General features: G+C 65.7%; 57 protein-coding genes. 31 read left to right on the top strand and 26 right to left on the bottom strand.

Going from position 1 to position 56948, the window contains the following annotated elements:
- Positions 1-329 precede the first annotated feature (329 nt).
- Complete coding sequence (locus tag AWC18_RS18845; protein ID WP_133055008.1) at positions 330-1079, bottom strand: hypothetical protein; 750 nt, start codon at positions 1077-1079, stop codon at positions 330-332.
- Positions 1080-1449: 370 nt separating this feature from the next.
- Here AWC18_RS18845 and istA point away from each other — a divergent pair, with 370 nt between their 5' ends.
- The gene (istA, locus tag AWC18_RS18840; protein ID WP_109560138.1) at positions 1450-2685 is read left to right on the top strand and encodes an IS21 family transposase; all 1236 of its coding nucleotides are present in this window, start codon (positions 1450-1452) and stop codon (positions 2683-2685) included.
- 2 nt (positions 2686-2687) lie between these two features.
- Positions 2688-3470 carry an IS21-like element helper ATPase IstB gene (gene istB / locus AWC18_RS18835; RefSeq protein WP_207504739.1) on the top strand — a complete coding sequence of 261 codons (783 nt, stop codon included), beginning with the start codon at positions 2688-2690 and terminating at the stop codon, positions 3468-3470.
- A gap of 366 nt (positions 3471-3836) precedes the next feature.
- On the opposite strand, the gene AWC18_RS18830 is transcribed toward istB, so the two are convergent.
- The 5 genes from AWC18_RS18830 to AWC18_RS18810 form a co-directional block, all read right to left on the bottom strand.
- Positions 3837-5012: a thiolase family protein gene (locus tag AWC18_RS18830; protein ID WP_085139709.1), complete on the bottom strand. Its 1176-nt coding sequence runs from the start codon at positions 5010-5012 to the stop codon at positions 3837-3839.
- The gene (locus AWC18_RS18825) at positions 5012-5434 is read right to left on the bottom strand and encodes a Zn-ribbon domain-containing OB-fold protein (RefSeq protein ID WP_085139708.1); all 423 of its coding nucleotides are present in this window, start codon (positions 5432-5434) and stop codon (positions 5012-5014) included. Before AWC18_RS18825 ends, AWC18_RS18830 begins: the two co-directional genes overlap by 1 nt.
- The gene (locus tag AWC18_RS18820) at positions 5427-6812 is read right to left on the bottom strand and encodes an aromatic ring-hydroxylating oxygenase subunit alpha (RefSeq protein ID WP_085139707.1); all 1386 of its coding nucleotides are present in this window, start codon (positions 6810-6812) and stop codon (positions 5427-5429) included. The genes AWC18_RS18825 and AWC18_RS18820 overlap by 8 nt, the downstream gene beginning before the upstream one ends.
- A 21-nt stretch (positions 6813-6833) precedes the next feature.
- A complete protein-coding gene (locus AWC18_RS18815; protein ID WP_064999424.1) occupies positions 6834-7739 on the bottom strand; it encodes an SDR family NAD(P)-dependent oxidoreductase in 906 nt (301 codons plus the stop codon).
- Positions 7740-7804: 65 nt separating this feature from the next.
- On the bottom strand, positions 7805-8701 hold the full coding sequence (locus AWC18_RS18810; protein ID WP_085139706.1) for an enoyl-CoA hydratase/isomerase family protein: 897 nt from the start codon (positions 8699-8701) through the stop codon (positions 7805-7807).
- An 80-nt stretch (positions 8702-8781) separates the two neighbouring features.
- On the opposite strand from AWC18_RS18810, the gene AWC18_RS18805 reads away from it, so the two are divergent.
- The 4 genes from AWC18_RS18805 to AWC18_RS18790 are packed head-to-tail and all read left to right on the top strand — an operon-like array spanning position 8782 to position 12770.
- Positions 8782-9213: an SRPBCC family protein gene (locus AWC18_RS18805; protein WP_085139705.1), complete on the top strand. Its 432-nt coding sequence runs from the start codon at positions 8782-8784 to the stop codon at positions 9211-9213.
- A 2-nt stretch (positions 9214-9215) separates the two neighbouring features.
- Positions 9216-10535, top strand: a complete 1320-nt coding sequence (locus AWC18_RS18800) for an amidohydrolase family protein (RefSeq protein WP_085139704.1) — start codon at positions 9216-9218, stop codon at positions 10533-10535.
- Positions 10532-11725: an acyl-CoA dehydrogenase family protein gene (locus AWC18_RS18795; RefSeq protein ID WP_064999420.1), complete on the top strand. Its 1194-nt coding sequence runs from the start codon at positions 10532-10534 to the stop codon at positions 11723-11725. The genes AWC18_RS18800 and AWC18_RS18795 overlap by 4 nt, the downstream gene beginning before the upstream one ends.
- Positions 11726-11732: 7 nt before the next feature.
- Positions 11733-12770, top strand: a complete 1038-nt coding sequence (locus AWC18_RS18790) for an acyl-CoA dehydrogenase family protein (RefSeq protein WP_234784560.1) — start codon at positions 11733-11735, stop codon at positions 12768-12770.
- A gap of 9 nt (positions 12771-12779) precedes the next feature.
- On the opposite strand, the gene AWC18_RS18785 is transcribed toward AWC18_RS18790, so the two are convergent.
- Complete coding sequence (locus AWC18_RS18785; RefSeq protein ID WP_064999418.1) at positions 12780-13994, bottom strand: cytochrome P450; 1215 nt, start codon at positions 13992-13994, stop codon at positions 12780-12782.
- A gap of 101 nt (positions 13995-14095) precedes the next feature.
- On the opposite strand from AWC18_RS18785, the gene AWC18_RS18780 reads away from it, so the two are divergent.
- The 3 genes from AWC18_RS18780 to AWC18_RS18770 are packed head-to-tail and all read left to right on the top strand — an operon-like array spanning position 14096 to position 17516.
- On the top strand, positions 14096-16165 hold the full coding sequence (locus tag AWC18_RS18780; protein WP_234806592.1) for a CoA transferase: 2070 nt from the start codon (positions 14096-14098) through the stop codon (positions 16163-16165).
- Entirely contained in the window at positions 16162-16401 is a 240-nt protein-coding gene (locus AWC18_RS18775) for a hypothetical protein (protein ID WP_085139703.1), read from the top strand. The genes AWC18_RS18780 and AWC18_RS18775 overlap by 4 nt, the downstream gene beginning before the upstream one ends.
- On the top strand, positions 16398-17516 hold the full coding sequence (locus tag AWC18_RS18770; RefSeq protein ID WP_085139702.1) for a thiolase family protein: 1119 nt from the start codon (positions 16398-16400) through the stop codon (positions 17514-17516). The genes AWC18_RS18775 and AWC18_RS18770 overlap by 4 nt, the downstream gene beginning before the upstream one ends.
- A 3-nt stretch (positions 17517-17519) precedes the next feature.
- Here AWC18_RS18770 and AWC18_RS18765 read toward each other — a convergent pair whose 3' ends face one another.
- Complete coding sequence (locus AWC18_RS18765) at positions 17520-18770, bottom strand: CaiB/BaiF CoA transferase family protein (RefSeq protein WP_234806591.1); 1251 nt, start codon at positions 18768-18770, stop codon at positions 17520-17522.
- Between the two features lie 90 nt (positions 18771-18860).
- Between AWC18_RS18765 and AWC18_RS18760 the strand changes: the two genes are divergently transcribed.
- The 4 genes from AWC18_RS18760 to AWC18_RS18745 are packed head-to-tail and all read left to right on the top strand — an operon-like array spanning position 18861 to position 22957.
- Positions 18861-20084: a CaiB/BaiF CoA transferase family protein gene (locus AWC18_RS18760; protein ID WP_234806590.1), complete on the top strand. Its 1224-nt coding sequence runs from the start codon at positions 18861-18863 to the stop codon at positions 20082-20084.
- Positions 20060-21304, top strand: coding sequence for a CoA transferase (locus AWC18_RS18755; RefSeq protein ID WP_337333735.1), 1245 nt, complete (start codon positions 20060-20062; stop codon positions 21302-21304). Before AWC18_RS18760 ends, AWC18_RS18755 begins: the two co-directional genes overlap by 25 nt.
- Positions 21304-21753: a VOC family protein gene (locus tag AWC18_RS18750; protein WP_234806589.1), complete on the top strand. Its 450-nt coding sequence runs from the start codon at positions 21304-21306 to the stop codon at positions 21751-21753. The genes AWC18_RS18755 and AWC18_RS18750 overlap by 1 nt, the downstream gene beginning before the upstream one ends.
- Before the next feature lie 7 nt (positions 21754-21760).
- Complete coding sequence (locus AWC18_RS18745; RefSeq protein WP_064999411.1) at positions 21761-22957, top strand: cytochrome P450; 1197 nt, start codon at positions 21761-21763, stop codon at positions 22955-22957.
- Here the strand turns inward: AWC18_RS18745 and AWC18_RS18740 are convergent.
- A complete protein-coding gene (locus AWC18_RS18740) occupies positions 22950-23750 on the bottom strand; it encodes an SDR family NAD(P)-dependent oxidoreductase (protein ID WP_085139697.1) in 801 nt (266 codons plus the stop codon). The genes AWC18_RS18745 and AWC18_RS18740 overlap by 8 nt on opposite strands.
- Before the next feature lie 182 nt (positions 23751-23932).
- Between AWC18_RS18740 and AWC18_RS18735 the strand changes: the two genes are divergently transcribed.
- Together AWC18_RS18735 and AWC18_RS18730 are read left to right on the top strand one after the other, a co-directional pair.
- On the top strand, positions 23933-24976 hold the full coding sequence (locus AWC18_RS18735; RefSeq protein WP_085139696.1) for an acyl-CoA dehydrogenase family protein: 1044 nt from the start codon (positions 23933-23935) through the stop codon (positions 24974-24976).
- Between the two features lie 3 nt (positions 24977-24979).
- Complete coding sequence (locus AWC18_RS18730) at positions 24980-26122, top strand: acyl-CoA dehydrogenase family protein (protein WP_085139695.1); 1143 nt, start codon at positions 24980-24982, stop codon at positions 26120-26122.
- 1 nt (position 26123) lies between these two features.
- Here the strand turns inward: AWC18_RS18730 and AWC18_RS18725 are convergent, their stop codons facing one another.
- Positions 26124-26330 (bottom strand): hypothetical protein, encoded by a 207-nt coding sequence (locus AWC18_RS18725; RefSeq protein ID WP_085139694.1) that lies wholly within the window; start codon positions 26328-26330, stop codon positions 26124-26126.
- Between the two features lie 114 nt (positions 26331-26444).
- On the opposite strand from AWC18_RS18725, the gene AWC18_RS18720 reads away from it, so the two are divergent.
- Entirely contained in the window at positions 26445-27749 is a 1305-nt protein-coding gene (locus AWC18_RS18720) for an amidohydrolase family protein (RefSeq protein ID WP_064999406.1), read from the top strand.
- Between the two features lie 12 nt (positions 27750-27761).
- Here AWC18_RS18720 and AWC18_RS18715 read toward each other — a convergent pair whose 3' ends face one another.
- Both AWC18_RS18715 and AWC18_RS18710 read right to left on the bottom strand, forming a co-directional pair.
- Positions 27762-28673, bottom strand: coding sequence for an SMP-30/gluconolactonase/LRE family protein (locus AWC18_RS18715; RefSeq protein WP_234784556.1), 912 nt, complete (start codon positions 28671-28673; stop codon positions 27762-27764).
- Positions 28674-28687: 14 nt separating this feature from the next.
- Positions 28688-29218 carry a nuclear transport factor 2 family protein gene (locus AWC18_RS18710; protein ID WP_064999404.1) on the bottom strand — a complete coding sequence of 177 codons (531 nt, stop codon included), beginning with the start codon at positions 29216-29218 and terminating at the stop codon, positions 28688-28690.
- 67 nt (positions 29219-29285) lie between these two features.
- On the opposite strand from AWC18_RS18710, the gene AWC18_RS18705 reads away from it, so the two are divergent.
- Positions 29286-30626, top strand: coding sequence for a phosphotransferase (locus AWC18_RS18705; protein WP_064999403.1), 1341 nt, complete (start codon positions 29286-29288; stop codon positions 30624-30626).
- 38 nt (positions 30627-30664) lie between these two features.
- Here the strand turns inward: AWC18_RS18705 and AWC18_RS18700 are convergent, their stop codons facing one another.
- On the bottom strand, positions 30665-31456 hold the full coding sequence (locus AWC18_RS18700) for an enoyl-CoA hydratase/isomerase family protein (RefSeq protein ID WP_064999461.1): 792 nt from the start codon (positions 31454-31456) through the stop codon (positions 30665-30667).
- 5 nt (positions 31457-31461) lie between these two features.
- Positions 31462-32658, bottom strand: a complete 1197-nt coding sequence (locus AWC18_RS18695) for a cytochrome P450 (protein ID WP_064999402.1) — start codon at positions 32656-32658, stop codon at positions 31462-31464.
- Positions 32659-32744: 86 nt separating this feature from the next.
- Here AWC18_RS18695 and AWC18_RS18690 point away from each other — a divergent pair, with 86 nt between their 5' ends.
- Entirely contained in the window at positions 32745-33557 is an 813-nt protein-coding gene (locus AWC18_RS18690; protein ID WP_064999401.1) for an enoyl-CoA hydratase/isomerase family protein, read from the top strand.
- Position 33558: 1 nt separating this feature from the next.
- Positions 33559-34761, top strand: coding sequence for an acyl-CoA dehydrogenase family protein (locus AWC18_RS18685; RefSeq protein ID WP_064999400.1), 1203 nt, complete (start codon positions 33559-33561; stop codon positions 34759-34761).
- Here the strand turns inward: AWC18_RS18685 and AWC18_RS18680 are convergent.
- The 11 genes from AWC18_RS18680 to AWC18_RS18630 all read right to left on the bottom strand — a co-directional run bounded on the left by AWC18_RS18680 (position 34733) and on the right by AWC18_RS18630 (position 44993).
- Entirely contained in the window at positions 34733-35494 is a 762-nt protein-coding gene (locus tag AWC18_RS18680; RefSeq protein ID WP_234784555.1) for an enoyl-CoA hydratase/isomerase family protein, read from the bottom strand. The two genes, AWC18_RS18685 and AWC18_RS18680, sit on opposite strands and share 29 nt — an antisense overlap.
- The gene (locus AWC18_RS18675; protein ID WP_064999398.1) at positions 35487-36293 is read right to left on the bottom strand and encodes an enoyl-CoA hydratase/isomerase family protein; all 807 of its coding nucleotides are present in this window, start codon (positions 36291-36293) and stop codon (positions 35487-35489) included. Before AWC18_RS18675 ends, AWC18_RS18680 begins: the two co-directional genes overlap by 8 nt.
- A complete protein-coding gene (locus AWC18_RS18670; RefSeq protein WP_064999397.1) occupies positions 36290-37264 on the bottom strand; it encodes an NAD(P)H-dependent flavin oxidoreductase in 975 nt (324 codons plus the stop codon). The genes AWC18_RS18675 and AWC18_RS18670 overlap by 4 nt, the downstream gene beginning before the upstream one ends.
- Positions 37265-37295: 31 nt before the next feature.
- Positions 37296-38138 carry an enoyl-CoA hydratase/isomerase family protein gene (locus AWC18_RS18665; RefSeq protein ID WP_085139693.1) on the bottom strand — a complete coding sequence of 281 codons (843 nt, stop codon included), beginning with the start codon at positions 38136-38138 and terminating at the stop codon, positions 37296-37298.
- Positions 38135-38362 (bottom strand): biotin/lipoyl-containing protein, encoded by a 228-nt coding sequence (locus AWC18_RS18660; protein WP_064999395.1) that lies wholly within the window; start codon positions 38360-38362, stop codon positions 38135-38137. The genes AWC18_RS18665 and AWC18_RS18660 overlap by 4 nt, the downstream gene beginning before the upstream one ends.
- A complete protein-coding gene (locus AWC18_RS18655; RefSeq protein ID WP_085139692.1) occupies positions 38359-40380 on the bottom strand; it encodes an alpha-ketoacid dehydrogenase subunit alpha/beta in 2022 nt (673 codons plus the stop codon). The genes AWC18_RS18660 and AWC18_RS18655 overlap by 4 nt, the downstream gene beginning before the upstream one ends.
- A 63-nt stretch (positions 40381-40443) precedes the next feature.
- Positions 40444-40833, bottom strand: coding sequence for a nuclear transport factor 2 family protein (locus tag AWC18_RS18650; protein ID WP_085139691.1), 390 nt, complete (start codon positions 40831-40833; stop codon positions 40444-40446).
- Positions 40830-41225 carry a Zn-ribbon domain-containing OB-fold protein gene (locus AWC18_RS18645; RefSeq protein ID WP_234806587.1) on the bottom strand — a complete coding sequence of 132 codons (396 nt, stop codon included), beginning with the start codon at positions 41223-41225 and terminating at the stop codon, positions 40830-40832. Before AWC18_RS18645 ends, AWC18_RS18650 begins: the two co-directional genes overlap by 4 nt.
- A complete protein-coding gene (locus tag AWC18_RS18640; protein WP_085139690.1) occupies positions 41222-42391 on the bottom strand; it encodes an acetyl-CoA acetyltransferase in 1170 nt (389 codons plus the stop codon). The genes AWC18_RS18645 and AWC18_RS18640 overlap by 4 nt, the downstream gene beginning before the upstream one ends.
- On the bottom strand, positions 42388-43881 hold the full coding sequence (locus AWC18_RS18635) for a class I adenylate-forming enzyme family protein (protein ID WP_234806586.1): 1494 nt from the start codon (positions 43879-43881) through the stop codon (positions 42388-42390). The genes AWC18_RS18640 and AWC18_RS18635 overlap by 4 nt, the downstream gene beginning before the upstream one ends.
- Positions 43878-44993, bottom strand: coding sequence for an LLM class flavin-dependent oxidoreductase (locus AWC18_RS18630; protein WP_234784554.1), 1116 nt, complete (start codon positions 44991-44993; stop codon positions 43878-43880). Before AWC18_RS18630 ends, AWC18_RS18635 begins: the two co-directional genes overlap by 4 nt.
- Positions 44994-45044: 51 nt before the next feature.
- Between AWC18_RS18630 and AWC18_RS18625 the strand changes: the two genes are divergently transcribed.
- From AWC18_RS18625 to AWC18_RS18570, 12 genes are all read left to right on the top strand, one after another.
- A complete protein-coding gene (locus AWC18_RS18625; RefSeq protein WP_064999460.1) occupies positions 45045-45887 on the top strand; it encodes a MaoC/PaaZ C-terminal domain-containing protein in 843 nt (280 codons plus the stop codon).
- A complete protein-coding gene (locus AWC18_RS18620) occupies positions 45881-46513 on the top strand; it encodes a TetR/AcrR family transcriptional regulator (RefSeq protein WP_085139689.1) in 633 nt (210 codons plus the stop codon). The genes AWC18_RS18625 and AWC18_RS18620 overlap by 7 nt, the downstream gene beginning before the upstream one ends.
- Positions 46503-47252 carry an SDR family NAD(P)-dependent oxidoreductase gene (locus tag AWC18_RS18615; protein ID WP_085139688.1) on the top strand — a complete coding sequence of 250 codons (750 nt, stop codon included), beginning with the start codon at positions 46503-46505 and terminating at the stop codon, positions 47250-47252. Before AWC18_RS18620 ends, AWC18_RS18615 begins: the two co-directional genes overlap by 11 nt.
- A gap of 76 nt (positions 47253-47328) precedes the next feature.
- Positions 47329-48096 carry an enoyl-CoA hydratase-related protein gene (locus AWC18_RS18610; protein WP_085139687.1) on the top strand — a complete coding sequence of 256 codons (768 nt, stop codon included), beginning with the start codon at positions 47329-47331 and terminating at the stop codon, positions 48094-48096.
- Positions 48093-49739 carry a class I adenylate-forming enzyme family protein gene (locus AWC18_RS18605; RefSeq protein WP_085139686.1) on the top strand — a complete coding sequence of 549 codons (1647 nt, stop codon included), beginning with the start codon at positions 48093-48095 and terminating at the stop codon, positions 49737-49739. Before AWC18_RS18610 ends, AWC18_RS18605 begins: the two co-directional genes overlap by 4 nt.
- Positions 49736-50395 carry a nuclear transport factor 2 family protein gene (locus AWC18_RS18600; RefSeq protein ID WP_064999384.1) on the top strand — a complete coding sequence of 220 codons (660 nt, stop codon included), beginning with the start codon at positions 49736-49738 and terminating at the stop codon, positions 50393-50395. The genes AWC18_RS18605 and AWC18_RS18600 overlap by 4 nt, the downstream gene beginning before the upstream one ends.
- Entirely contained in the window at positions 50396-51523 is a 1128-nt protein-coding gene (locus tag AWC18_RS18595) for an acyl-CoA dehydrogenase family protein (RefSeq protein ID WP_207504867.1), read from the top strand. It begins immediately after the preceding gene.
- Positions 51524-51634: 111 nt separating this feature from the next.
- On the top strand, positions 51635-52246 hold the full coding sequence (locus AWC18_RS18590) for a TetR/AcrR family transcriptional regulator (protein ID WP_085139685.1): 612 nt from the start codon (positions 51635-51637) through the stop codon (positions 52244-52246).
- Between the two features lie 87 nt (positions 52247-52333).
- Positions 52334-53092 (top strand): SDR family oxidoreductase, encoded by a 759-nt coding sequence (locus tag AWC18_RS18585; protein WP_109470469.1) that lies wholly within the window; start codon positions 52334-52336, stop codon positions 53090-53092.
- Complete coding sequence (locus AWC18_RS18580) at positions 53089-54369, top strand: DUF427 domain-containing protein (RefSeq protein ID WP_082961247.1); 1281 nt, start codon at positions 53089-53091, stop codon at positions 54367-54369. The genes AWC18_RS18585 and AWC18_RS18580 overlap by 4 nt, the downstream gene beginning before the upstream one ends.
- Positions 54370-54744: 375 nt before the next feature.
- Positions 54745-55602 (top strand): mycofactocin-coupled SDR family oxidoreductase, encoded by an 858-nt coding sequence (locus AWC18_RS18575; protein WP_064999382.1) that lies wholly within the window; start codon positions 54745-54747, stop codon positions 55600-55602.
- 265 nt (positions 55603-55867) lie between these two features.
- On the top strand, positions 55868-56326 hold the full coding sequence (locus AWC18_RS18570) for a hemerythrin domain-containing protein (protein ID WP_064999381.1): 459 nt from the start codon (positions 55868-55870) through the stop codon (positions 56324-56326).
- 21 nt (positions 56327-56347) lie between these two features.
- Here AWC18_RS18570 and AWC18_RS18565 read toward each other — a convergent pair whose 3' ends face one another.
- Positions 56348-56857 carry a CPBP family intramembrane glutamic endopeptidase gene (locus AWC18_RS18565; RefSeq protein WP_085139684.1) on the bottom strand — a complete coding sequence of 170 codons (510 nt, stop codon included), beginning with the start codon at positions 56855-56857 and terminating at the stop codon, positions 56348-56350.
- Positions 56858-56948 lie beyond the last annotated feature (91 nt).

Genomic DNA, 56948 nt, shown 5'->3' with positions numbered 1-56948 from the left:
TGGTTGGAGGTGCGGTCACGACACCGCGCCGATGCCGGTGATCCGATGCGACTTCCGGTCATACCGATGGGAGTACCGATTTCACGGCGATCCCTCCCTAAATGCGGTTTGCAGACGGCACATTTGTCACGGTCTCACGACACGGCGCCATCCAAGCCCAAACGGAGATGACAGCGGAGCGGGCAGGGGAATCATTCATCTGATGGGATGTGCAGATCAGTTGACATAATGTACGTTATCGGCGTTACGGGATACCTGCGGGAAGGGCACCGGGCAGCTGTCGACTACGCTTGAAAACGAGGCCAATACGAGGGCCTTACCTCAAACACTCATGGATTCATACCAAGATCGAACACGTACATATCGATGATTTTGGCTCGGGTTAGCCGGTGAACGGTCGGAGCGCCATCAGGAAATCGGACGGTTCGTGATTCTTGGTGTAATTGGTCAATGTCAGCTTGATTCGCCCGATAGAACTCTGACAGCCGACGGAGTCTGGGCTCATCGAGTTGATCAAACGCGACGCGCTGACGCCGCGGAAGATCCTGTTGAATCCTCTGCATTCCCATGCGAAAGTACGTGTCGAACGCCGGCACGCAACCGAACGCCGCGATCATGATCTTGGTGGCAAGTGTCACTCGAACACTAGTTGTTCCACCAAGTGCTAGTTCGCCAACCTCCTTGTACGCCGAGCTAATTCGATCGATCTTGCTCTCGTACTCCGGGAGGTCGATGCTCCTGAGCTCAACTGCGCTATCTCTGACGTACTCGATGAGCGGGACGAAATGAGCCGAGTTCGTATGCTTGAAAAGGTAGGATGATCCGCGATACATGCCCCAGCTGGCCAGGTAGTGGCCCAATACTGCGCAACTCTTCTCGACGTCATCGGTGAGCCGATCATGGTGGTCGATGAAGTAGTTGTAGCAGTGGTCATAGGACTGTGACCGCCCACCGCGGACTCCCTCGCTAAGCGGGCCTCCGGCGAATCTCATAACGCGATCCCGGATGTCGTCCCTGCGAAGCGCGTGAATCACTTGTAGGCCGTTAGGCAGGTCTACGTTTCCGGATGATCTCGCCATAGAACGGACCGTACCCGGCCTTCCGCCACTTTCAACTCTTTCCGCAACTTGTCCGGCACTTCTCGTACCTTCGGGGGTAAATCGCGCCAGACCGGTCCGCTACTAGCTGAGAGCGCCCGGCTTACCGCGCCGCCGCACTCTCCGTAAATCGCGGATCGGACACCTGTGCGGTGCCCGTGCGGATCGCGTGCAGTTGTTCCGATGTTGCCCGCCAGTCGCTGGACCCTTGTTGGTCCGTGCCCGCTCCGGCACATATCAATGGCCGGTCCAGGCTCCAACGGCCCGAGCCTCCTTCTGCGGTGTTGGCGACGGTTGAAATCTAGGCCGGAAGCGACGGTCGAAAAGTAGGCCACCCGATCTGATTGGATGGGTGATCTCCTTGGAGGACTGGGCGTTGATCCGGCATCTGCATCGCAGCGAGGGTTTGTCGCAGCGGGCCATTGCCAAGCGGTTGGGTATCGCGCGTGACACAGTGGCTTCGGCGTTGGCCAGTGATGGGCCGCCGAAGTATCAGCGGGCGCCGGTGGCCTCGGCGATCAGTGCGGTTGAGCCGCATATTCGAGCGTTGTTGGCGGCGTATCCGCAGATGCCGGCGACGGTGATCGCCGAGCGGGTGGGCTGGTCGGGCTCGATCTCGTGGTTTCGGGAGCGGGTGCGTGCCATCCGTCCGGAGTATCTTCCGGCCGATCCGGTTGACCGGCTTGCTCACCCGCCGGGGCGGGCGGTGCAGTGTGACCTGTGGTTCCCACCGGCCAAGGTCCCGGTCGGGTTCGGCCAGCACGCGGCGTTGCCGGTGTTGGTGATGGTGGCCGCGTGCTCGCGGTTCATCGCCGCGATGATGTTGCCGTCGCGGCAGGCGACGGACCTGGTGGCCGGGATGTGGCAGCTGATCTCGGGCAGCTTCGCGGCGGTGCCGCGCGAGCTGTGGTGGGACAACGAAGGCGGGATCGGCCGCCGAGGGCGGCTGACTGACCCGGTCACGGCGTTGATGGGGACGTTGGGATCGCGGGTGGTGCAGCTGAAACCCTACGACCCGGAGTCGAAGGGCATCGTGGAGCGGGCCAACCGGTATCTGGAGACCTCGTTTCTGCCGGGGCGGGTCTTCGAGTCCCCGCAGGATTTCAATGACCAGTTGACGCAGTGGCTTCCGATGGCCAACGCACGCCGGGTCCGCGTCCTCGACGGCCGCCCGGTCGATGCCCTCGCCGCTGATCGGGCCGAGATGCTGGCCCTGCCTGCGGTGCCACCGGTCGTCGACGTGGTGTCCTCGGTGCGGCTGGGCCGCGACTACCACCTGCGGGTGGTCGGCAACGACTACTCGGTCGATCCGACCGCCATCGGTCAACTGGTGCAGGTCCGCACCACCCTGACGCAGGTGACGGTCACCCGGTCCGGGCGTGTGCTGGCCAGTCACCAGCGCTGCTGGGCGGCGCGGCAGACCATCACCGATCCGGTCCACGTCGCGACCGCGGCGGTGTTGCGTCGCCGGTACCAGCAGAGGGCCCACGGAGACGCCCAGGAACATCCGGTGCGGGATCTGGCCGACTACGACCGCGCCTTCGGTGTGGACTTCACCGGTGCCGGCGCTGATGGTGAGGTGGCCTGATCATGGCCGACGATCCGATCAAAGACGTGCTGCACTACGCAGGGGTGCTCAAGGCCCCACGTATCCGCGAGTCGGCGGCCCGACTGGCCGACCAGGCCCGTGAGGGCGGCTGGAGCCACGAGGAGTACCTCGCGGCGGTCCTGTCACGCGAAGTCGCCGCCCGCGAGGCCTCCGGTGCGGCCATCCGCATCCGCTCAGCCGGGTTCCCCGCACCGAAATCGTTGGAGGACTTCAACTTCGACCACCAGCCCGCACTCAACCGAGACCTCATCGCCCACCTGGCCACCAGCGGCTACCTGGCCAAAGCCCACAACGTGGTCCTGCTCGGCCCACCGGGCACCGGCAAGACACATCTGGCCATCGGGCTGGCGATCAAAGCCGCCCAAACCGGCCACCGCGTCGCCTTCGCCACCGCCGTGGACTGGGTCGCCCGCCTCAAAGCCGCCCACAACGCCGGAAGTCTGGCCGCCGAACTGGCCAAACTGCGCCGCATCAAGCTGCTCGTCGTCGACGAGGTCGGCTACATCCCCTTCGAACAGGACGCCGCCAACCTGTTCTTCCAACTGGTCTCCAGCCGCTACGAACACGCCTCGCTGATCCTGACCTCCAACCTGCCGTTCGCCCGCTGGGGAGACGTCTTCGGCGACCAAGTCGTCGCCGCGGCCATGATCGACCGCATCGTCCACCACGCCGAAGTCCTGACCCTCAAAGGCTCCAGCTACCGACTCAAAGACACCGGAATCGACACACTGCCCTCCGCACGGGCAGACAACACGGCACAATAACCACGACCACGTGGCCTACTTTTCAACCGTCGCCACCGGCCGACATTTCGGCCGTCGTCAACACTGCGGCCGGACGGCGCACTTCCGGCGGCAGTGTTCCATTACGTCACTGTGACGTAATGACTTGCGGCGCAGGGGCATTCGACGTCAATGATGAAGGCGCCAGAGGCTCGGTGGTCGGTGACGTGACTGACGTTCCTGTCCTTGGCGTGATGGAGTGTGCGGGTGTTGGCTCCCTGGTGGGCCGTCGTGAGTGTGGTCGGCTGGGCTGATTGGGGATTGTTCCCCACTGAGGCGCGTATGGCACTCCCCTTGTCGCAGAGGGCAACTCGTCAACAAAACGTCACTGTGACGAAATGGGGGTGATCAGCTGGGTCGCAACAGCATCGCGGTCGTCCCGCTGTTGGCCGCGCCCACCCCGACGGCGACCAGATTCAGATCTTCGATCTGGCGACCGTCGGCTTCACCGCGCACCTGCAGGCACGCCTCATGCAGATGGCCGAAGCCGTGCAGCCGGCCGCCCGAGAGTTGACCACCGCCACTGTTGATCGGCAGCTGCCCGGCGAGTGAGATCCGTGCGGGGTCGGCCACGAACTCACCCGCCTCGCCGAATTTGCAGAAGCCGAAGTCCTCGAGCCAACACAGCACGAACACGCTGAACCCGTCGTACAGCGACGCGTATCCCACGTCGTCGGCGGTGAAGTCGGTGCGATCCCAGATGGTCGACCACCGCGAACTGATCCGCGTGATGTCCTCGCCACCTTCCCAACTGAACCGGTCGTGGTGAGCACAGTCCAGCGCCTCGATGGTCACCGCCGGATGGTCCAGGGCGCGGGCATGTTCGGCGCGCGAGATGACGAACGCGGTGGCTCCGTCGCACGGGACGTCGCAGTCGTACATGCACAGTGGCTCTGACACCATGCGTGCATTCAGGTAGGCGTCGGTGTCCAAGGGCTCGGTGTAGATCGCCGAGGGGTTCATCGCAGCGTTGGCCCGCTGGACGATGGCGATCGATGCGAGCTGTTCACGGGTGAGTCCGTGGCGGATCATGCGGGCGCGGATCTGCATGGCTGCGAGGTTGGCGGCCGTGGCTCCGTACGGCAGCTGCCAGCCCAGCATCCCGCTTGGCCGCGCGCCGGCGGATCCGTACCCGCGGCGCCGGCCCGTCCCCTGTGCGGTGCCCTCCCAGATGCTGCGCCAGCACAGCACGTGGTTGGCCAGCCCGCCGGCCACCGCGAGCATCGCATCGACAACCGCACCGAGCTGGCCGGGGGACTCCACTCCCCCTGCCACCCAGTTCGGCCGGATCCCGAGGGCGTCGTGGACTTCCCGCAGCGATGCGCCGGAGAAACCCGGCCCTGCCTGCGAGGCACCGGGATACGTGGTCAATCCGTCGATGTCGGCCAGGGTGAGGCCGGCGTCTTCAACGGCAGCCAGGCACGCCTGCGCGGTGAGCTCCAGCGGATCACCGCCGAGTCGTCGGCCGATGGCGGACTGTCCGATGCCACTGATGACGACGTGGTCAGTCAACGGTGAGGCCATCAGAGGTCCGGCTCGAAGACGGGGATGTACACGTCGTCGTCATCGGCGTGGTGTTGCTCGAACGACACCCGCACCGGCAGCCCCGCGACCACGTCACCGGCGTCGACGTTGACCAGGTTGGTCAGGACCCGAACGCGCTGATCCTCCACCGGGTTCACAAACGCCACGATGTAGGGCGGGGTGAACCCCGGCAGGAACGGGTGCTCGTTGACGGTCCACGATTCGACAAGCCCCCGGCCGCTGAGCGCGACGTATTCCGTCGCACCGTGGTCATGGGGGCAGCGCAGGGCCGGCGGGTGAATCAGACGCCGGCAGTCGACACACTGCTGCAGGTGCCACACACCGTCGGCGCCGGCGGTCCAGTACGGCCGATTCAGACCGGTCAGTTCCGGGACCGGCCGTTGAATCGAGGTGTCAGCCATCGTCACCGTCGCCGAAGATGAAGCGGTCGGCGATCGTGTGCTCGTTGCGGATCGACATCTCCTGCGCGGTGTTCAACCAGAGTCCGTCGAAACCCTTGGAGTGCATGCCCGCGTGGATGGCGGCGATGTTCTCCAGATCCTGGGTGGGTAATTCACCCCAGCCGTCGTGGTCCTGCCAGCGGTCGAACTCCTGCCAACTGGTCTGGGGAACATCTCCGGGAGCGAAGTGTTCGAGTGTGAACATCTCGAAGATGCATTGGTTCGGGTCCTGCGCGTCAGGCAGCATTCGATACCCGAGCAGGCAGGACTTCTCGACCAGGATGACCATCGTCGGAAAGATGTGCCAGTCACCATTGCCGGCGAAGTACTGCTCCATCGACATCCGGGGAAAGTCGACACCCTCGGCCAGCGCCAGTTCCTCGCACATCTGGTGATACAGCACGAACGGCGGGACATCGCTGGGCTCCATGGTCGCCAGCTTCTGGGCCGCCCGGTAGTCGCGCTCGGTGACCAGGGCGTTGACGCCCAGGTAGTTGTACTGCATCGCGTTGGCGAAAACCTCCGGGCGTGATGCCTGCTCGTGTCGCCCCTTGTCGCGCTCGGCCGTCTCCGGGCGCTGTGTGTAGATGAACCTCGAGTGGTTACGGTAGGTGATCGTCGGAGTGTAGGGCGCGTACGCATACTCCTGGGGTTGCGCGGGCTCGGTGCTGGGCCGCGGAGTCCGCGCGGTACGCAACGTCTGCGGGTGCGTTCCGGGTGTGTGGTAGCCCTCGATGAACGCATCGATCACGGTTTTGTAGTTGGCCGGCAGCGGAGTCCGCTTGCGCCAGCGGAATCGCATGTCCTCCAGGCGAAACGGCGCCAGCGCGGTGGGCAGCGGATCCAGCCACGCGAGAAGGTCCGGAGGATCCTCGGCCATGCTGACGAACACCCAACCACCCCAGGTGTCCACGTTGACCGGGGTCAGCCCCCACTGCTCACGAGGCCGGGAAGCGAACTCCTCACGGCACGGCACGAACGACGAGCGCCCGTCGAGTGCGTAGCGCCACCCGTGAAACGGGCATCGCAACTCACCGTCACCGGCGGTCCCGCAGTCTTGGACCACCTTCATCCCCCGGTGGCTGCAGCTGTTGTAGAAAGCCTTGATGTCACCGTTCTTTTGACGTACTACGGCGATGGACTGCCGGCCGACGCGGTACTCGTAGAAACTGCCCGGTTCCGGAATCTCCTCCTCGCGACAGGCGGTCTGCCACACCTGGGTGAACAGCCGGTCGAGCTCAAGTTGGAGGAATTCGGGGTCGATGTACCGGCTCTTGGGGACGAACGTCTCACCGCAGGCATACTTCGGCGGCACGCGCTGGTTCGTCAGATCGGTCATCGGGCTCCTCCTCCGTCAGGCTCACTTGGCAGGTGGCTTGTCGAAGATGTTGGGCCACAGGACAGCCTCCTTGAACGACGTCTCGATCTCGGCGAACGCGGTGGGAATGTCCCAGGTGCCGGTGGCGGAGACGATTTCGCGCTCGACGACCGGATTGGACATCAGGCTGATCCGGCCGTTTCCGGCGAAGATGACCCGACGATTCAGCCACTCCGACTGCGTACTGGCCAGGTACACCACCGGGGGTGCACAGTTCTTGGGCGACAAGCGCGTGTTCGAGTCGGAGTAGTCCATGCTGCCGCCGCCCTTGATGCCCTGGGTCATCCGGGTGCCGGCGATCGGTGCGATCGCATTCGACGTGACGCCGTAGTTGCGCAGCGCGTTCGCGCACGAGAACGTGAGTCCGACGACGCCCATCTTCGCGGCCGCGTAGTTCGGTTGGCTCGGTGCGCCCTGCAACCCGGACATCGACGTGAAGTTGATCAGCCGGTACTGCCCGCCCCGGTTTGCCCGCCACCAGGCCGCGGCGTGGCGGGTGATGTTGAATGTCCCCTTGAGATGGACGGCCACCACGGCGTCCCAGTCCTCCTCGGGCATCTTGAAGACCATCCCGTCGCGCAGGATTCCCGCCGCGTTGACCACGACATCCAGGCCGCCGAGAGTCTCCGCAGCGCGACCGATCAGGTCCCCGGCCGCCTGGAAATCGGTGATGTCGGTGACGTCGGCGTACGCCTTTCCACCGCGGGCGTTGATGGCGGCGACCACCGCCTCGGCCGGGCCCGCGTCACGTCCGGTGCCGTCGACCGCGACTCCGGCATCCGACACCAGGACGGTCGCGCCCTCATCCGCCAATGCCTCCGCCACGGCCGCACCGATCCCGCGTCCCGCGCCGGTCACCAGCGCCGTGCGTCCCTCTAGAACACCCATAGACCGCTCCTCACCACACTCACCATAATAGACATAAGTACATAATGTGTTCAGATGTTCTACACCTAATCGAAGCCCCATTCCGAATAGCGGCGCTCCAGCTCGGTCAGGGCCTCCCGGCCACCTCTTATCCCGCGCTCCTTCATAAAGTTGAACTCGTCTTCTCGCCACGACAGGTTGCTGAAGACGCTGTGCGCCATGGGAACCCAGTCGCCGAACTGCGCCATGCCGACGGCGTTCCAGAACGTGATCAGGCCATGCTTGCCGACCATCAGCCCATCCGCGGAATGGTGGGCGATGGCACGCGCGTAGCGCAGCGCCTCGTCCCGAAGCCCGTCGGGGGGCACCACGGACGCCGCCACGCCCCAGTCGCGCAACTCGGCAGCGCGGACTTTGCGGCCGGTGATCATGGCCTCGTAACCCCGGTTAGGCCCCAGCTTCAGCAGGATGAGCGGCATCGCTGTGGAGAAACCGGCAAAACCGATCCGGGCCTGCGGGCGCGCCAGGTACATGTCGTCGGCGACAACCAAGATGTCGGCGGCCAGGGCAAGATTCATCCCGGCGCCCAGAGTGGCACCCTGGCAGGCGGCGATCACCGTCTTGGGGAACTCCAGCCAGTTCGTCAGGTGCCGATGCAGTCGGCGCGCGTTTCCCATCCGTGCGGTCTGCGGCAGCCGGCCACCCTTCTTCAGGCCGGCCTGTTCCACAGGCAGTCGCCGCACATCGTCACCGCTGCTGAAGTCCTTGCCCTCAGCGGCCAGGATGACGACCTTGACCTCGTCGTCGGCCTCTGCGCGGTCGAGATGGCGTTTGAACAGGCCGTGCATGTCCGGCGACAGGATCGCGTTGCGCCGGTCGGGTCTGTTGATCGTGATCTGTGCGATGTGCGGTTCCACGACGTCGTAGCGCACCCAGTCCTCGTCGACCTCGAATTCGTCCGCTGCCTGCTCCCCAGTTCCCACGGCTCCTCGATTCCAACACACATGGACAAGACATCTGAACAGATTGCGCCTAAGTGTTACATGGATGGTAATGTCGCGACATGCCGACCATCACAGTCAGCAGAAATGTCGCGGCGAGTGCCGACGCGATCTGGGCGCTGCTGGCCGACTTCGCCGATGTTCGATGGATTCCCGTCATCGACAACGTGACGGTCGAAGGCACCGGCCCGGGCATGCGCCGGAAGATCTACGGGTCGAAAGACCCGAGCGCCGATCCGACGATCGAGACACTGATCTGGACTCGACCCGAGCAGAAGCAGCTCTCATACCGCATCACCAACAATCCGCTGCCGGTGAGCAAGTTCGAAGCCGTTGTCTCCGTCGAAGACTCAGCCCCTGCGACCGGTGGATGCCGAATAGCCTGGGCGGTGGACTACGAGCCGGCCGGCGATGACGGCAGCGCTCGGGCGAGCATCGAAATGGTCTACGGAATGATGGCGGAGTGGCTGCAGGCCGCCGCCTCCTCAGGCTAAGGATGTCAGCGGTGATCGATCCTTCCGAGTTCGTACTCGTCAGCGTCGACGACCACACTGTCGAACCCCCCGACCTGTTCGAGGGCAGGGTGCCGTCGCGCTACGCCGATCAGGCACCACGGATCGTGCAGGGCGCCGACGGCGTCTGCTTCTGGGTGTACGACGGGCTGCAGCTGCCCAACATCGGGCTCAACGCCGTCGCCGGTCGCCCGAACGACGAGTGGGGCTTCGAACCGTCACGCTACGACGACATGCGCACCGGGTGCTACGACGTCGATGCCCGAGTCGACGACATGAACGCCGCCGGTGTGCTGGCGTCGCTGTGTTTCCCGTCGTTTCCCACGATCTCCGGAGCGCTGTTCACCTACCGGGGCGACCGCGATGTGTCCGAAGTGATGGTGCGCGCCTACAACGACTGGCACCTGGAAGACTGGTGCGGTCGCCATCCGGATCGCTTCATCCCGCTGGGAATCCTCCCGCTGTGGGATCCGGCGCTGGCGGCCGGCGAAGTGGCACGCCTGGCCGCCAACGGCTGTCACGCGGTGACGGTTCCGCAGCACATCGGAAGCTACGGACAGCCGCCCTGGCAGGACCCGCACTGGGATGTGCTGTGGGAAGCCATCTGCGAACACGACACGGTCGTCAACATCCACATCGGCACGGGCGGCGGGGTCCCTGTCCCGTCCGATCAGACGACCTACCTGGCGTACAACTCGATGCTGGCTTTCGACACCATGCGGTTCACCGCAGACCTGTTGTTCTCCCCCGTCGTCGCGAAGTTCCCGACCATCACGTTCGCCCTCTCCGAGGGGGGCATCGGGTGGATTCCGTTTCTGCTGGAGCGCTTCGAAGACGTCTACTCCCGCCAGCGGGCATGGACCGGCGACGACCTCGGGTCCGGCCTGAGCCCGACCGACGTCTTCCGCCGGAACTTCGTCTCGTGCTTCATCCGCGACCGCGTCGGCATCGAGATGCGCGACCGTATCGGCGTGGAGACCATCTGCTGGGAGATGGATTACCCCCACTCCGACAGCAGTTGGCCGGATGCACCGGAGCAGCTCGCGGCTCAGCTGGCGGGATGTACACCCGACGAGGTCGAAGCCATCACTTGGAGAAACGCCTCCCGTGTCTTCGGCTACGACGCCGTCGAACGCCTCGGGCGGGAGAACTGTACCGTCGGCGCCCTTCGGGAGCGGATCGCCGGACTCGACCTGTCCGCACCGCGAGTCGACGCAGGCCGCGCCCCCAAAGCGGGCGCCACCGCAATCACCTACGGCGACATGAAGAAGCGTATGGGCGCGATCCTCCGTGGTGGCTCGTGAGCGATGGTGATTACGGCGTTGCGCTTACCGACGCCGACCGGGCGTTCCGGGACGAGGTGCGTGCGTTTCTGGCCGCGTCGCTGACTCCCGACGTGCTGGAACGGCCGGTAGGCGAGAACGCCCGCCTCGATCGGCTGCGGCAGTGGCAGGCTTTGCTGTACGCCGCCGGACTCGCCGCCATCTCGTGGCCCACCGAGTACGGGGGGCGTGCGGCGACGCCCACCCAGCAACTCATCTTCAACACCGAGATGGCGGCCGCGCACGCACCGGAGCCCATCAACCGCAGCGCCATCAATCAGCTGGGTCCGACCATCATCCAATGGGGTACCGAGGAGCAGCGAGCCCACCACCTGCCCCGGATCCTGTCGGCGGAGGATGTCTGGTGTCAGGGCTTCTCCGAGCCCGAAGCCGGCAGCGACCTCGCAGCACTGAAGACCCGAGCGGTCATCGAGGGCGACGAACTCGTCATCACCGGACAGAAGATCTGGACATCGAAGGCGTCGTATGCCAACCGCATCTACCTGCTCGTCCGCACCGACCCGGACGCTCCGAAGCACGAGGGCATCAGCTACATCCTGGCCGACCTGACAGCGCCCGGGATCGAGGTGCGTCCGATCCGTCAGATCACCGGGGCCGCCGAGTTCAGCGAGGTGTTCTTCGACGCCGTACGGGTTCCGCTGGCGAACGTGCTGGGTCCACTGCACGGTGGTTGGCGGGTGGCGAAGTCGACGCTGGGCTACGAACGCGTCGGCCAGAGCCGTACGCACCGGATCGAGCGTCGGCTGGCCATCCTGGTGCGGATGGCGCAGGAGCCCAACGCTCTCACCGACGACGGACTCGACGACAGCTACGTAGCCGACCGGATCACCCGATATGCGGCTCAAGTCGAGGCGCTGCGGCAGATCGCCGCACAGGCGACCGCCGCCGGGGTGCGTGGCGTCGCACCGGGTCCGGAGGCTTCGGTGGCGAAACTGCTGACATCGGAGGTGGACCAGTCGATGGCGAACTTCGGCGTCGAGCTGGCAGGCGTTCCGGGTGTTCTCGAGCGGGGGTCCGTCGGGGCCGCCAAACAGGGGAATGTTGCCGCCAGCTATCTGCTGATGCGGGCGGCCACCTTCGGAGCAGGCACCTCGGAGATCCAGCGCAATGTCATCGCCGAACGACTGTTGGGGTTGCCACGTGACCCGTGATTCCAGTATGTCTCTCGCCGAAATCGCCGATATCGCAGCAGAACTCGACGAGCTCAAACGCTTTTCTCTCGATGTGCTGGGTCGGGTGTGGTCGGTGGACCGCAGCCGCGCTCTGTTGGATGGTCCCGACGCGGCGTTCGACGGCGCGCTGTGGGCCGCGGTCCGCGATCTCGGTTGGCCCGACGTGCTGGTGTCGGAGCGCGCCGGTGGCGGCGGCGCAACGCTGCGTGAACTCGCCGTGCTGGCCGAGTCGGCGGGCACCGCTGTTGCACCCGTACCGCTTGCCGCTGCCGCGGCGGCCGCCTGGTGCGAGGACCGCTGCGCCGACGGCGTCACGCTCCTCGTGCCGGACACCGCAACCCTGCGCGGTGAGACGGTGTCGGGAATCTTTGGGTGTGTCCCCTACGGTGCTGTGGCGACCCGCCTGATCGTGGCGGCAGTCTCCGCCCCCGACACGGTGCTGGGTGTCGTCGACCTGGCCGGGTCCGGGGTCACACGCACTCCTGTGAAACCACTGGACCGCAATCCCGCCGCGGTGATCACCCTCGAGGAAGCCCCGCTCAGGCCACTCGCCACAGGCGCCGAAGCGGTACGACGCCACCATGAAGCGGTGCTGCGCCTGCGCGTAGCGACGGTGGCGGAAGTCGTCGGCGTTGCGTCGGCGGCGAACGCCGCTGCGACCGAATATGCGAAGTTGCGCGTGGCCTTCGATCGGCCCATCGGTTCCTTCCAGGCCGTCAAGCACCGGTTGGTCGACCAGCGCGCGGCCATCGAAGTGGGCCGCGCGCTGGTGAATCGCGCCGCAGACGCATGCGACCACCAGCAGGCTGATGCTGAGGCGCTGGTGTCACTGGCGGCGTACTGGGCCATCGACACGCTGCGCACCGTGCCGGAGGGGGCGACACAGGTCTTCGGCGGAATCGCCTACACGTGGGAACACGACGCCCACGTCTACCTGCGCCGGGTGGCCACCCTGGTCGCCGCGCTGGGGTCGCGTGCGCAACATCGCCGCGTGGTCACCGGATGGCTGACGGGTCGCGTGTGAGGTCTGTCCTCAGCGGTAATCGAGGGTGACGTCGAGCCGGTCGAAGGTGTTGACCAATGACGACTCGCGCTTGATGCGCTGCCCGGTGACACGGACCCCTCGGGCCCGTCTCAGCACCTCGGCGAGCACGAAGCGTGCTTCGCGTCGGGCCAGCGCGGCCCCCATGCAGAAATGTTCACCGACACCGAAACCGAGATGCCCTACCGCGTCGGTGCGGGTGATGTCGAAATCCTCGGCGGTGGGGCCCCAGTGCTCCGCGTCGCGGTTGGCCGAGGCGTACGCCATCAGCAGACCGTCGCCGGCCCGGACCGTCTTGCCTCGGAGTTCGACATCGCCGGCGGCCTGTCGGGCCATGCTCATCACCGGCGTCCACCAGCGCATGGTCTCCTCGACGGCGTTCTCCGACAACGTGGGATCGGCGAACAGCGCCTCAGCCTGGTCGGGGTGCGCGTCAAGACAGTGGACGAGACCGGCCAGCAGGCTCTGCGTCGTCTCACTTCCCGCGGCGAGCAGCGTCATCGCGTAGACCATGATCTGGAGCTCGTCGAAGGGTTTGTCGTCGATCTGCACCTGGGTCAGCAGAGTCAGCAGGTCGTCGCGTGGATCCTTGGCGCGTTCCGACGCCAGCCCCAGCAGGTACGGCGCAATCTGGTCGAAGATGAGGTGGAAATCTTCGTCGCTGGCCAGACCACTGCCCGCCTTGGCGATGGTGGTAGCCCACGACGCGACCTTGGACCAGTCGGCTTCCGGCACGCCGAGAAGGTACGAGAAGATGTAGACCGGAATGGGTTCGGCTATCCGCTCGATCCAATCGAATTCGCCGTCGGGCAGGTTGTCGAAGGCCTCCGAGACCACCCGCTGCACGCGCTCCTCCATCTTGGCCACCGCCGCAGGTGTGAATCTGACCCCTATCGCCTTACGGTGCGCGCGGTGTTCAGGTGGATCCATGAACATGATCCCGCGAGTGCCGTATCCCTGCGGATCGACGCCCTGTCGGTGTGCGATCAGATCCATCATGATGGCGATGCGTTCCGACTTGAACTTCTCCGGTCTGGCGGAGATGGCCTTGATGTCGTCGTACTTCGTGACCACCCAGAACTGGCCTTCGTCGTACCAGTGCAGCGGATCGGTCTGCCGCAGAAGCCGGAAGGTCTCGTTGGGGTCGTCCTGGTAGAAGACGGGGTCGTCGAAGCGGGCCCCCGAAACTCCGGCGATAGTCGACATAGTATGAACAATAGAACACATAGTGTGAATCTGTGAACCTAGACTCAGTAGTCCGGACGCTGTTTCGTCTGTCAGTGTCATCGTAGGGAGGAGACCGCGCCGTGAGCCAGGAACGTCCCACGACACCGGATTTCCTGGCCGGCGTGGCGGTGCTGCAGCTCGGTGACGGCATCGCGGGTTCGGCCGCCGGCGCGCTGCTGGCCAGTCTGGGTGCCGATGTCACCAGGATCCCGGGCGGGCACGCACACCGAGTCGGCCCGCACCTGTCAGGTTCGGGCTCTCCGGTCGCCGCCGTGGACTTCGTGCTCGACCATCGCAAGAGGGTTCTCGACCCCGCCGCCGATCCTGTCCCGCACGCGAATATGGCGGACATCGTGATCGTCGATGGGGCCACCGTCCCACCTGTGTCCGGCCGGCAGGTGGTGGTGACCCTGCGGCCGTTCGGATGCGACGGTCCGGCACATCCAGGCGGCGAGGTGGTCGCCCAGGCCAGTGGCGGGCTGCTCGCGACCAACGAGGACAACGACGGGCGACCAGTTCCCGCACCGGGCTACGTGGCACTGAAATCGGCGGGGGCCGTGGCGGCGCTGGCAGCCCTGCACGGGCTCGACCGGCGAGCCGACTCGTCGGGACCACTACATGTCGACGTGTCCATTCAGGAAGCCGTCATCTACACCGCCGCCCTGCCGGAATGCGCACACGTCATATACCGCTGCCCCGGCAGGGCCGGCAGCGGACGCTACCTCGCCCCCTCTGGGCTGTTCCCGTGCCGCGACGGTCTGGTGCGAATCACCGCGGTGGAGAACCACCAGTGGCAGGGGCTTCTCACCGCGCTCGGCAGGCCCGACTGGGCAGTCGGGCTCGATGATCGTCCGGCCCGGATCGAACACGCCCCACTCATCAACGCCAAAGTCACCGAGTGGACTCTGGATCGGCGCAAGGTCGACTGCGCCGCCGTGCTGCAGGCCAACGGGGTTCCCTCCACCCCGGTCAACCTGCCGGGCGAACTGCTCACCTCCCCGCAGCTGGAACACCGGAAGTCGTTGAACCGCGCGCAGATCGGCGGGCACGACGTGACTGTCCTCGGTCCTCCGTGGCGGATCACCCACGGCAGCGGTGGTGCACCCCGATCCGGTGGACTGCGCGGCCTGCGCATCGCCGAACTCACCCACGTTCTGGCCGGACCGATCATCGGGTCCCTGCTGGGGGCGATGGGAGCGATGGTGGTACGGCTCGAGGAACCCGAGCGGCTCGACATCTACCGCCGCAGCGGCCCATTCGCCGACGGGATCGCCGGTGTGGAACGCGGCGCGTACTTCGCCGTGGCCAACCACAGCAAGCACAGTGTGCTCGTCGACGCCGAACGCTCGGTGGTGTCGGCGGCGCTGTCCCAGGCCGACGTCCTGATCGAGAATGTGGGGTCGTCCCGGCTGGAACGATTGGGCGTCGCACCGGAACGACTGGCGGCCGCCGGGCAACTCGTGATGCGGGTTTCGGGCTTCGGCTCCGACGGCCCGTTGGCCGGTTACCGGGTCTATGCGAACAACGTCCAGGCCTACGGCGGGCTCGTCGGCCTGACGACAGACCACGACGGACAGCCCGCGCGACTGGGCACCGTACTGGCCGACCCGCTGTCATCGGTGGTCGCCGCGGTCGTCATCGCAGCCTGGGCTGTCGGGGGGCGCGCCGACACGGGCGCGGTCGTCGACCTCTCGATGTCGGAGGTCGTCGCCTACACCGTGTCCGAGTACCTCACGGCCGCATCCACCAGCGACCTGGCGCAGGCCCCGGCCACCCGCCGCGCCGTGCACCGCAGCGCAGACGAGCGATGGGTCGCCGTCGAGCTGACCGGCGACCAGAATGCCACCGTCGACGATGCCGAGATCGCCGCTCAGATAGGGGCCCGTCCCGCCGACACAGCCGCGGCAGAACTCGTCGCCGCCGGGATTAGCGCCGCCGTCGTGCGCAGCGCGGCCGAACTCCTCGGCGACCCGCACCTGGCCGCACGCGGCTTCTTCCCCGAAATCAACCACCCCGATCCCGACCTGAGCAACCCGCGCTTGGTCGGACTGCCCTGGCGATTCGCGGATCAGGGACCACTGCCGTTGAAACCACCACCTGCACTGGGGAGTACGCCGGCCAGTGCCCTGTACGAGAGGACTGCGGTATGAGCCCGGCCGAAAGCCAACAGCCTGCGACCGTGTGGTCATCGACGTTCATTCCCTCGAAATCGCCGTATCCGGAGTTCGGTCAAGAGGGCTACAGCGTCGCGTGGGTGGACACCGGAGTGGGGCTGTTACAGGTGCTCGTAGACGGCGCACGACCGGTGCCCGGAACTACCGGCAGACTCGTCGGTGCCACGCTGGGCGCGGACAACGTCGAGGTGTTCAGGGCGGACCCGTCGTGACCGGCGTCCACATCACCGGCATCGGTGTCACCGAATTCGGCAAACACAGTCAGACCCCATTGATCGATCTCGGCGTCGCAGCAGCTGAGAAGGCGCTCGCCGACGCAGGCATCGACTACTCCACCGTCGGCGAGGTGTTCGCCTCGTCGGCACTTGCCGGTCCTCAGACCGGAATCTCCGTGGCACACCGATTGGGCCGCACCGGGATTCCGGTGACGGCAGTCGAGAGTGCATCCGCCGGCGGGATGGTCGCTCTGCGGCATGCGGTCTGGGCGGTCAGATCCGGCCGATGCCGGACCGCGCTCGCTGTCGGCTACGAGAAGACCACCGCGTTGGAGCCTGGCGGCGTGGTTCCGGCGGCAGTCTCGTTCTGGGACAGATTCCCGCCACAGGTTCACTACGCGATCGAAGCAGCTCGTTTCCAGCACGACACAGGCTGCGGCCCCGAGATTTTCGCGGCCGTTGCCGCGAAGTCGTACAACCACGCCAGACTCAATCCCCTCGCTGCGCGACGCAACCCCGACCCGGTGACCGTCGATGAGGTACTGGGTGCCCGTGTGGTGGCCGATCCCCTGACCAAGATGATGTGCCACGCCTCGGTGGACGGCGGGGCCGCTGTCGTCGTCTCGGCCGAGCCGACGGCTCGCGCTGTTTCGGTGCTGGCCATCGAGCAGACCAGCTGGCCGGCAGACCCTCAGTGGCCACTGGTGGGCCCGGTCGTCGGCCCTCCCTCACAGATCACGGCGACGGCGAAGCGGGCGTATGCCAACGCGGGAATATCCCCCAGCGACGTCGGGGTGGTGAATCTGCACGACATGTGTGCCAGCGAGGAGATCACCGCTCTGGTCGCGCTGGGCCTGACGGACCCGGCGGGTGCCGTGACGCTCGCGGAGTCGGGAGGTCTGGCGTTCGACGGCGCCCTGCCCACCAACACCGACGGCGGCTGCATCGCCCGTGGGCATCCGATCGGCGCGACCGGTCTGGCCCAGACCGCCGAGATCGTCACGCAGCTGCGCGGGGAGGCCGAGTCGCGGCAGGTCGCGCGACCGCGGACCGGCCTCGCTCAGGCCGTCGGCGGTGGCGGCTCCTGCGTCGTGACCGTCCTGCAGCGCTGACGCTCAGGCAATGGCGCCGCTGTCCTTGAGCGCGGTGATGCGGTCCCAGTCCCCGCCGAGCTCGAGGATCAGCGCCTCGGTGTCCGCAGCGAACTCCGGCATGGGACGCAGCCGCAGCGGAGTCTCGTCGAACAGCACCGGGCTGGCCACGAGCTCGACCGGTCGGCCTTCGCCGTGCGAACCCACTTCGGCGTCCACCTCGACGATGCCTCCATTGGCTCGCACCTGTGGATCCGCGGCCACCTCGACGGTGTTCTGCACAACCGCCCATTGGCCGTCAAAACCCTCGAGTACCGTCCGCCAGTGCTCCAGTGGTTGGGCCGCAATGGCTTTGCGGAGCAGCTCGGCGGCTGCTGTGGCGTTCTGGGTCAACGACTGGTGGCTGTTGAAGCGTTCGTCGCCGGCCAGTTCGCCGAGACCGATGCGCCGGCAGAACTCCCCGAAATAGCGGAACCCCTGCAGCATGGACACGCTGAGGAAGCGGCCGTCGGCGGTCCGGTAGAACCCGACCAGGGGATTGTTCGGCGCGACGTTGGCGCCGCCGGTGTTGGGCACCCATGGTTGTCCGCTGATGAGGGCGGCGTTGATGGCCACGCCCGAAGCCCACACGCCCACCCCGAGCAGCGAGATGTCGACCACCCGCGCATTCCCGGTGCGCTCTCGTTCGAACAGCGCCGCCGCGATGCCGCCTGCGATCGTCATCCCTCCGATCGAATCCCCGTAGGCCGGACCCGGTTGTGGGACGACACCGTCGAAATCAGACGGTGTGGATCCCATTGCCCCTGCGGCCCGGCTCCAGTACCCGGTCATGTCGTAGCCGCCGGCGCCGGCCTCAGCGCCCAACGGTCCGTAGGCACTTCCGCGGGCGTAGATGATGTCGGGGTTGACCGCACGCACGTCGTCGACGTCGATCTTGAGCTTGCGGCGAGCGTCGGGAAGGAAATTCGTCAGGAACACATCGCTGGTGCGCGCGATGTCCATCAACAGCTCATACCCCTGCGGGTTGGACATGTCGAGTGCCACGGACCTCTTGCCGCGGTTGGCGTGCTCCATCACCGGGTTTCGGTTGCCCTCAATGGTGATGGGCCCCAGGTTGCGCAGTCCGCGCTGGGAGTCCCCCGTGTGCGGATGCTCGATCTTGATGACCTCGGCACCCCAGTCGGCCAGCACCGCTCCGGCCGCCGGGACGAACGTCCACTGCGCAACCTCCAGTACCCGTACGCCCTTCATCGGGGAAGGAGCACCTGCTGTCATCTGTATCGCCTCCACGTGGCCCGAAACGGGCGCAGCCCTGTATTGACTGAACAATAGAACACTTTATGTATAGCTGCTATTGTCTTGTGCGTGACGGGCGCGTTGTCCCACGTACGGGTGTGCGATCTGAGTGGCCAGCTGGCGGGGGCGGGTGCCACCAAGATCCTGGCTGCCTTCGGTGCGGAGGTCATCAGGGTCGAAGACCCGGCGACCCAGGGGCTCTGGGATGCGCTGCGGGGAGTCGGCCCGTATGTCGACGAACGTCGCGGAGTCAACTTCGGTGCCGGATTCAACAATCACAACGTCGGAAAATACGGCGTCACGATCAACATGCGCACCCCCGAGGGCAGGGAGCTGTTGCGTGAGCTGATCGCGGTCAGCGACATCGTCTGCGAGAACTTCGCAGCCGGCGTGTTGGAGAAGCGGGGCTTCGGCTATGCGGAGTTGCAGAAGATCAGGCCGGACATCATCTATGTGTCCAACTGCGGATTCGGCCACACGGGGCCCTACCGCGACTTCAAGACATGGGGACCGATCGTCCAGGCCGTGAGCGGACTGACATTCACCGCGGGCCTACGTGACTCCGAACCCGCCGGTTGGGGCTTCTCGTACATGGACCACATCTCGGCCCTGTATATGACGACCGCGATCCTGGCGGCCCTGCATCACCGCGAACACACCGGAGAAGGTCAGCATGTCGACCTTGCGACGGTGCCGGCCGGTATCGCGATGCTGCCGACCGAAGTACTCGACTGGACGGTCAACAGCCGGGCCGTGACACCCGACGGAAACCGGGCCGACTTCGGCGAGATGGCTCCCCACGGGATCTACCCGTGCTCAGGTGAAGACCGCTGGATCGCTCTGGCCTGCCGCGACGATCGCGAATTCGGCGTCTTCGCAAAGGTACTCAATGAATCTGCGCTGACCTCGGGCCGCTTCGCCACACTCGATCAGCGGCTGTGCGCAGCCGACGAACTGGATGCCGTGATCAGCAGCGTGACCTCGACACGCGACGCTGCTGAGCTCGCCGGCGACCTCGTCGGCGTGGGTATCCCGGCGAGCGTCGTCAAGAGCCCGTCCGAGCGGATCGACGCCGACCCCGACCTCGCCGCGGCGGGCCTGTTTCCCACCGTGACTCATCCCGACATCGGCGAAGTGCGTGTCGAAGGAGTGCCGATGCGCTGCACGGCGACACCCTGGCAGATCACTTCGGCCGCGCCCCGATTGGGCGAGCACAACCGTGAGGTTCTCCTGGGCCTGCTCGGCCACACCGTGGAGGAACTCGAAGACTGGGCGCAGCGAGGTGTGATCTGAGCGCGCTACGTGACATCCGCGTCCTTGAGCTCACTGACCAGTTCACGCCCGTCGGAGGCAGGGTACTGGCGGAGTTGGGCGCTGAGGTGATAGTTGTCGAGCCACCCTCGGGTTCAGCCCATCGCAAGCGCCCACCGTTCGTCGACGACCAACCGGGCGCAGATCGGAGCCTGCGCTGGTGGGCCGGCAACGTCGGGAAGAAGTCGGTGACGATCGATCAGCGCGCCGAAGCCGACCGGGATGTCCTTGCGGAGCTCATCGCAACGGCGGACATCGTTGTGGCCGGCAGCGACCGCTGCGATGGCATCGACTACGAAAGTTTCGCGTCCCGAGACGCCGGGTTGATCTGGATATCGGTCTCTGCGTTCGGGCTGGGCGGCATCCGCAGCAATCAACCGGCAACCGACCTCACCATGCTGGCCGGTGGCGGACCGGTCTGGAACTGCGGCTACGACGACCATTCGCTGCCGCCCATTCGCGGCGCCGGCGACCAGTCGGTCAACATCGCCGGGATGTACTGCGCCATAGCGGCACTCGTGGCGCTGGCACATCGCGATCAGACCGGGCAGGGGCAGCTGGTCGATGTCAGCGTCAACGCGGCGTGCAATGTCACCAGCGAGCAGACCACCTACCACTGGCTGGTCAACCAGGACACCTGTCAACGGCAGACCGGCAGGCATGCATACCCGACGCCGAGTTCGCCCGTTCAAGTGCGCTGTGCCGACGGTCGTTACGCCACCACCGGAGTACTCCCCCGCCAGCCCGCGGACTTCGCCCGGATGCAGGCCTGGCTCGACGAGCTCGGTCTCACCGACGAACTGCCCGAGTCGGTGTTCCTGGAGCTGGCTGCCAGTCGCGCCGAGCCCGTAGACCTGGCCCTGATCGGCGTCGACGACGAGACCACCGCGATACTGAGCGCCGCACGTGACGCCATCCGCCTCATCGCATCGCGATTACCGGCCAAAGAGTTCTTCCTGACCAGTCAGCGCCGCGGCTTTCCCTGTGGGGCGGTGCTTGCCCCGAATGAGGCGTTCGACGACGAGCACACTGTCGCGCGGGGCTTCCACGTGCCGGTTGGACACCGGGAGCTGCAGCGAACCATCACCTACCCCGGCGTGCCGTACCTGTTCAGCGCGACACCGGCGGTTCCGCCAACACCTCCCCCGTTACTGGGCGAGCACAACGACCAGCTCGACGAGCTTCTGAAACGGCAGCGATGATGGACGGTCACCGCCTCACGCACATCGGGCTGTGTGTCCACGACATCGAGCGGTCGGAGCACTTCTATCGCTCTGCCCTGGGATTCGACGTCGTGGGACGGATGTCAGTCGACGACCAGGCGACCGCACAGTTGCTCGACGTCGCGAACCTGGTACTCGACCTCGTCTACCTGCAACGTGACGGATTTCGACTCGAACTCCTCGGCTACCGCCGCCCCGGATCCACCGGGCAGCCCGGTCCGCGCCCGATGAACAGCCTGGGTTTCACCCACCTGTCGTTTCGGGTCGACAACGCCGACGCACTGGTCGAGTCCGTGGTCGCCCACGGAGGGCGCGCACTCCCGGGCCGTACTGTGCACTTCGGCAGTGGCAACCGCGGCCTCATGGCGACCGACCCGGACGGCAATCTCATCGAGCTCATCGAACGAACAACTCGGCCGACAGCGTGACAGGATCATGACGCCAACGACAGACAAGTTGATCTACTCGCCGTTCTCCAAGGCAGTCTTCGACGATCCGTACCCGGTGTACCGGCGTCTGCGCGACGAGGCCCCGGTCTACCGCGATCCGGAGGACCGCTGGTGGGTGCTGTCCCGCTTCGACGATGTCTCCAGCGCTCTGCGGGACTGGTCCACGTTCTCCTCCAAACTGGGCCCCGCACCGGAGAACCCGGACAACGACGGACGCAAGTATTCGATCATCTCGATGGACCCGCCCCGCCACGACCGAATCCGGGGCGTCCTCAAGGGATTCTTCACGCCGAAGGCCGTCGCGGCCATGGAAGGCGCACTGCGAGCCGTGGTGGAACACCATCTCGACCGCCTGCGTCCCGGCACCACGGTGGATGCGATGGAGGCGTTCGCCTTCGCCATCCCCACCGACGTCATCGGAGATCTTCTCGGCGTTCCGCAGGCCGACCGTGAACAGCTGCGGGTCTGGTGGGAGGCGTTTCTCACCCGGCACGAGGGTGAAGTCGCCATGCCGGCAAGCGCCATAGAAGCCAACCGCAAAATCAGCGCGTACATCGGTGATCTCATCGAACACCGCCGGCGGCATCCCGGAGACGACCTCATCAGCATCGTGCTGAACGCCTCGTTCGACGACCCGGAGGCCGGCGGCGAGCGCTCACTGACACCACACGAGGTGCTGATGTTCGCCAACCTGCTGTCGGCCGCCGGTTCGGAGACCACGCAGAAACTGATCTCCAACGGTCTGGTGGCACTGCACGACCACCCGGATCAATGGCAACGTATCGTCAACGACCACAGTCTGATTCCAGCGGCAGTCAATGAGGCGTTGCGGTACGACACCCCGAGCCACTGGGTGGCACGCACCCTGACCCGCCCGGTCCACAGCCACGGTGTGTCGATGGCTGCCGGTGATTGGGTGCTCCTGCTGCTCGGCAGCGCGAATCGCGATGAGCGTCGCTATCCCGAGCCCGATCGGTTCATCATCGACCGGCCTCGCGGTACGGACGTCTACTTCGGCTGGGGCATCCATATCTGCCTCGGACAGTGGCTGGCCCGCAGGGAGGCACAACTCGTCTTCGAGTACATCGCGAAGAGATTCCCCGACTACTCGATCGGAGCGCACGAGCGGGTGCTGACCGCCACGGTTCGGGGTTACACCAGCGTGGAGATGACGCTCAGGTAGCGCGGAACACTCCGGGCGATTCCGAATAGTCGACTGTCGAGAGCTCGGTCATTCCGCCGTCCACATGAAGCACCGTGCCGGTGACGAAGGCCGCGTCGGTGCTGGCCAGGAATGCCACGGCTGGGGCGATCTCGGAATCCGGATCGGCGCCGCGCTTCATCGGTGACGCCGCCGCAGTTCGCGTGTAGTTGTCCCACTCGGTGCCGATCATGTCGCGCTGAACGTCGGTGAGCGCGAACGGACAGATCGCGTTCACCCGGATGCCGTGGCGCGCCCACTCATTCGCGGCGACTTTCGTCAACGCCTGTATCGCTCCCTTGGCAGCGGAGTACGGAGCGGTGAAGGCCATTCCGCCGAGTGCCGACCCGGACACGAAGTTGATGACCGAGGCACTCCCGGAGGCCTTCAGCGCGGGGTATGCCGTCTGCATGAACCGGAAGGAGGCCTTCGGGCCTGTGGCTTCGGACAGCTCCCAGTCTTTGTCCGAGACCAGCTCCAAAGCCTTGGGCATTGCGAAGTACTGGGCGGCATTGACCAGGATGTCGATCCGCCCGTCGACCGTTGCCGCTTCGACGGCAGACGAGATGTCTTCGCGCTTTGCCACATTCGCCCGAGCGAACGCCGCGGTGCCGCCGTCGGCCTCGATGAGATCGACACATTCGCGCCCTTTGTCGTCGTTGAGATCGACGATCGTCACCCTGGCGCCTTCGGCCGCCAGTCGGCGTGCGACAGCCCGCCCCAGCCCCTGGGCGCCTCCCGTGACGAGGGCGATCCGGTTCTCCAGCCGCGACAAGACGAGCCTCCTACGGTGAACAGTTGAACAATATTCGTTCTATCATCCATGATGGTATCCGAACGGCGAGAGAGGGAGTCGGATGCGCGTCGAAGTGGACCGCGAGCTCTGCGAATCCAACGCGGGATATCTGGGGCTGGTACCCGATGTGGCCCTGATCCTGCGCGACGGCTGACCGACCGATGGATGTCAGCCTGACGGGCGAGCAACAGCTCCTGCAGGACACCGTCTCTGCGTTGGCGGACCAGCTGGCGACCACGGATCCTGGCGACATTCCGACCGGAGACCTGCTGAACCGCCAATGGAAACAGCTGGTCGACCTCGGTGTTACTACGCTGCGCTCCCCCAGCCTGTGCGGGTTGCCCGAAAGCGGAGTCGAGACCGCGCTGGTGATCGAACAGCTGGCCCGCACACTGTGCGCCGCACCCGTCGTCGGCCAAGCGGTTCTCGCGGCCGAACTGCTGGAGGCCGCACGCGCCGAGCGAGAGGTCAACCTCGTCGCCGAAGGGCAGCTCCGCATCGCCCCCACCCTGACCGTCGATCTCCGCAGGTTCGGCGCCGGCACCGACGGCACGGTGGCTTTCGACACCGCAGGCGCGACCCATGTCCTGTCATCGAGGGAAGTCGACGGTAAGCGCGAACTCGCGATCGCCCCGATAACCGGAGCTGAGACGGAGCAGGGTCTAGATCTCACGCGTTCGTTACGCCGCGTATCGGCCGACGCCGCGGCATTCACCGTCGTCGGCGCACCCATATGCGAGGACCGATGGCGGCGCGCCGAAGCGCTCGCTCTGACCGCCATCGCCGCTGATCAACTCGGGGTCATGCAGGGGGCCCTCGACGAGGCGGTCCGCTACGCCCACGACCGAGTTCAGTTCGGCGTGCCCATCGGCTCGTTCCAGGCGGTGCAGCACGTTCTTGCCGACGCGCTGGTCAGTGTCGAGGGTGCCAGAAGCTGTGTGTGGCACGCCGCCTGGGCCATCGACCATCTGGCCGCCGATGAGGCGTCGTTGGCCGCGATGACGGCGAAGGCCTACACCGCGGCGGCCGGTCGAGACGTCGTGGAGGCTGCCGTCCAGGTGTTCGGCGGAATTGCGATCACCTGGGAACACGTCGCTCATCTGAGGCTGCGTCGGACATTGTTGAACCGGCGCTTGTTCGGTGACGAGACGGTTCAGTACGAGGCCATCGCCCGAATGCGACTCGCGAACGAGGAGTTGATGTAGCCGATGGACTTCGACGACACCCGTGAGGAAGCAGAGTTTCGGGCTCGGCTTCGTCGGTGGCTGGCCGATCACAGTGCCGAAGCGGAGATCCCCGAAGATCCGGCCGCGCGGGCTGACGCCCAGAATGCCTGGCATCAGACACTGTACGGAGCCGGATACATCGGGCTGTCGTTTCCGGTCGAGTATGGCGGTCACGGTCTGCCGCCGATCTACGAAGCCATCCTCAACGACGAGCTCGGACGCGCGGGTGCTCCGCCGATCGAAGGTGTCGGGCATCTGTGCAACGCGTTACGCCTGTTCGGAACCGACGAGCAACGCACCGCGATGCTGCCCGGCCTGCTGTCGGGATCGGTGCGTTGGTGCCAGGGGTTCAGTGAACCCGAGGCGGGCTCGGATCTGGCGAGTTTGAGGACTCGAGCCGATCTTGTCGAGACACCCGGTGGCAGGGTGTTCCGAGTCAACGGACGGAAGATCTGGACTAGTTTCGGTGCCGTCGCGGACTGGTGTTTCCTGCTGTGCCGCACCGAACCCGACGCTCCCAAACACCAGGGCATCTCGGTTCTTCTCGTGCCGATGTCGACTCCGGGTATCGAGGTCGCGCCGATCGTCAACGCCGCCCGCAACCGTGAATTCGCCGAGGTCACGTTCGATGACGTCGAGGTGCCGCAGGAGAATCTGCTCGGCGAACGCGGGCAGGGGTGGTCCATTGCCAACCAGCTGCTGGCCTACGAGCGCGGCCCCAGCGACATCAACTGGATCAGCAGGCTGTCTCGGCAGCTGCGCGATCTCGAGAGCGCCGTGCGCTCCGGACGGCTGGAGGACTCCCCGACGACCCGGGTTCGCCTTGGCCGCGCGTATGCCGAACTGCGGGCTCTCCAGGTCAAAGTGCAGCGCTCTCTCAGCGAGCGGCAGCATGGCGCCCTGCCTGGTCCGGAAGGCTCTGTGGACAAGTTGCTGATGGCCCGCGCCGACCAGGTGTGCGGCCACGCGATGATGGATGTCCGCGGCAGTGAACCGCTGCTGGCCGAGGGGTTGGAGTGGGACATCTACGTGTGGTCGCGAGCGGCCGGCATCTACGGGGGAACCGCCCAGATCCAGCGCAACATCGTCGCGCAGCGGGTGCTCGGTCTGCCACGCGCGAGGTGATTCAGTCGCGCTCGTGCTGGTTGGTCAGCTGCGCGTGTAGCTCTTTGAGTGCGGCGAGCCTACGCAGGGTGATTTCGTCAGCCGTTGTCGTCTCCACGACGGCCGACACCTCCGCGATCTCAGCGGCCAGTCGCTCCGCGGCCTCGGCGCGGGTCAGCAGGTCCTGATCGGCCCAATCGTCCTGCGGGATGCGATCACCGGGATCCATCGTGGGTTCCTCCTCGCGGTTGAGTCACCGTGCCGCCGCGCGGTATAGTCAAATGATCAACTACTGTCTATTTGTTCAATCAAACCTATCAGCTGGAAGGGCGAGGAGCGACCGATGCCACTGCAACCGTCGATGAAGCTGCTCTCGGTCGACGATCATCTCATCGAACCGCCGCATGTCTGGTCCGACCGGCTTCCGAAGAAGTACCTGCACGACGGTCCGAGGATCGTCGAGTTCCCGCGCGAGGGCAAGCCGCCCATGCACCAGTGGGTCTACGAGGGTCGCGCCTACCCGAACATCGGGCTCAACGCGGTCGCCGGCAAACGACCCGAGGAGTTCGGTGTCGACCCGGTGCGCTACGACGACATGATCCCCGGCTGCTACGACCCGAAGGCCCGCCTCCTCGACATGGACATCGACGGGGTTCACGCGATGCTGTGCTTCCCGTCGTTCCCTCGGTTCTGCGGCACGGTCTTCCTTGAAGGCACGGACAAGGACCTGGCACTGCTGTCCGTGCAGGCCTGGAACGACTTCTCCATCGATGAATGGTGCGCCACCGATCCGGCTCGCTTCATTCCGATGATGATCACCCCGCTGTGGGACACCGGGTTGATGGTCAAGGAGATTGAACGCATGGCGGCGAAGGGCTGCCGCGCCGTAGGACTACCCGACATTCCGATGAATCTCGGCCTGCCCAGTTTCCACACCCCGCACTGGGATCCCGTCTGGTCTGCCCTCGAGGAGACCAACATGACGGCCGTCATGCATTTCGGCTCCGGGGGCATGCCCCCCACCACCGCGCCCGAGGCGCCGTTCGCGGTGATGGTGACGCTCATGGGCACCACATCGATGGCCGCCGCTGTCGAGTTGGTGTTCTCCCCGGTGTTCCACAAGCACCCCAACCTCAAAGTCGCTTTCTCCGAAGGCGGTATCGGCTGGCTTCCCTACCTCGTCGAGCGCGCGGACTACGTGTGGCGTAAGCACAAGTACTACCAGAACATCCATCCGACGGTCGCTCCGTCAGAGCTGTTTCGCCGCAACATCTCCGGCTGCTTCATCGAAGACGAGGTCGGGGTGGCGTTGCGTCATCAGATCGGGATCGACAACATCACCTGGGAGTGCGACTACCCGCACTCCGATTCGTTCTGGCCCAAGAGTCGCGCACGCGCCGCGGAGATGCTCGCGAACGTACCCGATGACGAGGCGCACAAGATCGTGGAACTCAATACCCGGCGCTGGTACGCGTTCCCGGAGGAGGGCTTCCAAGCGTCCACCGCCGACCGCGGATGGCGGCCCAACGACGGGAACCCGCCGGAGTACGACTACGACGCCGTGATGTCTGACCACGGTGGTGTCGGGTACGGGGCCTTCCTCAAGAACCTCGCCGAGCAGATGGCCAACAAGGAGATCGAGAACTGAGTCGCTGCCGGGTCATCGCGACAGTGCCGAGCGCCAGTCGTCGACCGCAACCAGGCGCCCCGAGGATGCGAGCGTGACGTAGAGAACGTCGTCGGCGCCCAGCGCCATGTTGGTCGTCATCGGGTCGTCGAGAGGCAGCGCGCCGATCATCTTCCCCGACGGTGCGAAGGCGGTGACCCCGCCGGCGCCCAGCGTCGCCACCAGAATGGTTCCGTCGGCGGACACGCATAGGCCGTCCGCACCACCGATGTTCAGCGGACCGCCGCTGGGCACGGTCGCAAGGCCGCGTGCGCCCGTGATGCGCCCCGGAGCCGACAATTGAAATTCCCAGACTCTGCGAGTGCGGGTCTCGGCGACGTAGACGCGGCTGCCGTCCGGCGAGAGCGCGACGCCGTTGGGCATCTCGAGCGGGTAGACGATCTCCTCGAGCTCGCCGTCTGGTGTGCCGTACAGCAGCCCGGTCATGGTGCGCTGCCGGTCGTGGGTGGTCCCCCCATCGGTCACGTAGAAGCCGCCCGCGCTGTCGACGCACACGTCGCTGGGTCGGATCAGCGGCAGCCTGCGGCCGCTGCGTGCGCGAAATTCGGTGGTGAGCGTATGTACCGAGCCGTCTGGGTCCACGAGCTGGAGCGCAGGCGTGAGCGGCTGCTCGGCTGCACCCACCGGACGAAACACCTGCGCAGCGCCGGCGAAGTCGTAGGGCCAGAACCCGGTGCCGAAGGTCGACCCCCCGTTCTGGCAGACCACCAGTCGCCCGTCGGGAAGCAACCCGATGCCGTTCGGCCCGCCACCGACGTGGGCTACGCACTCGGTGGTCCCGTCTGGGCTGACTCTGGTGATGCGTCCTGCGGCCATCTCGGACAGCACGACGGTGCCGTCCGGATATCCGACGGGGCCTTCCGGGAACTCGAGACCCTCGGTCACACAGCGTATTCCACTCATAGTCGGGCCTTCCACCACGCGACGAAATCGGGGTCTGCGAGCGGAATATCGCCGACGCCGATCTGGCTGCGCGGCCAGTTCGCCGGGGGCTGATCCAGTGGCGATCGATCATGGGACGCGCCGTACCAGAGTCGGTGCGTGCGGTGGGCGAACAGCCATCGTCCGTCGACCCGCTCGTAGCGGTCCTCGTATTTGATCAGTTGATCGAGAAAACCCTCGGTGCGCGTCTGCGCATAGCAGTGCGCCCAGACCTGTCCGGACGCGTGCGAGTCGTCGTGCAGATCGATCAGATGATTGGCCACCAGGATCACCGCGAAGAGACTGCCCTCGACGCTGTCGGTCATCAGCGCGCGCAGGCCGGTCGGCCCGTCACCGTAGTCCCCGAATCGAGCATTGGGCGAGAACAGGTCCATCATTGCGGCGACGTCACGCGACTCGATCGCCGCGGCATAGCGCAGTGGCAGCGTGCGGATCTCGTCTCGCGCCAGCAGTGCGTCGAGCGCACCGCCATCAACGGTGCTGGACACTCATCCCCCCATCACGTTGATGTCCTGACTGGGTATAACGAGAGTACATGATCTGTACTATTGTCCAATGCTTGAAAAGAGCATTGACTCCGTCGTCGAGGAGTGGGTCGCCGGGAACATCGGACCGGTTCGCGCCATCGAACGCCACCACCGATGGCGGCCCGCGTGGTTCGTCAGCGCTGAGCGCGAGGGGCGGGAGGTCGGCCTCTACGTTCGAGGAGATCGCGAGGGGTTCGGCTTCGCCACCGTCGCGGCGGAGGCGGCGATCCTGAGGGTGATGGAGGCGCATCAGATCCCCGTCCCCCACATACACGGGGAGATTCCCGAGACATCGGCGGTCGTGATGGACCTGTTGCCGGGAGAGCCGAATCCGCTCCCCACCAACGATGCTCGTGAACTGGATGCGGTGATGGACGCCTACGTCGACGCACTCGTGCGTGCCCACGCCATCGACCCGGCGGCCTTCGCCGCTGCGAACCTGCGCATCCCCGACGGTCCACGTGCCCTGGCCCTCGACCACTTCGAGACATTCGTGAACCGCTATCGGGACCACAAGCAGCGCCCGGAACCGTTACTGGAGTTTGCGATCGGATGGCTGCGGCGCAACGCTCCGGTGCACCGGTCGACTGCATCGTTTGTGCTCGGTGACACCGGGCAGTACATGGCGGCCGATGGTCAGATCACGGGTCTGATCGACGTCGAACTCGCCCACATCGGCGATGTCTGCCACGATCTCGCGGGCCTGCGATTACGCAACGTAACGGAGCCCATGGGCGACCTCGGTCGGGTGCTGCGGCGGTACCAGGCGGTCTCCGGAACGGCGCTGGATCGAGCCGCGATCGAGTTCCACACCGCCAAGTTCGCGCTCTGCACACCGCTGGGTGTCGCGATCGTTCTGCACCTGAACCTGCCATTGACCGACATCGTCCAGTACATCGAGTGGTTCCATCTGTTGTCGCTGCACGCGATCGAATCGATCGCCCGGCAGGCCGACGTCCCGTTGCCGGCGGTGTCATTACCCGAGCCCGCGCCGACGCCCTACCCGGGCGCGGTCGCCGGCTTGGCATCCATGGTGGAGTCACTTGCAGTGCCGGACGGTATCGCCGAGTACCAGCGATCCGCCGTGGCGAAGGTTGCGCGATTCTGTCACCGAGTGAGCGAGTATTCCCAGGCCATCGACCAAGCCGACCTCGATGACATCCAGGAGCTGCTCGGGAGTCGACCTGCCGACCGCGAAGCGGGCGACCAGACCCTGGAGGATTTCGTCCACACGGCGGGGCCTGAGCACGATTCCGCATTGATTGCACTGCTGCACCGCCGGGTGATGCGCCAACTCCTGCTGATGGAACCGCTCCTCACCGGCGGTCGGATCGGGCATGTGACGCCCCTGAGCGAACTGCTCGACTAAGCGGTGAGGCTGGTGTGCCGGGGTGGGCGCGGCGCCGCCTAGCGACCACGGAAGTCCGGTTCGCGCTTCTCCATGAAAGCCGCCATCCCCTCCGCGACGTCCTGGGTGCCTGCCACCTGTTCGACGAGGAGCGCCTCGGTGTGGAACGCGGCGGCGCGATCCACGTCCAGGGCCTGGTTGAGCATGGCCTTGGCTGCGGCGATGCCGCGAGTCGCACCTCGCGCCAGACGTTGCGCCCACGCCGTGACCTCCGCATTGAGCTGGTCGTCCGGCACAACTTTGTTGACCAGACCGATGCGGTGTGCCTCCGGGGCGGTGATCTCCTCTCCGAACAACAAAAGCTCTTTGGCCACGTTGAACGGCACCTTGCGAGCCAGCAGATAGGCGGCCCCGCCATCGGGCGCCAGGCCTCTCCGGACGAAGAGTTCGATCAGGCGAGCGCTTTCGGCGGCGACGATCAGGTCGCACGCGAGGACCATGCTCGCCCCGACTCCGGCTGCCACGCCGTTGAGGCCGCAGATCACCGGCTTTTCACAGTCGAGGATCGCCGACACCACCGCCTGCGATCCGGTCCGCAGGATGCGTGCGGCATCGCCGGCCACCCGGTCCGGACTCGGTTGCATGCCGGGGTCACGTAGGTTCGGGCCGGTGCAGAAATGCCGAGAACCCGTGCCCGTCAGCACGACTGCACGGGTCTCCGGATCGGTCGATGCACGTACCAGGTTGTCGATGATGTCGCGCTGCATCGCCCGCGTCACCGAGTTTCCGGCATCGGGGCGGTCGAGTATCAACCACCGCACTCCGCTGTCGGAGTGGGCGCTCAATCCCATGCTGGTCACAGCCGGATCGGCACGCTCGCCGGGCCACGCACCGAGTTGGTGTGGACGTACTCGACCGCGTCCTCGTCCACATCCCAGGTCGGAAAACGCGCCAGGGTCTCCTCAATGGCGACCCTTGCCTCGAGCCGCGCCAGCGAGGCCCCGAGACAGAAGTGTGAGCCGTGGCCGAAGCTGACATGCCGGATGCCGGTCCGGGTGACGTCGAAGTTGTCCGGGTCCGGATACTGGCGTTCGTCACGGCCTGCTGAACCGGTGAGCAGGGTGACTTTGGAGCCGGCGGGAATCACGGTGTCGTGATATTTCGCGTCCTGCAGCGTGAAGCGGCCCTGGACAGGCGACGGCGCCTCGAAACGCAGCAGTTCCTCGATTGCCCCGCCGATCAAACCGGGGTTGTCGACGAGCTTGGCGCGCTGTTCTGGAAAGCGCGCGAGAGTCAGCGCGGCCCAGCCGAGCAACCGCGCGACGGTCTCGTTGCCCGCGACGTTGATCAGCGCGATGAAGACGAACAGCTCACCGTCGTCGAGTCGGCGGCTTTCCCGACCGGGTTGCACCAGGTCGGAGTCCATCAACTCGCTGACGATGTCACCGGTGCGGTTCGCGCGGCGCTTCTGCACCTGCTCCTGGTAGTAGCCGATGAGCTTCCGGTTGGCCTCGATGCACAACTCGCTGGGTTCGGGATTGCCGTCTTCCCGGTATAGCTGCAGATCCGACCACTCGCGCAGATTGTCGTGGTCCTCTTCGGGAAAGCCCAACAGCGAGCTGATGACCATGACCGGCAGTCTCATCGAGAAATCGCGGACGTAGTCGAACCCTCCGCTGCCGACGTAGGCGTCAAGATATCCACGACACAGGGTGCGGATCCGGTCCTCGAGTTGGGTGATCCTGCTGGGAAAGAAGGTCCGGTTGACCATCTTGCGCATCGCGGTGTGGTCGGGCGGGTCCATCATGATCATCGCCTTGGGCGACGGCCACGGTTGCGGGGTGATTGCGTCCAGCGTGATCCCGTGCTCCGACGAGAAGGTCTCGGTATCGAGCGACGCCGACAGCACATCATCGAACCTGCTCAGCGCGTAGAAGTCATACTGCTCGTTGTAGTAGACCGGCTTTTCGTCACGCAGCCGTCGCCACACGTGGTAGGGATTCTTTTGCAGGGCACGGTCGAACGGATCCCAGCGCAGCTCCGCTGTGACCATCGGCAGATCCTTTCCCGAATACAACCGCTAGACAATGATACAGTCAGCGTAACTCTGTACAGTACACGCCGAGGAGGGCGGGCAGGTTGGAAACGCGAGAGCTGGACCACGTCATCTACGAAAAGGACGGTCCGGTCGCCCGGATTATTCTGAACAATCCGGAACGTGCCAACGCCCAGACCTCCGAGATGGTCCACAGCGTCAACGAAGCACTCGACGACGCTCAGTACGACTACGGCATCAAGGTCGTGATCATCAAGGCCAACGGCAAGGGATTCTGCTCGGGCCACATCCCCGAGGGCAGCTACCCGGAGTTCAAGGCCGAGCTCGAGGCATCCGGCAAAGTGTGGCGCTCGGCTGCCCAACTGTTCCTCTGGCCGGTCCTCAAGCTCTGGGAGTTCCCCAAGCCCGTCATCTCCCAGGTCCACGGTTACGCCATCGGCGGCGGGACCACCTGGGCGCTGATCCCCGAGATCACGGTCTGCTCCGAGGATGCCTGGTTCCAGATGCCGTTGGTCCCCGGGTTCGGCCTGCCCGGTTCAGAGACGATGTTCGAGCCGTGGGTTTTCATGAACTACAAACGTGCCGCCGAGTACCTCTACACGGCACAGCGGATTTCCGCTGCCCAAGCCCTCGAATTCGGTCTGGTCAACCGTGTCGTGCCTGCCGACGAGCTGGAGAGCACGGTTGAGGAGTTGGCCGCACGTATTGCCAAGGCGCCCCTGATCACGCTGCAGGCGACCAAGGCCGGAATCCTGCGGGCATGGGAGACGATGGGTTTCCGGACCCATCAACAGGCCAGCAACGACCTTCAGGCGGTGGTCACCGGGTCGAAGGAATTCCAGCAGTACGTCGCCGAACTGATGAAGAAGGCGGCCAAGCCGGCCGACCGGGTCTGACGTGCCGCTCTCGCCCATAGTGCGGTTCGGCGGCGGGGAGCACGTCGAGCGGCTGCGCGAGTCGGTCCGCGACTGGCTGGCCGAGAACCTGCCCGATGAGTTCCGCCGCACCGCGGCCAATCCGGACTACTTGCCGCGCGACAGCCACGAACGCGCCGTGGCCTTCTGTCGCGATCTCCATGCGCAGGGGTGGTTCGTTCCGCACTGGCCCGCGAAGTACGAGGGTGGTGGTCTCGGGGTCGTCGAGCAGGTGGTGATCAGGGAGGAATTGGCTTACGCGGGAGCTCCGCTGGTCAACACCAACGGCGTGAACATGTTGGCTCCGGTCCTGTTCCGGTTCGGTACTCCAGAACAGCAGGAGCGGCATCTGCCCGCCATCGCACGCTCCGAGCGGATGTGGGCGCAGGGCTACTCAGAACCTGAGGCCGGTTCGGATCTGGCCGCCCTTCGGATGACCGCGCAGCGGGACGGCGACCACTATGTGCTCAACGGGCAGAAGACGTGGACCAGCAATGGTGTTCTTGCGGACTGGATCTTTGTGCTGGCCAGAACATCCCCCGTGGCAGAGAAGCGGCAGGCCGGTATCTCGTTTCTCCTCGTGGACCTGTCCTCCCCCGGGATCACACGTCGCCCGATCAGGTCGATGACGGGGTACCCGACCTTTGCCGAGGAGTTCTTCGACGACGTGCGGGTGCCTGTGCACAACCTCGTCGGCGCCGAGGGCGAGGGGTGGAAGGTGGCCAAGGCGCTGCTCGACGCCGAGCGCTCGAATGTCACCCGCGCCGCGCAGGCCCAGCGCTATCTCGACGAGCTCGTCGACTGGTGTCGTAGCCGACGTGGATCTGACCACGATCCCTTGGCGGATCCGGCGAACCGGATTGCGCTGGTACGCGCAGTGGAGCGGGTTGAGGTGGGCCGGGCACTGTCCTATCGGGTCGCACACCTGCAGGCGGCAGGCTCGCTGGATCCGGCGCTGCCCTCGCTGTCGAAGCTGTACCACTCGGAACTGACCGCCGAACTGCGTCAGGTGGGAAACCAGATCCTGGGGCCCGCAGGCCTGTTGATGCCCGACGACCCCGATGCCCTTCTCCACGGCCATTTCTCGGAAGGCCTGCTGCTGTCTCTTCTCCACACGATCGGTGGAGGCACCAGCGAGATTCAGCGTGATCTGATCTCTACCACCGGCCTCGGGCTTCCGCGCTAGCCGACCGCTGCTGGGCCACCGTGGCCATCGCGAGCTCCAAGGGGTGGAAGGCTGCCAGCTGCGACGCCTCCTCGGCGTTGATGAGGCGCTTGGTGAGTTCGATCGCGCCGCGGTCGGAGCCGGCCAGTTCCTCCGCGATGGCCACCGCACACCCGACTGCCGATCCCGGCTCGGCGATGTCGGTGACAAGACCCGCTTCGGCAGCGTCCCGCGCGGCAAGCCGTTGGCCCCGTAGTAGCAGTGATGCTGCGCGGTGCCGACCGAGCTGTCGCGACAGCCGCCAGGCCAATCCGCCGTCGGGGACGACGGCGCGGGCGACGAAGGGCGCGCTGAAGTATGCGTTCTCGGCGGCGACGACGAGATCACACGCCAGGGCCAGGCTCCATCCCAGCCCGACCGCCGCACCTTCGACCGCGGCAATCGTCGGAACCGGAACGGCCCTGAGCTGCTCCATGACCTGTTGAGCGTGTTCCACGCGCCCGGCCGGTCCCAGTGGCCCAGAACCATGTGCTGGACCGGTCTTCAGATCACCGCCGGCGCAGAAGAACCCGTTCGCGCCTGCGATGACGACGCCGCCCACGTCCTCATCGGCCGCTGCGGCCGCCAAGGCTTCCGACAGCGCTGTCCAGGATTCGTAGCGCAGCGCGTTACGTTGGGACGGGCGATTGAGCAGCAGTACCCTGATCGCCCCGTGATCCTCGCGCGCCACCAGAGGCGCGCCGCTGTCAGCCACCACTTCTCTTGAGGAACTTGTCGATCGCGGCCCGGTGTTCGGGCGTGGTGAAGCACTCCGTCTCCGCCGAGATGCCGTAGTCGAGGATGGCCGTCACGGCGCGCTCGGCATGCAGATTCAGGGTCCGTTTGGTGTCCTGAACGGCACGTGCGGGAAGCGCGGCGAGCCGGTGTGCCAGTGCGAGCCCCTCCTGCTTGATGGACTCGTGCGGTACGACCCGGTTCGCCAGGCCGAGCTCGACTGCTTTGTCCGCGGGGATGCGCTCGCCCAGAAGGAGGTACTCCTTGGCCTTCATCAGGCTCATCATCAGCGGCCAGAGCACCGAGCCTCCGTCACCGGCCACCAGACCGCTGGCGACGTGTGTGTCGGCCAGGAACGCACGATCCGACATCAGCGTGATGTCGCACAGCACCGCGATGCTGCATCCGAACCCGACCGCAGGCCCATTGACGGCTGCCACGATGGGCAGCGGGAAATCGATCATGTCCCGCACGATCCGGCGGGCGTCCCGCATGCCCTCGCGCCGGGTGACCGGGTTGTTCACGTGTGTTTCCAACCACTCCACCAGGTTTCCGCCTGCGGAGAAGTAGTCCCCCGTGCCGGTGACGAGGACGGCTCGCGCGTCCGGGTCTTCGCCCAGCCTGGTCCACAGCCGCGCAAACGCCCCGTGCATGGAGTTGTTCACCGCGTTGGCGTCGCCCGGGTTGTTCAGCGTCACAATCCGAACGGGGCCGTCGCTGGCCACCAGGATCTCGTCACAGCCGGAGATCTCAGACGTGCCGTCCGGCAGTTCGGTCATCGCAGCGCCTCTGCGAGGCGCGCGGTGATGATCTCTTCGGCGTCGGACACGATCCGCGACACCAACTCGCCGACCGCTGGGATGTCGTCGATCAGTCCCATCGCCGTCCCGATCCACCAGATGCCGGCGTCCAGATCGCCTGTCTCGTAGACCTTGGCGCCGCGCTTACCCGACACGAGATCCGCGATGTCCCCGAATTGACCGCCCTCGTCCAGAATGTCGACGACCTTGCGTGAGACCGCATTGCTCGCGACCCGCCCGGTGTTACGCAGTGGTCGGAAGATCAGCTCCGTGTCGAGCTCACTGCCCGCCACGATCGCCTCTTTGACCTTCTGATGGATCGGCGATTCCTGGGTGCACATGAACCGCGAGCCCATGTTGATGCCGTCGGCGCCCAGAGCCAGTGCCGCGACCAGGCCGCGGGCATCGGCGAATCCGCCGGAGGCGATCATCGGGATCTCGATCTCCTTGGCGGCGGCCGGGATCAGCACCAGACCCGGGATGTCGTCCTCACCCGGGTGACCGGCACACTCGAACCCGTCGATGCTGATGCCATCCACACCGAGACTCTGCGCCTTGACCGCATGGCGCACCGAGGTGCACTTGTGCAGGACCTTGATGCCGTTGTCATGGAACATCGGCAGGTGCGGGGCCGGGTTGGAGCCCGCGGTCTCGACGATCTTGATGCCGGCGTCGACGATCACCTGACGGTACTCGTCGTACGGCGGCGGGTTGATGGTCGGCAGGATCGTCAGGTTGACGCCGAACGGTTTGTCGGTCAGATCCCGGCACCGAGCGATCTCCTCGGCCAGATCCTTCGGCGTCGGCTGCGTCAGCGCCGTGATCAACCCGAGCGCACCGGCATCGGACACCGCGGCCGCCAATTCCGCGCGCCCGACCCATTGCATACCGCCCTGCACAATCGGATGCTCGACGCCGAACGCCTCAGTGAACTTCGTGGTGATGCTCAACAGCTGCCCTCTCTGCTCTTCACACAAGCGCTCATTGGGTCCCCATCCAGCCGGACCGGCGGGTCTGCACGAAAGCGTCTCGGTCGGAGTTCACCGACCAACGGGGTGGTCGCTTCTGGAGGAAGGCGGAGAAGGCCTCGATCTGCTCGGAGGTTCCGATCGACGACCAGTAGCCAGTGACGTCGACTGCCGGCAGAGCCCGTGCCATCTCTCGCTTCATCGCCGCGCGCGCCGCCGGGCCCGTGTTGCGGACCCGCTCGAGCAGCGCGTGGGTCTCGTCGGCCAGATCGTCGTGGGGAACGACCCTGCCCACCAGTCCGATCCGTTCGGCCTCAACCGCGTCGATCCAGTCGTTCCCGTAGATCAGGTGGTTGGCACGCAGGGTTCCGACGCGCTGCGGAATGCGGGCGGCGACGAAGGCCTCGTACACACCGCGGGTCAAGTCCGGGACCCGCAACCGCGCCCGGTCCGACGCAACCACGAGATCGGCGAACAGTGTCATCACCAGCCCGCCCCCCATGGCGATTCCGTTGACCGCACACACCACGATCTTCGGGATCTTGCCCAGAGCCTCGAACGGGGTTCCGTCGTAGGCCTCGGTGAATGCGTCCCAGGTTCGGTCGGGGTTGCCCACCGAATTCATGTCGCCACCGGCGCAGAACACATCATCGGATCCGGTGATCACCAGGAACTGCAGGCTTGGTTCATCCGCGACGATCATCGCCGCGCGCTTGATCCCGTGGTAGCCGTCGGCGGTCACGGCGTTGCGCTTCTCGGGGCGATTGATGGTGACAGTCAACGTGTCGCCGCTGATCCTGCCGATCAACTCGGGGGCACCCAGATCGACGTCCAGCGCGTCGGGCAGACCGGTCATGAGATCACGGCGACGAGTTCGCCGACACCGTAGGTACCGCCGACCGCCACCTTCCAGGCGACCACGCCGGAGGCCGGCGCCTCGATGTCCATCTCCACCTTGTCGGTGGCGAGGGTGTACAGCGGGTCTCCCTCTTCGACGGTCTCGCCGTCGGCGACATGGATCGCGGTGAGTTCGGCCTCCGTGATCGCGTCACCGGGTTTGGGGATGCGTACTTCAGTCACAGGATTCTCCTGACCGCATGGCAGAGGGATTCGGCATCGGGTCGGCACGCCGCCTCCAGGGAGGCGGCCCGTGGTACCGGTGTGTAGCTTCCCGCAACGCGCTGGATCGGCGCCGCGAGCACTCCGAAGAGCTCGGCGCCGACGGCAGCGGCGATCTCGGCGCCCGGCCCGCAGAACCCGACCGATTCGTGGGCGACCACCAGCCTTCTGGTCTTACGCACGGAGTCCAGCACGGTTTCGAGGTCGAGCGGAACCAGGGTCCTGAGGTCGACGACCTCGACCGAGATGCCCTCACCCTCAAGGGACTTCGCCGCAGCCAGCGCGGCATGCACCAGCGCCCCGTAGGTGCAGATGGTTACATCGCTGCCCGTCCGCTTCACATCGGCCAGGCCAAGCGGAATCTCATAGTCGGCCACCGGGACGGGTCCTCTCCCGCCGCCGTAGTACAGCTTCATCGATTCCACGAACAGGCACGGATCGTCCTGGCGCAGGCATGCGTTGAGCAGGCCGACCGCATCTGCGGCGGTACTGGGCCAGACGACCTTGATCCCCGGAGTGTGCATCGCCCAGGACTCCAGTGCCTGCGAATGCTGCGGGCCGGCAGCCATTCCCACCATGGTGCGAATCACCAACGGAGCACCGCGCCGCCCGCCCGACAGATAGCGGACCTTCGCCACGTGGTTGGCGATCTGGTCCATCGCCACGCCGAGGAAGTCCATGAACATCAGCTCGGCGACCGGCCGCAGACCAGCCAGCGATGCTCCCAGCGCGGCACCGATGATCGACGACTCGGCGATGGGTGTGTCGCGAACTCGGTGTTCACCGTACTTCGCCGACAGACCGGCGGTGATTTTGAACATGCCGCCGCCGGAACGATCACCGATGTCCTCACCCAGCAGGACAATCGACTCGTCGGCTCCCATCGCGCGGTCCAGTGTCCGATGGATCGCCTGGACCAGGCCCAGATCCTCGGTCTCCCCCTGGGGTACCGACGTGGTCGCTCGCCGGGGCGCGGCAACCTCAGATCCGTTGTCGGCGAATACGTCACGTGTCAGAACCGCGGCGTCGGGCAGGGCTGCCGCGCAGGCCGAGGCGAATGCTTCCTCGATCTCCGCCACAGCCTCGGCATCGATTCTGTCGAGTGCTTCGGTGGTGGCCGTCCCGTCGGCGATGAGTCGTCGACGATAGCGATCGAAGGGCGGGTCGGCACGCTTTGCGGCCAGGTCGGCGGGGTCGGCATAGCCCATCTGATCGCCGAAGTAGTGTCCCTGCAGCCGGTAGGCGACGGCCTCGACGAACGAGGGCCCCTCCCCCGACCGTGCACGTGCGACTGCGGCCGACACCGCGTCATAGACGGCGTGCGGATCGGTGCCGTCGACGGTCACACCCGGCATGCCGTATCCGCCCGCCCGGTCGGATAACTGGGTGGTCCGCGTATACCGTGACATCTGCGTGCTCTCGGCCCACGCGTTGTTCTGACAGAAGAACACGACCGGAAGTGACCACAGCGCCGCCATGTTCATCGCTTCGTGCAGGTAGCCGATGCTGGTGGCCCCATCGCCGAAGCTCACCAACACGACCTGTTCGGTCTCGCGAATGGACGCGGCCAGCGCGATCCCGTTGGCGATCAGCGGGCCGGCGCCGACGATGCCGGTGGTCCATGCGATCCCGTGCTCGGGGTCGGAGATGCCCATGGCGCCGGCCTTGCCACCGGACAGGCCGGTTTCGCGGCCGAGTATCTCACCGAAGTAGCCGGCCAGATCAATGCCCTTGGTGACGAGGTCACCCAGGCCGCGGTAGGTGGAGACGAGCTGGTCCGTGTCCGCCAGGGCCAGCATCGCGCCGGCCGACATCGCCTCCTGGCCGTCCACCGGCCAGTAGCTCATGGCGATCTCCCCCGATGACAGGCCTTTTCGGACCCGCTTGTCGGCGTGGTGTGTACGGCTCATGAGGCGGTACAACGCGATGGCGCGATCGGTGGTCGATGAGTGCGCCTCGGTGTCCAACTGGGTGGCCATTGAGTCTCCTTGCCCGCGCCGGCTGCGGCGATTCTACAACATGACGCATTATGTTCAATCGTCCTACAGGCCGGCTCGTTTCAATTGATCTGCCAACAGCATTCGGTCGAAATAGCAGCGCTCAACGATCAGGTCTTCCCCCTCGAATCCGAACACGTTGACGCTGAGCATGTCGAGATCCGTGCCGGGGCACGTCGTCCTGGTCTCGATGACGACACCATCAGGTCCGTGGTAGACGCCCGCCGCGGAATAGTGCATCCGCGGCAACTCCTGCCACTGCCGCAGGATCATCTCCCGGACCTCATTGTCGCCGTCGTAAACCGTTGCAGTCGGGATGATCTCGTAGCGGGGATGAGTGAAGGTCGCCATCACCGCTGCCAGGTCGCGGTCGTTTTCTCCCGCGATGTGCCGCAGGACGATCTCCTCGCGGACCCGACGCAGTGTTGCGCTCATCGGCGTTCGAAGGTGGGGAGATTGCGACCGTCGGGCAGTGCCAGCCATGCGACGCGGACCTCGTCCCCCACCGATGGCGGTGGGCCGAAGACATTCGACATGATGCGAGCCCCCTCCTCCAGGTCGACCAGGACGACCGAGTAGGGCACCCGATCGGCGAACGCCGGATGCGCGGGGCGATGGTGCACGCTGACCGCGTAGATGACGCCGCGGCCGGACAACTGCTCCCAGCGCAGGGCGAAGCCGGCACAGTGCGGGCACATGTGGCGTGGAAACCACACCAGTCGGCGGCAGTCGTCGCAGCGCTGCATGACCAACTCGCGCCGTGCCGTCGCGGCCCAGTATGGCGCCGAGATCGCGCTGGGATCGGGTACCGGGAATTCCGCACTCACAGTGTCGCCTCCGTTCCGAGGATGACCGTCGACGTCGCGGACAGCACACCGCCGGTACCGTGGGCCAGGGCGGTCTGTGCACCGGGGACCTGTCGCTCGCCACCCGCATCGCGCAGCTGACGGGCGGCCTCCACCAACAGGAAAGCGCCGAAGGCACCCGGATGCGTGTACGCCAGGCCCCCGCCCGTCGTCTGACCGGGGAGTGCACCCCCCGGCGCGAGCACCCCGTCCGCCACGAACGGCCCGCCTTCCCCCTTCTTGCAGAAGCCGAGGTCCTCCAGCGCCAGCAGGACGGTGATGGTGAACGAGTCGTACAACTGCACGACGTCGATGTCGTCGGGGGTCAGCCCCGCGGTGGCGAACGCCGCGGGCCCGGACAGCGCGCCCGGCGTGACGGTGAGGTCGGGCATCTGGGTGATCATGGCGTGCGATGCGGCCGACGCTGCCCCCAGCACGTAGACAGGTCGCTCGAGATCTCGAGCACGTTCGGCACTGGTGAGCACGATCGCGGCGGCACCGTCGGTGACCAGGCAGCATTCCAGCTTGTGGATCGGCTCGGCGAGGTGACCGGATTGCAGGACGTCCTCGACGGTGATCGGTTCGCGCAGATGTGCGCGCGGGTTGCGGGTCGCCCAGGTCCGGGTGTCGACCGCTATCTGGGCGAGCTGCTCTGCGGTGGTGCCGTAGGTTGCCATATGCCGGTTCGTGGCGAGGGCGTATGCGGTGATCGGCGACATCACCCCGAACGGCGTCTCCCACTCCAGCCGGTCCGGGGTGGCGAAGACGCCGAGTCCCTTCTCGCCACGCTTCCGCGCTGCTCGGGGGGTCGATGCGTAGACGATCACCACGGTTTCGGCCTGGCCGGCGGCGATCGCTGCGGCAGCATGTTCCACGTACAGCCCGTAGCTGGCCCCCCCGGTCTGGGTGGCATCGGTGAATCTCGGTGTGATGCCGAGATACTCGGCCAGCTCAACGGAGTGCATGAGAGTGCCGCCGGTGCACGTGCAGAGACCGTCCACGTCCGCGAGCGAGAGTCCCGCGTCCGCGAGGGCGGCCGTGATGACGCGAGCCTCGAGCTCTCGCAACGGCAGGTCGATGACACCGGACGGTGACACCTCATCGGCGACACCGACCACAGCGGCGGCGCCACGGATGCTCTGGTTCACTTGATCTCCTGTCCGAGCAGTTCACGAAGTGCGGGCTGACTCACCTTCAACGACGGGGTACGGGGCAACTCGTCGACCACCGCCAGGCGGACCGGCATCTGATATCGGGTGAGCCGCTGACCGAGGAACTCGAGCAGTTCTTCGGACTCGACCTGGGCGCCGTCGACGAGTTCCACAGCGCCGACCGGAACAGCGCCCAGCCGCGCATCGGGAACCCCGACGACTCCCGCGTCGCGGACGGCGGGATGACTGCGCAGCGCCGCCACCACGTCCGAGGGTGCGATCTTGAATCCTCCGCGGATGATCACATCGTCGGTACGGCCGTCGACGAACAGGAAGCCGTCCTCGTCGAGGCGGCCAAGATCGGTGGTCCGGACCCATTCCCCGCCGCGCGTGCGCACCTCGATCAGGCCCTGCACCCCGGGGGGCAGTTCGCGGCCGTCGTCCTGCGCGACGATCCGGACTTCGCGTCCGCGCTGGGGACGTCCGACACTGCCCCGCTTGACCTCGGCCCATTCCCGGTGCAGTGCCAGGTTCCAGCCCGCGACGCCGCCGGCGAACTCCGTTGCGCCGTAGGAGGGCAGCACCGCGACGTCGTACCTCTTTTCGAAGGCCTCTTGGACTTCGACCGGCAGCGGCGCCGTGCCGGAGGTGACCACCTCGACACTGGAGAAGACCTCAGGCGGCGCTCCCGCGTCGAGCACCATCGCCAAGGCCGACGGCACCAGGCTGACCGCTCTCGGCCGGTGACGCGCGACGAGGTCGACGAAATCCGCCACCCGGAACCGTTCGAGCAGGGCGATCCTGCGCCCCTCGCAGATGTTCAGCAGTGTGCGGAACAGTCCCGACATGTGCACCAGTGGAGAACTGACGATGGCCACCCCGGAGCGAAGGCGCGGCCCTTCGGCTGCACTCGATCCGTAGTGTGCGCTGGCAGCATCAAGAGTGTGACTGAATGCGTTGTAGGACAGCGGTATCCGCTTTGGAGGGCCGGTGGTTCCACTGGTCAGCATCTCGACGGCGGTACCGGGCTGCTGCGGATGGAACGGGCCGGCTCCGGGATGCTCGAGGCCGGCGACGTTCTCCACCTCGAACGAGGTACCGCTGACCTTGAGACCGAGTGCACCCGTCGCCGCCGCCGGGACCGAGGATCGCTGCCAGTCCAGGTCAAGGCCGATCACGCAGGGCAGGCGAAGGCTCTCGATGTCGGATGCCAGGCGGCTGTCTCCACTGCCGGCGTTGATGGTGACCACGCACCCGTCGATGAGAAGGACCCCCAATAACGCCGCTATCAGGGCCGGGTCGTTGCGAAGGATCAGACCGGTCGGCGCTCCGGAACCCAATCCCGCAGCCCGCAAACGGCTCTCGACCTCATACGCGAGGTCGGCGATGGCCCCCCAGGTGGTCCAACCGCCCCGGTACTCGATGGCCTCCGCCGACGGATCGAGCGCCAGCACCGTCCGGATGCGGCTGGCGAGTTGCTGGCTCAAGCCGACGCTGCCGCGAGTTCGGTTGCCGCAGGAATCACCTCTTCGGCGAACAGCTTCATGGAGTCGCGAACCTTGGCACGGTCCATTGCACCGCCCCGTGACATCCGCAGCATGATGTTGCGCCAGCCCATGTCGATGACAGTGCCCATCTTCTTGATGATGCGATCGGGATCGCCCATGAGGGTGAGGTGCGAGTTCAACACCTGCTCGTAACTCTGTTTGTCGTGCTTGTCGAACCAGTCGGCATATGCCTTGTAATCAGCCGGGATGTCTCCGCCGCGCTCGAAGGGGCTGGAGTACTTGCGGTGTGTCACGATTGAGAGTTCAACGCTCTCACGCGGATACGCGCGCGCGAACCCGTCGTCTTCGTGACAGAACGCGTTGAGAAGCGCCCACACATTTCCGGTGGCCGCAGCTAGTCCCTTCTTGGCCTGTGTCTCCAGGTAGATGTCGAGAGCGCCCTGCAGATCCGGGTCGACCTGGTACGGATTTCCGATGATGGCACCGAAACCCTTGTCGGCCAACCACTCAAAGCTCGACGGTGTCTTCATCACGGTGCCCCACACCGGCACCTTCTGCTGCACCGGACGGGGATGGATCGTCACGTCGTCAATCTGCCAGAATTTTCCGTGGTAGGTGACGTGCTCCTCGGAGAGCAGCAGGTTCACGATCTCCACGCACTCCTGATACCGCGCGGTGGCCTCGTCCATCGGGATGCCGAAACCCTTGAACTCGTGGGCCTGATAGCCCCGACCGAAGCCGGCATCGAACCGGCCACCGCTGAGGTTGTCCACCAAGGCGATGCGTTCCGCAAGTTGGATCGGGTCGTGAAACGGCGCCACCATACAGGCTGTGCCGATCCGTATTCTGTCGGTCTGCGCTGCGATGGCAGCCGCCACCAGCGGCAGATCGGCAAGCGTGCCGTACGGCGAGAAGTGGTGCTCGGCCAGCCAGACCTCGTCGTAGCCGAACTCCTCGGCCCAGCGCACCTCCTCGAGCACGTTCGCGAGAACCTCAGCGTGGCTGAGGTGATTGGGTTTGTCACCAAGGATGAACACGCCGAACCGCACGCCGGTACCTCCACCGATAAATAGTTGCAGTTGCTGCGACAATACTGCACGATTGAACACATAGCGTCAATTCGTTCAACGATGGAAGGTCGCATGGCCGGACCTGTAGCCCTGTCCGATGCACTCGTAGGCACCCGACTGCCCGCGACTTCGCACCGCTGGACACCGACCGATGTCATCCTCTATGCCCTCGGCGTCGGAGCCCGTCCGCCGGCGGAGCGGCACCTCGTCGACGAGCATGTCGGCCCCGCGGTGTTGCCGACTTATGCGCTGATCGCCAACTGGTGGGCGGTCAAGGACCTGCGCGCGGCACTGGACCTCGGAGCTGTCCCCATCGTGCACTCGGCCCAGTCCCTCCACCTTGAGCGTCCGATCTCCGCGAGCGGCGACGTCAACGTCGCTGCCGAGGTGACAGCGTTGTGGGACACGACCAAACATGCGGTCATCGAGGTGACCTCGACCGGCGCCGACGCCGACGGCACCGTCTTCCGGGCGATCTCCCAGACGATGGCTCTGGGGGCGGGCGGTTTCGGCGGTCCTCGCCCACCGGCCGCCGAGCCGGCGCCGCAGACCGCTCCGGACGGCGTGTACACCGACGAGGTCCGCCCGGAGCAGGCGGCGATCTACCGGCTCAGCGGTGATCGCAACCCGCTGCACATCGATCCCGAAGCCGCCCGTCGATACGGGTTCGACGACGTGTTCCTGCACGGCTTGTGCACACTCGGCTTCGCGGCACGGGCATTGATCAATGTGGTCGGGAACAACGATCCCGCCACCTTGACGTCCATCGGATGTCGTTTCGCGAAGCCGGTGGGCCTCGGCTCCGAACTCCGGACCGAGATTTGGCGTGACGGCTCTGGTCGGGTCCGATTCCAGACTCTGCAGGGCGACGTCGTCGCGCTCAGTTCCGGCACCGCATCGTTGGCCGGATGCTGACCGTGGACCAACGGCGCGCACGAGGTCGCAGAAACCGGGAAGCCCTCATCGCGGCTGCCATCGACCTGTTCGCCACCAACGGCTACGAGCAGACCACCGTCGATCAGATCGCTGAGGCCGCCGGAGTCTCACCGCGCACGTTCTTCCACCACTTCACCGCCAAGGAGGACATCCTGTTCGATGGCTACGCCGACCGTCTCGCCGAAGCCACCGGTCGCTTCCGCGCGGTGCGCGACACCTCGTTGTGGGCGGCCTTGGCCGAGTCCTCTGAAGCTGTCGCCGTGGCGATCTCGCAGAGCCCCGACATCTTCCTGCTCCGGGCCAGGTTGTACGGCGCGCTTCCGGCCCTGCGCGCCACGATGTTGCGCATCAACGACGACTGGATCGACCAGATGACGACGGAGGTCGCTCGACGGTTGGAGTGCGACGCCTCGGGGGACGTGCGGCCACGACTGGCGGCCGCGGTGATCAACGGTGCCAACCGGTCTGCGATCGACCTCTGGGTGTCGGGTGGTGGATCGGGTGATCTGGTGGCGGGAATGGCCGATGCGGTAGGCCTGGTCCGCCCCACGATCGACATGATCGAGCGTGAGGCCGTGGACACCAGGCGGCGACGTGTCGGATGAGGCGCGCCCCGTGGCGGTGGTGACCGGTGGAGCACGCGGCATCGGAGAGGCGATCGCCACGGCTCTGATCGACGCCGGCTACCGCACTGCCGTCGTCGACGTGAACGAGAAGGCGATCGCACGTGCGGCAGCCTCGCCGGCGGCGCGTGCGGGCAGTCTGCTGCCGCTGCTGTTGTCGATCACGGACCGGGCGGCGGTGGAACAGGCGATCGATGAGTTGGCCACAGCCCACGGACCGATCGGCGCACTGGTCAACAATGCCGGGATGACGCTGCCCGGGAGCTTTCTCGACCAGAGCGACGACGACTGGGACCGGATCGTCGAAGTCAATCTCAAGGGCACCTTCGTGATGTCGCAGGTGGTGGCCCGCCACATGGTCCGGGAGGGATCCGGCGCGATCGTCAACATCAGCTCGGTGTCGGCCCACGGGGTGCGGACCGGGCCGCCGGCCTATGCGGCTGCCAAGGCGGGCGTCGAGGGACTCAGCCGACTGATGGCCGTGCAGTTGGGCTCGTCTGGTGTTCGGGTGAACACCGTGGTGGTGGGGACCACTGCGACGCCCTGGCTGTTGTCCCGCAAGACCGATGCCGAACTGGAATCCATGCGGAACTCCACTCTGATCGGTCAGCTCGGTGCCCCTCAGGACGTCGCGAACACGGTCGCCTTCCTGTGCTCCCCGGCTGCCGGGCACGTAACCGGTCAGCTGATCTCGGTCTCGGGAGGACAGTGGATGCCGTGATCGTCGAACACAGGACAATGAGACAAATTCTGCTAGTCTGTTCATCTCGGTGTGCGTCTGGAGGTCGGAAGATTCGATGGACCTGAAGAGGATTCTGTTCGACGTCAGCGATCACATCGCCACCATCACGATCAACCGGCCCGAGCGCCTCAACGCCACAGACGACTTGGCCCGCACAGAACTGGGCTGGGCGTGGGGCCGGGTGCGCGACGACCCCGACATCCGGGTGGCGATCATCACGGGCGCCGGCGACCGGGCGTTCTCCGTGGGGCAGGACATCAAGGCCACCGCAGCCAACGGCATCCGGAACAAGGTGCCCGGCTCCCGGCTGTACCACGGCGTGTGGAAGCCGGTCATCTGTGCGCTCAACGGGATGGCAGTCGGTGGGGCGCTGCACCAGGTGGCCGACTCCGATCTGATCATCGCTGCCGAACACGCCGAACTCATCGACACCCATCTGCAGGTCGGTAACGTCTTCGCGCTGGAGCCTGCTGTGCTGTTGCGACGCATGCCCCTGTCGATGGTGATGCAACTCGGGCTGATGACGAAGGACGGTCGCATCACCGCTTCGCGCGCTCACGAGATCGGGCTCGTCAACGAAGTGGTGCCCGCCGAGCGACTGCAGGACCGTGCCCGCGAGATCGCTTCGGCGATCACGAAGTTGTCGCCGGCGACCGTGCAGGCCTCGATCAAGGCGATGTGGACCAGCCTGGATGTCGGGCTGCACGCCGCCCATGATGTGGCATATCGCTACGTCCTGCAGCATCAGATGACGCACCCCGACTATCGCGAGGGGATGGTTGCGTTCGCTGAGAAGCGAGAGCCGCGCTGGGTGGTCGAATGACGTCCATGGCGCAGACCACGCCGGTGTTCCACTACGACCCGCTGCCCTACGACGCGGTTCTGCCGGCCATGTTGGAGGCGGTTACCGACGCGCATGGAGCCAACGACCTGGTGGTGAGCGCCACCGACAGCGGTGTGGAGCGGATCAGCTATGCCGATGCCGAGCAGCGCTCGGCCGACCTGGCGGCCCGGCTGATCGCGGCGGGCGTCACCAAGGGCGTCCGTGTCGGCATCCTGGCGCCGAACGGCGCCGAGTTCGTGACGGCTTTCCTGGCGGTCACCCGCACCGGTGCGGTGGCGGTACCCATCAACACCTTCTTCCAGCCCGCCGAACTGCAGTGGGTGCTGCGCGACGCCGACATCCATACGCTGCTGGCGGTCGAGACGCTTCTCGGACGCGACGTCCTCCAACGGATCGAAGCCGCCGCCGGCGAACTGGAGAACGTCGGCGGACAACTGCGCTGTCAGCGACTCCCCCACCTGCGCAACATCCTTCCGCTCGGTGCCACCAGTCGTACCTGGCCCAGCACCTGGCCCGATCCGGTCCCCCGGAGCCTCCTGCGGGCGTGCGAGACCACGGTGCGTCCGGCCGACGATCTGCTCGTCATCTACACCTCGGGCAGCACGTCGAATCCGAAGGGCATCATCCACACCCACGGAACCACGATCGCCCACTCCCGGTTCATCGCCACGGCCCACCAGTGGAACCCCGAGGACCGGATCTACGTGCCGATGGTGTTCTTCTGGGTCGCCGGGCTGGTCTTCGGCTTCTTGGGGCCCCTTCAGGTCGGCGCGACGATCCTGACGGAGCACAAGTTCGACGCAGGTGTGGTGTTGCGCCTTCTCGCCGCGGAGAAAGCCACCTACACCACCGGATTTCCCCATATCGGCCCGGCGCTGGTCAATCACCCGGATTTCGCATCCACCGACCTGTCGAGCCTGCGCGACGGATACCAGCAGGTGCTGCTCCCGCCGGGGCGCCGCACCCCGGATCCCTCGCTGCGGGTGGCGCAGCTCGGGATGACCGAGACGTGCAGCTCCCACACGTGGTGGCCGCCGCACGAGCAGGTGCCCGAGTCCAAGCGTGGCTCGTTGGGTGTCGCGGCGCCCGGTTACGAACACAAGATCATCGACGAATCCGGTTGCGAGGTGCCCAACGGCGTCACCGGTGAGATCTGTGTCCGGGGAACGGCGATGATGCGCGGGATGGTGGGCAAACACCGGCTCGAGGTGGTCGACCGCGACGGCTGGTTGCACACCAGGGACGCCGGTTACCGCGACGACGACGGCCATCTGTACTTCGCCGGCCGCATCGACGAGATGATCAAGACGGCCGGCACGAATGTGGCACCCATGGCGGTCGAGGCCGCCCTCGGACGGATCGACGCAGTGCGCATCGCCTACGTCGTCGGGGTTCCCGACGCCGACAAGGGCGCGATCGTCGGTGCCGCGGTGGTGCTCAACGAGGGCCACACGGCCTCAGCCGATGATCTCGTGTCCGTGCTACGCCGGCAGATCGCGGCATACATGGTGCCGAAGAAGTGGGTGATCCTCTCCTCCCCAGAACGTCTGCCGTACACCACCACCAACAAGATCGACAAGGCCCGGCTGACGGCGCTCATCGAGTCCGGAGAACTCTCGTGACCTCCCTGATCGACCTCCAAGCTCGCATAGAACGTCTGGAGGCGCTGGACGAAATCCGACAGCTCGCAGCGAAATACGCGGTGGCACTCGATATGCGTGATCTCGACGCCCTGGTCAACCTGTTCGTCGACGACGTTAAGGTGCCCGGCCGGCGCCGCGGCCGTGCCGCGTTGCGCGACTGGTACGACGCGGAGCTGCGCCACAACCTGCTGGGCACTGCGCACGGGGTGCTCGGCCACGTGATCGATGTTCACGACGCCGATACCGCCACCGGGCTCGTGTACTCCCGCAACGACCTCGAGACGGAGTCTGTGTGGGTGATTGAGATGCTGGCGTACCTGGACAGCTACCGACGTCGGGACGGCCACTGGTACTTCCTCAAACGCACACCGCTGTTCTGGTACGAGTCCGACATCACCGACCCGCCGCTCGGGCCGCAGAAGGTGCGGTGGCCGGGCCGGCCCCGCCACGACGGGAATCTGCAGCAGGAATTCCCGTCCTGGCAGGAGTTCTGGAGTGCGGACCCCGGCCGTCACGACACCCCGGTCGCTGCCCCAGCACCCGTCGGTGCGTGGTTGCACACGCTGCGCCGGGGCAGAGCCGACCCCCGAGTGGATCCCACCGGCCGCGCAGCCGACGAGTCACGGAGCAGCTGAGTGCCGAACAACCTGGACGGTTTTTCAGAGACCGAAGATCAGCGCGAGCTTCGTCGCACGGCCCGAACCTTCTTCGAGGCGAAGTCGCCCGAGCCTGAAGTGCGCCGCGTGATGGAGAGCACGCTGGGGTATGACCCCGCGGTGTGGCAGCAGATGTCCCAGCAGCTCGGGCTGCAGGGACTGGCCATCCCGGAGGAGTTCGGCGGGGGCGGGTTCAGCTACACCGAACTCGGGATCGTCCTCGAGGAGTCGGGACGGGTGCTGTTGCCCGGCCCGTTCTTCGGATCCGTCGTGGCGGCGGCGGCCGCCTTGATGTGTTCCGGCGACGACGCCGCCAAGGCTCGCCACCTGCCGGGTATCGCGTCGGGTGCCACGATCGCGGCGCTGGCGCTGGCGGAGCATTCCGGGCGGTGGACCGCCGACAGCATTCAGACCCGCGCGCAACGGGCCGGAGATCGGTGGATCATCAACGGCAGTAAGACCTTTGTCTTGGACGGTCACGTTGCCGACCTGCTGCTGGTGGTCGCGCGGACCGCGTCCGGAATCTCGCTGTTCGCTGTCGAGGACACCGACACGCTGTCTCTACGAGCGCTCTCCACTCTGGACCCGACGCGGCGACAGGCCCGAATCGACTTCGACGCCACCTCCGCCGACTTGATCGGCGCCGAGGGACAGGCGTGGACGGGGTTGTCGCGTGCCCTCGACATCGCCGCAGCCTGCTTAGCGGTCGAGCAGGTCGGCGGCGCTCGGCGCTGCCTGGAACTTGCCGTCGATTACGCCAAGACACGACACCAGTTCGGCAGGCCGATCGGGTCCTTCCAGGCGATCCGGCACAGATGCGCCGATCTGATGCTTGAGATCGAATGTGCGCGCGGCGTGGCACAGTACGCCGTCCACACCGCAGCCGAACAGCTGGACCAACTTCACGCCGCGGCCCCGCTGGCCAAGGCGTACTGCTCCGATGTCTATTCCCGGGCGGCGGCGGCCAGCATCCAGATTCACGGCGGTATCGGCTTCACCTGGGAGCATCCGGCGCACATGTACTTCAAGCGAGCGAAATCCTCCCAGCATCTCCTCGGTGATGCCGATTACCATCGCGGCCTGCTCGCCGACCGGATCGGGATCTGAAGCGGCGTTTGTCATCGCGGTGTTCGTCGGCCACGCCAGAATGCCAGGACACCAGGACACGTTCTGTCCAGTAGTATTGGGTGATCCAAGTGCGCGGCGATGAGGAGCAAAATGTCGACTGAGCGGGCCATGGCCGAGCTCGACGAACACGAGGAGTCTGACCGCCGAGACCAGATTCTCGATGCTGCGAACCTCTGCTTCTCGCAGCTCGGAATCCAACGGACCAGTGTGCAGGACGTCGCGCGGATGGCCGGCGTGTCTCGTGGAACGGTGTATCGCTATTTCGAAGACCGGACCATCCTCATCGAGGCGGCCATCGACTACGGCGCCCAGAAGTTCTACCGTGAGGTCGCCGCTGCCATGGCCAAGAAGTCGACGTTGGCCGAGCAGGTCGGCGCCATGGCGGAGACCCACGCGAAGATTCTGCTCGACCATCGCACCCGTAACAGGCTGATGGCGGACGACTCCGAGCTGATGCGACACATGATCGCCGACGGCGACTCTGCCGTGCGCCGCACCACTGCCTTCCTGGTGCCCTATGTCCGAGAAGCCCAGAAACGTGGTGAGGTCGGTACGGACGTGGACGTGACGGCTGCCAGCGAGTGGCTGGCACGCATCATCTACTCGTTCTCGACAGTGAACGAGGCCCAGACCTTCGACATGTCCAAGCCCGCCACCGTCCGCCGCTACGTGCAGAGATTCGCCATCAACGGCCTGCGCTGATCCCGGTCGATCGCTAGTCAGTAGTACAGCCTCTGCACTATTGTTCTACCCCGAGGGATAGGTGTGGGGTTCGACGGCGGAGGTGACGTGGGCGAGATATCGCTGGCCGGCAAGCGAGTTGTGGTGATCGGGGCATCGGCCGGCATCGGACGTGCCTTCGCCCTCAGGGTGGTCAAGAGCGGCGCTGACGTGGTTCTGGCGGCGCGCCGGGCGGACAAGCTCGAAGAGGTGCTTGCCGAGGCCGGACGAGGGGTGTCGGTGGTCGCCGATGTTCGCAATCCGGCCGATTGCGCGCGCAGCGCCGAGGTGGCGGCCGAGGCACTCGGCCAGATCGACATCCTTCTGATCACCTCCGGCTATGCACCACTGAAGATGTTCGAGGACACCACCGTTGACGATTGGCGTGATGTTTTCGAGACCAATGTGATCGGCGTGCACGAGATGATTCGCGTTCATCTCCCACTGCTCGCGCCATCGGCGATCGTCGCCGTACTGTCCTCGGATTCCGTTCGCAACCCGCACACCGCGCTGGGGGCCTACTCCTGCAGTAAGGCGGCATTGGAGCGATGCCTGGTCGCCTGGCGGCTGGAACACCCGGGCTATCGGTTCAGCTGTGTCGAGGTGGGTGGAACGGTCCCGACTGACTTCAGTTCGCATTTCGATCCCGGTGTGCTCAGCACGGCACTCACCGAGTGGCTCGCGCGCAGTCTCGTCCAGGCGAGGCAGATGACGCCCGAGGCGGTCGCCGACACCTTGGCCGGCATCTTCGCCGCTGCCATCGAGCAACCCGACGTCAGCTTGGAGTCGATCGTTCTCAAGTCACCTGCCCCGCCGATGCGAGTATGACGACACAGGTGCAGTCGGCATGGTCAGACCACCCCGACTACCGGATCTCCACTGCTCCCTGTCCCTATACCGGGCAGGTGTGGCTCGATGACGTGCTCGTTGCCCAGAGCGACGCCTGCCTCGTGGTCACCGAGACCGATCACACCGATCGTCTGTACTTCCCGACCGCCGATGTGATCTGGGAGTACTTCGAGCCCACCGAACACTCCACGGTCTGCCCGTTCAAGGGTCGTGCCGGCTACTGGCGCCTTGTTGCGGGCGACCGCAGCATCGACAACGTCGCCTGGAGCTACCCGAACCCGCTGGCAGAGGTGTCCGAACTCGCCGACCACGTCTCGTTCTACGACGAGCGGTTGCGCGTCGTCGTGGTCGAGCACTGGCCCGACGGTACGCAGGTACCCGCCAGGTTCCCGATCTGGGGAGATGCTGACGAGCTGGTACGGCTGATCGACGTGCAGATGCAAGAGTGCGGCCGATTCGTGGGCCCGGCGCACGGCCCGACGCAGCGCGATGTCGTCGAGGGCGGACAACTTCTCGCTGAGGCAATCGTCGCAGTCTCCAAGACTCTTCCCGAGCAGCGTGTCACATCGGCATCGATGGTGTTCACGAAGGCGGCGTCATTCGGCGCACCGGTGGAGCTCTCCGTCGAACTTCTTCGACACGGCCGAACGTTCTCTACGGCGGAGGTCCGTGCGACACAACACGACGCGCTCCGCGCCGCCGCGCTCGTGCTGTGCGATTCGGGGGCAGAGGATCTGTTCGCCCACGTGACACCGATGCCCCATGTCCATTCCCCTGCCGACGCAGTGCCGTTCGAGGGCTTCGGCATGCCGGGCCGCGAGATTCGCGTCGTCGACGGTGCTTATGACCTCAATCCCGATCGCGTCGGCCCGCCGGAGATCCATGCCTGGGTGCGATTCCGGGACGCGCCGTGCGAACCACATCTGCATGCCGGTCTGCTGGCGCAGTCCTGCACGCACTGGACCATCGCCGCAGGCATGCTCCCGCACGAGGGCTTCGGTGAAGCGCTTGCTCACCGGACCCTGTCCACCGGGATCATGAAGGCCACCATCGCCTTTCATGATGAGGTCGACGTCACAGACTGGCTGTTGTACGCCAACGAGGCGATCTGGGCGGGACGCGGCCTGGTTCAGGGCGAAGGCAGGGTGTTCACCCAGGACGGTCGATTGGCGGCGTCCTATGCAGTTCAGGCGATGGTGCGGCCATTCTCCCAGGACCCGCGTGCGATGGGATACGACAGCCGCACCGCCATGTGATGACAGGCGATCGAACTGTCACGGTCGTGGGGGCAGTCCGCCAGGTTCACAGACCGTATTTCCATAGCAACCAATCCGGTAAACAGTGGAACACTTCCTATATAACTGTCATAACTGTGAGGCAGCCGCTATGCTCGGCGGATGCGGTTGGGAATGATCGCCGGGGCAATTGTGTCAATCGCGTGCGCCAGTAGTGTTTTCGCCGCGCCTGGCGCTAGCGAGAACGCGGCCCTGTGACGACGTACTCTGCGCCCCACAAGGGCGGCGTGGGACCCGGAGAGGGCCTGGGAGCGCGGTCTTCCCCGTGTGGCGAAGTCCCCCACCGCTGCTGAAGCCGGACACAACCGAATTTGCGCCTCATCGAAGGGAGTACGAATGAATCGACTGAAGGGCAAGGTCGCCCTCATCACCGGCGCGGCTCGCGGGCAGGGGCGAAGCCACGCCGTGCACCTCGCTGAGGAGGGTGCCGACATCATCGCCCTCGACATCTGCGCGGACATCGCCTCGAATGAATATCCGCTGGCCACCACCGATGATCTCGAGGAGACCGCACGGCTGGTCGAGAAATCGGGCCAGCGTGTGGTCACCGGGGTCGTCGACGTCCGTGATCGCACCGCCTTGAAGCTGGTGCTCGATGATGCTGTGGCGCAGTTGGGCGGCCTCCACGTCGTGGTGGCCAATGCGGGCATCTGCCCTCAGGGTAACCACATCCCGTATCGCGGCTTCGTCGACGCGTTTGACGTCGACTTCCTCGGCGTCGTCAACACCGTCCATGTCAGTCTCGATCACCTGACGGCGGGTGGATCGGTGATCGCCACCGGCTCGATCGCCGGCCTCGTCGACCAGAAGGACCTCGCAACCGGCGGTGGACCGCAGGGCCCCGGTGGCGCGGGCTACGGACTGGCAAAGAAGATGATCCGCGAATACACGAAGGCTCTGGCGCTGACGCTGTCGCCGCACAGTATTCGGGTGAACGCGGTCCACCCAACCAATGTCAACACCGACATGCTGCACAACCTGCCCATGTACAAGGTCTTCCGCCCCGACCTCCCGGAACCCACGCGCGAAGAGGCCGAAGTCGTGTTCCCGATACTGCAGGCCATGCCGACGCCGTGGGTAGAGGTCGACGACATCTCCCATGCCGTGGTGTACCTCGCGTCGGACGAATCACGTTTCGTGACCGGCCAACAGTTGTTCATCGACGCAGGGGCCGGATTGAAGCTGGGAATGTAGCCGATCGCAATGCCGATTCGGCCCCTGCACCGGGGCCAGAAACCGTCTCACGGCCCGCCCCGACGTGGTCCCGATCGTACGAAAACGGATCGCAACGGTGGCAGTACGCGCTGAACTGCACGGACATCGGCGTGACGGTGCCTAGCAGCAGGTCGCGCCGACCCCGAAGCCGTTGAACCGGTACGCACAGAAGGCTGACCGCGAATTGCCCGTCATTCTCTTCTGACTCGGTGTCGCGGTCTAATTCTTTCTCTACGATGGGGCCATGGCGGACAATATTTTCGACGCCCTGCGTGAGAGCCACCGACTGCAGCGGTCTTTGTGCCGCAAATTGCTGCGATCTGCGCCGCACACCGAGGAACGCATCGCGCTGTTCACCGAACTGCGGGTCGAGCTGGCTGCTCACGCCGCCGCCGAGGAACGGTACCTCTATGCGCCTGTTCTCATGGCCGACGCCGGCTTGAATTCCTCACGCCATGCTCTGCACGAGCATCATGAAATCGACGAGATCATCGAAGAGCTGCAAGTCGTGGACAAAAGTCGAGCCGGGTGGTTGAACCGGGCTCGGAAGTTGTCTGAGCAGGTTCATCATCACCTGCGCGAAGAGGAGAAGAAGTTCTTCCAGGTCTCTGGAGCGATCCTCTCTGACACCCAAAAGCAGCGACTGGCTGGTCAGTATCGCCGCGATTACGCGCGAATGCGCAAGGTGCTCAACGGCGGTTGAGCGAACACACGAAGGTTCGGGTCAGCCGGCAAACAGCGGTGGCAGCACCAGCGGCATGGCCAACCCCCAGACCAGATGAGTCACAACAGGTGCCAGTACCCCACCCGTCGCGCGCCGCTCGAGGGCGCAGACCGTGCCCAGCACCACCGCAGCGACGCCCAGCCCCGCGTTGCCTGACACCGAGGTCGCCACGGTATAGAGCACGGTCGAGAACAGCAGTGGCCGAGTAGGTCCCAGCGCGCTGTAGAGCGCTCCGCGGAAGAACAATTCTTCGGCCACTCCGTTGATCACGGTGATGACCACCAGCACTCCCAGGTGACCCTGGCCTGCATAGCTCAGCACGCGCCCGATGGGCTCTGCGATCACGTCGATCTCGCGGACCAGCAACGCCCCAGAGATGAACACTGCCGCAACCCCCCCGCCGATTCCCACGCCCATCAGGATCGGACGGCGTCGACGACCCGAGACAACGTCCCAGCCCAGCCGCAGGGGCCCCGACACCAGGGCGCCCCCACCCCACACCGCCGCCATCGCCGTAGTCAGCCTGTTGACGACGGTCGAAAACTAGGCCAGAAGCGACGGTGAAAAGTAGGCCACGTGGTCGTGGTTATTGTGCCGTGTT

Origin of the sequence: Mycolicibacter nonchromogenicus (assembly GCF_002101775.1) — a bacterium.
Classification (GTDB): Bacteria; Actinomycetota; Actinomycetes; order Mycobacteriales; family Mycobacteriaceae; genus Mycobacterium; species Mycobacterium nonchromogenicum.
Note: the sequence above shows the minus strand (reverse complement) of the source record. Positions and strands in the feature narration are given on the sequence as shown.

Excerpts from the sequence above, each read along its gene's own strand:
- AWC18_RS18655 (WP_085139692.1), bottom strand. The coding sequence starts at position 40,380 with ATGGCCACCCAGTTGGACACCGAGGCGCACTCATCGACCACCGATCGC.
- AWC18_RS18735 (WP_085139696.1), top strand. The coding sequence starts at position 23,933 with ATGGATGTCAGCCTGACGGGCGAGCAACAGCTCCTGCAGGACACCGTC.
- AWC18_RS18775 (WP_085139703.1), top strand. The coding sequence starts at position 16,162 with ATGAGCCCGGCCGAAAGCCAACAGCCTGCGACCGTGTGGTCATCGACG.
- AWC18_RS18700 (WP_064999461.1), bottom strand. The coding sequence starts at position 31,456 with ATGGGATTGAGCGCCCACTCCGACAGCGGAGTGCGGTGGTTGATACTC.
- AWC18_RS18765 (WP_234806591.1), bottom strand. The coding sequence starts at position 18,770 with ATGACAGCAGGTGCTCCTTCCCCGATGAAGGGCGTACGGGTACTGGAG.
- AWC18_RS18575 (WP_064999382.1), top strand. The coding sequence starts at position 54,745 with ATGAATCGACTGAAGGGCAAGGTCGCCCTCATCACCGGCGCGGCTCGC.
- AWC18_RS18845 (WP_133055008.1), bottom strand. The coding sequence starts at position 1,079 with ATGGCGAGATCATCCGGAAACGTAGACCTGCCTAACGGCCTACAAGTG.
- AWC18_RS18800 (WP_085139704.1), top strand. The coding sequence starts at position 9,216 with ATGTCAGCGGTGATCGATCCTTCCGAGTTCGTACTCGTCAGCGTCGAC.
- AWC18_RS18695 (WP_064999402.1), bottom strand. The coding sequence starts at position 32,658 with ATGGTCACAGCGGAGCTGCGCTGGGATCCGTTCGACCGTGCCCTGCAA.
- AWC18_RS18745 (WP_064999411.1), top strand. The coding sequence starts at position 21,761 with ATGACGCCAACGACAGACAAGTTGATCTACTCGCCGTTCTCCAAGGCA.
- AWC18_RS18815 (WP_064999424.1), bottom strand. The coding sequence starts at position 7,739 with ATGGGTGTTCTAGAGGGACGCACGGCGCTGGTGACCGGCGCGGGACGC.
- AWC18_RS18790 (WP_234784560.1), top strand. The coding sequence starts at position 11,733 with ATGTCTCTCGCCGAAATCGCCGATATCGCAGCAGAACTCGACGAGCTC.
- AWC18_RS18825 (WP_085139708.1), bottom strand. The coding sequence starts at position 5,434 with ATGGCTGACACCTCGATTCAACGGCCGGTCCCGGAACTGACCGGTCTG.
- AWC18_RS18785 (WP_064999418.1), bottom strand. The coding sequence starts at position 13,994 with ATGTCGACTATCGCCGGAGTTTCGGGGGCCCGCTTCGACGACCCCGTC.
- AWC18_RS18720 (WP_064999406.1), top strand. The coding sequence starts at position 26,445 with ATGCCACTGCAACCGTCGATGAAGCTGCTCTCGGTCGACGATCATCTC.
- AWC18_RS18590 (WP_085139685.1), top strand. The coding sequence starts at position 51,635 with ATGTCGACTGAGCGGGCCATGGCCGAGCTCGACGAACACGAGGAGTCT.
- AWC18_RS18725 (WP_085139694.1), bottom strand. The coding sequence starts at position 26,330 with ATGGATCCCGGTGATCGCATCCCGCAGGACGATTGGGCCGATCAGGAC.
- AWC18_RS18625 (WP_064999460.1), top strand. The coding sequence starts at position 45,045 with ATGGCCGGACCTGTAGCCCTGTCCGATGCACTCGTAGGCACCCGACTG.
- AWC18_RS18750 (WP_234806589.1), top strand. The coding sequence starts at position 21,304 with ATGGACGGTCACCGCCTCACGCACATCGGGCTGTGTGTCCACGACATC.
- AWC18_RS18675 (WP_064999398.1), bottom strand. The coding sequence starts at position 36,293 with ATGACCGAACTGCCGGACGGCACGTCTGAGATCTCCGGCTGTGACGAG.
- AWC18_RS18565 (WP_085139684.1), bottom strand. The coding sequence starts at position 56,857 with ATGGCGGCGGTGTGGGGTGGGGGCGCCCTGGTGTCGGGGCCCCTGCGG.
- AWC18_RS18730 (WP_085139695.1), top strand. The coding sequence starts at position 24,980 with ATGGACTTCGACGACACCCGTGAGGAAGCAGAGTTTCGGGCTCGGCTT.
- AWC18_RS18650 (WP_085139691.1), bottom strand. The coding sequence starts at position 40,833 with ATGAGCGCAACACTGCGTCGGGTCCGCGAGGAGATCGTCCTGCGGCAC.
- AWC18_RS18805 (WP_085139705.1), top strand. The coding sequence starts at position 8,782 with ATGCCGACCATCACAGTCAGCAGAAATGTCGCGGCGAGTGCCGACGCG.
- AWC18_RS18620 (WP_085139689.1), top strand. The coding sequence starts at position 45,881 with ATGCTGACCGTGGACCAACGGCGCGCACGAGGTCGCAGAAACCGGGAA.
- AWC18_RS18610 (WP_085139687.1), top strand. The coding sequence starts at position 47,329 with ATGGACCTGAAGAGGATTCTGTTCGACGTCAGCGATCACATCGCCACC.
- AWC18_RS18830 (WP_085139709.1), bottom strand. The coding sequence starts at position 5,012 with ATGGCCTCACCGTTGACTGACCACGTCGTCATCAGTGGCATCGGACAG.
- istB (WP_207504739.1), top strand. The coding sequence starts at position 2,688 with ATGGCCGACGATCCGATCAAAGACGTGCTGCACTACGCAGGGGTGCTC.
- AWC18_RS18820 (WP_085139707.1), bottom strand. The coding sequence starts at position 6,812 with ATGACCGATCTGACGAACCAGCGCGTGCCGCCGAAGTATGCCTGCGGT.
- AWC18_RS18705 (WP_064999403.1), top strand. The coding sequence starts at position 29,286 with ATGCTTGAAAAGAGCATTGACTCCGTCGTCGAGGAGTGGGTCGCCGGG.
- AWC18_RS18665 (WP_085139693.1), bottom strand. The coding sequence starts at position 38,138 with ATGACCGGTCTGCCCGACGCGCTGGACGTCGATCTGGGTGCCCCCGAG.
- AWC18_RS18570 (WP_064999381.1), top strand. The coding sequence starts at position 55,868 with ATGGCGGACAATATTTTCGACGCCCTGCGTGAGAGCCACCGACTGCAG.
- AWC18_RS18605 (WP_085139686.1), top strand. The coding sequence starts at position 48,093 with ATGACGTCCATGGCGCAGACCACGCCGGTGTTCCACTACGACCCGCTG.
- AWC18_RS18580 (WP_082961247.1), top strand. The coding sequence starts at position 53,089 with ATGACGACACAGGTGCAGTCGGCATGGTCAGACCACCCCGACTACCGG.